The sequence below is a fragment of the Blautia sp. JLR.GB0024 genome, assembly GCF_037000545.1.
Classification (GTDB): domain Bacteria; phylum Bacillota; class Clostridia; order Lachnospirales; family Lachnospiraceae; genus Blautia; species Blautia celeris.
In genome coordinates this window covers 57,672-111,535 of the sequence record NZ_JBANBF010000014.1, presented here as the reverse complement: position 1 = coordinate 111,535, position 53,864 = coordinate 57,672, and the positions used below count along the sequence as shown (strand labels likewise).

General features: G+C 45.2%; 74 protein-coding genes (2 of these 74 cut by a window edge). 8 read left to right on the top strand and 66 right to left on the bottom strand.

From position 1 onward, the window contains the following. The 4 genes from V8Q34_RS22775 to V8Q34_RS22760 all read right to left on the bottom strand — a co-directional run. On the bottom strand, positions 1-559 hold the 5' end (the start) of the coding sequence (locus tag V8Q34_RS22775) for an enolase C-terminal domain-like protein (protein WP_033142239.1). The gene continues 689 nt to the left of window position 1, outside the view; 559 of the gene's 1,248 nt are visible here — the first part of the coding sequence; the start codon lies at positions 557-559; its stop codon lies beyond the left edge, outside the window. 114 nt (positions 560-673) lie between these two features. Beyond that, entirely contained in the window at positions 674-1,342 is a 669-nt protein-coding gene (locus tag V8Q34_RS22770; RefSeq protein WP_033142240.1) for a FadR/GntR family transcriptional regulator, read from the bottom strand. A 151-nt stretch (positions 1,343-1,493) separates the two neighbouring features. Then, positions 1,494-3,389, bottom strand: a complete 1,896-nt coding sequence (locus V8Q34_RS22765; protein WP_335836404.1) for a heavy metal translocating P-type ATPase — start codon at positions 3,387-3,389, stop codon at positions 1,494-1,496. A 56-nt stretch (positions 3,390-3,445) separates the two neighbouring features. Next, a complete protein-coding gene (locus V8Q34_RS22760; RefSeq protein WP_033142242.1) occupies positions 3,446-3,667 on the bottom strand; it encodes a cation transporter in 222 nt (73 codons plus the stop codon). 188 nt (positions 3,668-3,855) lie between these two features. On the opposite strand from V8Q34_RS22760, the gene V8Q34_RS22755 reads away from it, so the two are divergent. Then, the gene (locus V8Q34_RS22755; RefSeq protein WP_054352312.1) at positions 3,856-5,241 is read left to right on the top strand and encodes an MATE family efflux transporter; all 1,386 of its coding nucleotides are present in this window, start codon (positions 3,856-3,858) and stop codon (positions 5,239-5,241) included. 47 nt (positions 5,242-5,288) lie between these two features. On the opposite strand, the gene V8Q34_RS22750 is transcribed toward V8Q34_RS22755, so the two are convergent. Then, positions 5,289-6,221, bottom strand: a complete 933-nt coding sequence (locus tag V8Q34_RS22750) for an AraC family transcriptional regulator (RefSeq protein ID WP_335836403.1) — start codon at positions 6,219-6,221, stop codon at positions 5,289-5,291. Between the two features lie 193 nt (positions 6,222-6,414). Between V8Q34_RS22750 and V8Q34_RS22745 the strand changes: the two genes are divergently transcribed. Further along, positions 6,415-8,424 carry a right-handed parallel beta-helix repeat-containing protein gene (locus V8Q34_RS22745; protein WP_227210575.1) on the top strand — a complete coding sequence of 670 codons (2,010 nt, stop codon included), beginning with the start codon at positions 6,415-6,417 and terminating at the stop codon, positions 8,422-8,424. 33 nt (positions 8,425-8,457) lie between these two features. Here V8Q34_RS22745 and V8Q34_RS22740 read toward each other — a convergent pair whose 3' ends face one another. The 5 genes from V8Q34_RS22740 to V8Q34_RS22720 all read right to left on the bottom strand — a co-directional run bounded on the left by V8Q34_RS22740 (position 8,458) and on the right by V8Q34_RS22720 (position 12,762). Continuing rightward, positions 8,458-9,357: a PHP domain-containing protein gene (locus tag V8Q34_RS22740; RefSeq protein WP_335836402.1), complete on the bottom strand. Its 900-nt coding sequence runs from the start codon at positions 9,355-9,357 to the stop codon at positions 8,458-8,460. After that, positions 9,344-10,627: an MFS transporter gene (locus V8Q34_RS22735; protein ID WP_335836401.1), complete on the bottom strand. Its 1,284-nt coding sequence runs from the start codon at positions 10,625-10,627 to the stop codon at positions 9,344-9,346. Before V8Q34_RS22735 ends, V8Q34_RS22740 begins: the two co-directional genes overlap by 14 nt. Further along, positions 10,624-11,676, bottom strand: coding sequence for an ROK family protein (locus V8Q34_RS22730; RefSeq protein WP_103732404.1), 1,053 nt, complete (start codon positions 11,674-11,676; stop codon positions 10,624-10,626). Before V8Q34_RS22730 ends, V8Q34_RS22735 begins: the two co-directional genes overlap by 4 nt. Positions 11,677-11,780: 104 nt before the next feature. Next, positions 11,781-12,332 carry a DUF2284 domain-containing protein gene (locus tag V8Q34_RS22725; RefSeq protein ID WP_335836400.1) on the bottom strand — a complete coding sequence of 184 codons (552 nt, stop codon included), beginning with the start codon at positions 12,330-12,332 and terminating at the stop codon, positions 11,781-11,783. 220 nt (positions 12,333-12,552) lie between these two features. Next, on the bottom strand, positions 12,553-12,762 hold the full coding sequence (locus V8Q34_RS22720) for a hypothetical protein (protein ID WP_146051727.1): 210 nt from the start codon (positions 12,760-12,762) through the stop codon (positions 12,553-12,555). 731 nt (positions 12,763-13,493) lie between these two features. Here V8Q34_RS22720 and V8Q34_RS22715 point away from each other — a divergent pair. The 3 genes from V8Q34_RS22715 (at position 13,494) to V8Q34_RS22705 (ending at position 14,407) form a co-directional block, all read left to right on the top strand. After that, complete coding sequence (locus V8Q34_RS22715; protein ID WP_033143697.1) at positions 13,494-13,712, top strand: helix-turn-helix domain-containing protein; 219 nt, start codon at positions 13,494-13,496, stop codon at positions 13,710-13,712. Between the two features lie 113 nt (positions 13,713-13,825). After that, positions 13,826-14,077, top strand: coding sequence for a helix-turn-helix domain-containing protein (locus V8Q34_RS22710; protein WP_335836399.1), 252 nt, complete (start codon positions 13,826-13,828; stop codon positions 14,075-14,077). An 81-nt stretch (positions 14,078-14,158) separates the two neighbouring features. Next, positions 14,159-14,407, top strand: a complete 249-nt coding sequence (locus V8Q34_RS22705; RefSeq protein ID WP_033143695.1) for a hypothetical protein — start codon at positions 14,159-14,161, stop codon at positions 14,405-14,407. Between the two features lie 106 nt (positions 14,408-14,513). Here the strand turns inward: V8Q34_RS22705 and V8Q34_RS22700 are convergent, their stop codons facing one another. From V8Q34_RS22700 to V8Q34_RS22685, 3 genes are read right to left on the bottom strand one after another with little or no spacing between them, the layout of a single operon-like run. After that, positions 14,514-16,070: an N-acetylmuramoyl-L-alanine amidase gene (locus V8Q34_RS22700; protein ID WP_442893856.1), complete on the bottom strand. Its 1,557-nt coding sequence runs from the start codon at positions 16,068-16,070 to the stop codon at positions 14,514-14,516. A 27-nt stretch (positions 16,071-16,097) separates the two neighbouring features. Beyond that, positions 16,098-16,403: a phage holin family protein gene (locus tag V8Q34_RS22690; protein ID WP_335836398.1), complete on the bottom strand. Its 306-nt coding sequence runs from the start codon at positions 16,401-16,403 to the stop codon at positions 16,098-16,100. A 1-nt stretch (position 16,404) separates the two neighbouring features. Beyond that, positions 16,405-16,737 (bottom strand): hypothetical protein, encoded by a 333-nt coding sequence (locus tag V8Q34_RS22685; RefSeq protein ID WP_244807051.1) that lies wholly within the window; start codon positions 16,735-16,737, stop codon positions 16,405-16,407. A 43-nt stretch (positions 16,738-16,780) separates the two neighbouring features. On the opposite strand from V8Q34_RS22685, the gene V8Q34_RS22680 reads away from it, so the two are divergent. Further along, positions 16,781-17,026 (top strand): gp53-like domain-containing protein, encoded by a 246-nt coding sequence (locus V8Q34_RS22680; RefSeq protein WP_335836397.1) that lies wholly within the window; start codon positions 16,781-16,783, stop codon positions 17,024-17,026. A 6-nt stretch (positions 17,027-17,032) separates the two neighbouring features. On the opposite strand, the gene V8Q34_RS22675 is transcribed toward V8Q34_RS22680, so the two are convergent. The 34 genes from V8Q34_RS22675 to V8Q34_RS22515 form a co-directional block, all read right to left on the bottom strand. Beyond that, positions 17,033-17,275, bottom strand: a complete 243-nt coding sequence (locus V8Q34_RS22675; protein ID WP_335836396.1) for a gp53-like domain-containing protein — start codon at positions 17,273-17,275, stop codon at positions 17,033-17,035. A gap of 128 nt (positions 17,276-17,403) precedes the next feature. Further along, entirely contained in the window at positions 17,404-18,396 is a 993-nt protein-coding gene (xerA, locus tag V8Q34_RS22670; RefSeq protein ID WP_335836395.1) for a site-specific tyrosine recombinase/integron integrase, read from the bottom strand. Between the two features lie 346 nt (positions 18,397-18,742). Further along, complete coding sequence (locus tag V8Q34_RS22665; RefSeq protein ID WP_256130010.1) at positions 18,743-19,144, bottom strand: gp53-like domain-containing protein; 402 nt, start codon at positions 19,142-19,144, stop codon at positions 18,743-18,745. A gap of 13 nt (positions 19,145-19,157) precedes the next feature. Beyond that, positions 19,158-19,358, bottom strand: coding sequence for a hypothetical protein (locus V8Q34_RS22660; RefSeq protein WP_033141480.1), 201 nt, complete (start codon positions 19,356-19,358; stop codon positions 19,158-19,160). Between the two features lie 9 nt (positions 19,359-19,367). Continuing rightward, entirely contained in the window at positions 19,368-21,611 is a 2,244-nt protein-coding gene (locus V8Q34_RS22655; RefSeq protein WP_335836394.1) for a hypothetical protein, read from the bottom strand. A gap of 8 nt (positions 21,612-21,619) precedes the next feature. Next, positions 21,620-23,065: a siphovirus ReqiPepy6 Gp37-like family protein gene (locus tag V8Q34_RS22650; protein WP_335836393.1), complete on the bottom strand. Its 1,446-nt coding sequence runs from the start codon at positions 23,063-23,065 to the stop codon at positions 21,620-21,622. Beyond that, the gene (locus V8Q34_RS22645) at positions 23,050-23,664 is read right to left on the bottom strand and encodes a hypothetical protein (protein ID WP_148393912.1); all 615 of its coding nucleotides are present in this window, start codon (positions 23,662-23,664) and stop codon (positions 23,050-23,052) included. The genes V8Q34_RS22650 and V8Q34_RS22645 overlap by 16 nt, the downstream gene beginning before the upstream one ends. A gap of 9 nt (positions 23,665-23,673) precedes the next feature. Next, positions 23,674-24,519, bottom strand: a complete 846-nt coding sequence (locus V8Q34_RS22640; RefSeq protein WP_335836392.1) for a phage distal tail protein — start codon at positions 24,517-24,519, stop codon at positions 23,674-23,676. Beyond that, complete coding sequence (locus V8Q34_RS22635; RefSeq protein WP_335836391.1) at positions 24,516-28,841, bottom strand: phage tail tape measure protein; 4,326 nt, start codon at positions 28,839-28,841, stop codon at positions 24,516-24,518. Before V8Q34_RS22635 ends, V8Q34_RS22640 begins: the two co-directional genes overlap by 4 nt. A 55-nt stretch (positions 28,842-28,896) precedes the next feature. Continuing rightward, positions 28,897-29,049: a hypothetical protein gene (locus V8Q34_RS22630; RefSeq protein WP_187370715.1), complete on the bottom strand. Its 153-nt coding sequence runs from the start codon at positions 29,047-29,049 to the stop codon at positions 28,897-28,899. Then, positions 29,042-29,641: a Gp15 family bacteriophage protein gene (locus V8Q34_RS22625; RefSeq protein ID WP_335836390.1), complete on the bottom strand. Its 600-nt coding sequence runs from the start codon at positions 29,639-29,641 to the stop codon at positions 29,042-29,044. The genes V8Q34_RS22630 and V8Q34_RS22625 overlap by 8 nt, the downstream gene beginning before the upstream one ends. After that, a complete protein-coding gene (locus V8Q34_RS22620) occupies positions 29,638-29,988 on the bottom strand; it encodes a DUF6673 family protein (RefSeq protein WP_335836389.1) in 351 nt (116 codons plus the stop codon). Before V8Q34_RS22620 ends, V8Q34_RS22625 begins: the two co-directional genes overlap by 4 nt. 117 nt (positions 29,989-30,105) lie before the next feature. After that, the gene (locus V8Q34_RS22615) at positions 30,106-30,666 is read right to left on the bottom strand and encodes a hypothetical protein (protein WP_052099477.1); all 561 of its coding nucleotides are present in this window, start codon (positions 30,664-30,666) and stop codon (positions 30,106-30,108) included. Between the two features lie 2 nt (positions 30,667-30,668). Then, complete coding sequence (locus V8Q34_RS22610) at positions 30,669-31,103, bottom strand: hypothetical protein (protein ID WP_335836388.1); 435 nt, start codon at positions 31,101-31,103, stop codon at positions 30,669-30,671. Further along, on the bottom strand, positions 31,100-31,417 hold the full coding sequence (locus tag V8Q34_RS27590) for a minor capsid protein (protein ID WP_442893855.1): 318 nt from the start codon (positions 31,415-31,417) through the stop codon (positions 31,100-31,102). The genes V8Q34_RS22610 and V8Q34_RS27590 overlap by 4 nt, the downstream gene beginning before the upstream one ends. After that, positions 31,417-31,830 (bottom strand): DUF6751 family protein, encoded by a 414-nt coding sequence (locus V8Q34_RS22605; protein WP_335836387.1) that lies wholly within the window; start codon positions 31,828-31,830, stop codon positions 31,417-31,419. The genes V8Q34_RS27590 and V8Q34_RS22605 overlap by 1 nt, the downstream gene beginning before the upstream one ends. Beyond that, complete coding sequence (locus V8Q34_RS22600) at positions 31,820-32,224, bottom strand: hypothetical protein (RefSeq protein ID WP_335836386.1); 405 nt, start codon at positions 32,222-32,224, stop codon at positions 31,820-31,822. The genes V8Q34_RS22605 and V8Q34_RS22600 overlap by 11 nt, the downstream gene beginning before the upstream one ends. A 10-nt stretch (positions 32,225-32,234) precedes the next feature. Continuing rightward, on the bottom strand, positions 32,235-32,513 hold the full coding sequence (locus tag V8Q34_RS22595) for a hypothetical protein (RefSeq protein WP_335836385.1): 279 nt from the start codon (positions 32,511-32,513) through the stop codon (positions 32,235-32,237). Further along, positions 32,510-33,379 carry a hypothetical protein gene (locus tag V8Q34_RS22590; protein WP_335836384.1) on the bottom strand — a complete coding sequence of 290 codons (870 nt, stop codon included), beginning with the start codon at positions 33,377-33,379 and terminating at the stop codon, positions 32,510-32,512. The genes V8Q34_RS22595 and V8Q34_RS22590 overlap by 4 nt, the downstream gene beginning before the upstream one ends. Before the next feature lie 14 nt (positions 33,380-33,393). After that, positions 33,394-34,032, bottom strand: a complete 639-nt coding sequence (locus V8Q34_RS22585) for a phage scaffolding protein (RefSeq protein WP_256129996.1) — start codon at positions 34,030-34,032, stop codon at positions 33,394-33,396. 137 nt (positions 34,033-34,169) lie between these two features. Next, positions 34,170-34,463: a ribosomal-processing cysteine protease Prp gene (locus V8Q34_RS22580; protein WP_335836383.1), complete on the bottom strand. Its 294-nt coding sequence runs from the start codon at positions 34,461-34,463 to the stop codon at positions 34,170-34,172. Positions 34,464-34,520: 57 nt separating this feature from the next. Next, entirely contained in the window at positions 34,521-34,760 is a 240-nt protein-coding gene (locus V8Q34_RS22575; RefSeq protein WP_033141355.1) for a hypothetical protein, read from the bottom strand. Continuing rightward, entirely contained in the window at positions 34,729-36,366 is a 1,638-nt protein-coding gene (locus tag V8Q34_RS22570; protein ID WP_335836382.1) for a phage minor capsid protein, read from the bottom strand. The genes V8Q34_RS22575 and V8Q34_RS22570 overlap by 32 nt, the downstream gene beginning before the upstream one ends. Positions 36,367-36,371: 5 nt before the next feature. After that, a complete protein-coding gene (locus V8Q34_RS22565; protein WP_335836381.1) occupies positions 36,372-37,748 on the bottom strand; it encodes a phage capsid protein in 1,377 nt (458 codons plus the stop codon). An 11-nt stretch (positions 37,749-37,759) separates the two neighbouring features. After that, entirely contained in the window at positions 37,760-39,103 is a 1,344-nt protein-coding gene (locus V8Q34_RS22560) for a PBSX family phage terminase large subunit (RefSeq protein WP_335836380.1), read from the bottom strand. Further along, positions 39,078-39,848, bottom strand: coding sequence for a phage terminase small subunit (terS, locus tag V8Q34_RS22555; protein ID WP_335836379.1), 771 nt, complete (start codon positions 39,846-39,848; stop codon positions 39,078-39,080). The genes V8Q34_RS22560 and terS overlap by 26 nt, the downstream gene beginning before the upstream one ends. 75 nt (positions 39,849-39,923) lie before the next feature. Continuing rightward, positions 39,924-40,193, bottom strand: a complete 270-nt coding sequence (locus V8Q34_RS22550) for a hypothetical protein (RefSeq protein ID WP_335836378.1) — start codon at positions 40,191-40,193, stop codon at positions 39,924-39,926. 113 nt (positions 40,194-40,306) lie between these two features. Beyond that, positions 40,307-40,513, bottom strand: coding sequence for a hypothetical protein (locus V8Q34_RS22545; RefSeq protein ID WP_335836377.1), 207 nt, complete (start codon positions 40,511-40,513; stop codon positions 40,307-40,309). Positions 40,514-40,526: 13 nt separating this feature from the next. Then, complete coding sequence (locus tag V8Q34_RS22540; RefSeq protein ID WP_335836376.1) at positions 40,527-41,477, bottom strand: hypothetical protein; 951 nt, start codon at positions 41,475-41,477, stop codon at positions 40,527-40,529. 840 nt (positions 41,478-42,317) lie between these two features. Next, positions 42,318-42,821 (bottom strand): hypothetical protein, encoded by a 504-nt coding sequence (locus V8Q34_RS22535; RefSeq protein ID WP_335836375.1) that lies wholly within the window; start codon positions 42,819-42,821, stop codon positions 42,318-42,320. Further along, positions 42,758-42,970: a hypothetical protein gene (locus V8Q34_RS22530; RefSeq protein WP_033143977.1), complete on the bottom strand. Its 213-nt coding sequence runs from the start codon at positions 42,968-42,970 to the stop codon at positions 42,758-42,760. The genes V8Q34_RS22535 and V8Q34_RS22530 overlap by 64 nt, the downstream gene beginning before the upstream one ends. Positions 42,971-42,973: 3 nt before the next feature. After that, positions 42,974-43,261, bottom strand: a complete 288-nt coding sequence (locus V8Q34_RS22525) for a hypothetical protein (RefSeq protein WP_335836374.1) — start codon at positions 43,259-43,261, stop codon at positions 42,974-42,976. 33 nt (positions 43,262-43,294) lie between these two features. Continuing rightward, complete coding sequence (locus V8Q34_RS22520) at positions 43,295-43,678, bottom strand: hypothetical protein (protein ID WP_335836373.1); 384 nt, start codon at positions 43,676-43,678, stop codon at positions 43,295-43,297. Next, positions 43,662-43,958: a hypothetical protein gene (locus V8Q34_RS22515; RefSeq protein ID WP_054353042.1), complete on the bottom strand. Its 297-nt coding sequence runs from the start codon at positions 43,956-43,958 to the stop codon at positions 43,662-43,664. Before V8Q34_RS22515 ends, V8Q34_RS22520 begins: the two co-directional genes overlap by 17 nt. A 226-nt stretch (positions 43,959-44,184) precedes the next feature. On the opposite strand from V8Q34_RS22515, the gene V8Q34_RS22510 reads away from it, so the two are divergent. Then, positions 44,185-44,346, top strand: a complete 162-nt coding sequence (locus tag V8Q34_RS22510; RefSeq protein ID WP_335836372.1) for a hypothetical protein — start codon at positions 44,185-44,187, stop codon at positions 44,344-44,346. A 58-nt stretch (positions 44,347-44,404) separates the two neighbouring features. Here V8Q34_RS22510 and V8Q34_RS22505 read toward each other — a convergent pair whose 3' ends face one another. After that, positions 44,405-44,812: a hypothetical protein gene (locus tag V8Q34_RS22505; protein WP_033144120.1), complete on the bottom strand. Its 408-nt coding sequence runs from the start codon at positions 44,810-44,812 to the stop codon at positions 44,405-44,407. Positions 44,813-45,243: 431 nt separating this feature from the next. Then, a complete protein-coding gene (locus tag V8Q34_RS22500) occupies positions 45,244-46,380 on the bottom strand; it encodes a phosphoadenosine phosphosulfate reductase domain-containing protein (protein WP_335836371.1) in 1,137 nt (378 codons plus the stop codon). 142 nt (positions 46,381-46,522) lie between these two features. On the opposite strand from V8Q34_RS22500, the gene V8Q34_RS22495 reads away from it, so the two are divergent. Then, positions 46,523-47,188 carry a hypothetical protein gene (locus tag V8Q34_RS22495; protein WP_335836370.1) on the top strand — a complete coding sequence of 222 codons (666 nt, stop codon included), beginning with the start codon at positions 46,523-46,525 and terminating at the stop codon, positions 47,186-47,188. A 99-nt stretch (positions 47,189-47,287) separates the two neighbouring features. Here V8Q34_RS22495 and V8Q34_RS22490 read toward each other — a convergent pair whose 3' ends face one another. From V8Q34_RS22490 to V8Q34_RS22410, 17 genes are all read right to left on the bottom strand, one after another. Next, the gene (locus tag V8Q34_RS22490; RefSeq protein WP_335836369.1) at positions 47,288-47,539 is read right to left on the bottom strand and encodes a hypothetical protein; all 252 of its coding nucleotides are present in this window, start codon (positions 47,537-47,539) and stop codon (positions 47,288-47,290) included. Beyond that, a complete protein-coding gene (locus V8Q34_RS22485; RefSeq protein WP_335836368.1) occupies positions 47,523-47,795 on the bottom strand; it encodes a hypothetical protein in 273 nt (90 codons plus the stop codon). The genes V8Q34_RS22490 and V8Q34_RS22485 overlap by 17 nt, the downstream gene beginning before the upstream one ends. A gap of 1 nt (position 47,796) precedes the next feature. After that, the gene (locus V8Q34_RS22480; RefSeq protein ID WP_335836367.1) at positions 47,797-48,093 is read right to left on the bottom strand and encodes a MazG nucleotide pyrophosphohydrolase domain-containing protein; all 297 of its coding nucleotides are present in this window, start codon (positions 48,091-48,093) and stop codon (positions 47,797-47,799) included. A 10-nt stretch (positions 48,094-48,103) separates the two neighbouring features. Beyond that, on the bottom strand, positions 48,104-48,937 hold the full coding sequence (locus V8Q34_RS22475) for an ATP-binding protein (protein ID WP_335836366.1): 834 nt from the start codon (positions 48,935-48,937) through the stop codon (positions 48,104-48,106). Further along, positions 48,843-49,655: a conserved phage C-terminal domain-containing protein gene (locus V8Q34_RS22470; protein WP_335836365.1), complete on the bottom strand. Its 813-nt coding sequence runs from the start codon at positions 49,653-49,655 to the stop codon at positions 48,843-48,845. The genes V8Q34_RS22475 and V8Q34_RS22470 overlap by 95 nt, the downstream gene beginning before the upstream one ends. Continuing rightward, the gene (locus V8Q34_RS22465; RefSeq protein WP_330425202.1) at positions 49,630-50,064 is read right to left on the bottom strand and encodes a putative PDDEXK endonuclease; all 435 of its coding nucleotides are present in this window, start codon (positions 50,062-50,064) and stop codon (positions 49,630-49,632) included. The genes V8Q34_RS22470 and V8Q34_RS22465 overlap by 26 nt, the downstream gene beginning before the upstream one ends. After that, entirely contained in the window at positions 50,027-50,398 is a 372-nt protein-coding gene (locus V8Q34_RS22460) for a hypothetical protein (protein WP_033144162.1), read from the bottom strand. The genes V8Q34_RS22465 and V8Q34_RS22460 overlap by 38 nt, the downstream gene beginning before the upstream one ends. A gap of 42 nt (positions 50,399-50,440) precedes the next feature. Then, positions 50,441-51,034 (bottom strand): putative HNHc nuclease, encoded by a 594-nt coding sequence (locus tag V8Q34_RS22455; protein WP_335836364.1) that lies wholly within the window; start codon positions 51,032-51,034, stop codon positions 50,441-50,443. Positions 51,035-51,124: 90 nt separating this feature from the next. Then, complete coding sequence (locus V8Q34_RS22450) at positions 51,125-51,748, bottom strand: Sak single strand annealing protein (protein ID WP_335836363.1); 624 nt, start codon at positions 51,746-51,748, stop codon at positions 51,125-51,127. Further along, complete coding sequence (locus V8Q34_RS22445) at positions 51,732-51,920, bottom strand: hypothetical protein (protein WP_033144164.1); 189 nt, start codon at positions 51,918-51,920, stop codon at positions 51,732-51,734. The genes V8Q34_RS22450 and V8Q34_RS22445 overlap by 17 nt, the downstream gene beginning before the upstream one ends. Then, a complete protein-coding gene (locus V8Q34_RS22440; RefSeq protein WP_033144165.1) occupies positions 51,920-52,105 on the bottom strand; it encodes a hypothetical protein in 186 nt (61 codons plus the stop codon). The genes V8Q34_RS22445 and V8Q34_RS22440 overlap by 1 nt, the downstream gene beginning before the upstream one ends. A gap of 46 nt (positions 52,106-52,151) precedes the next feature. Then, complete coding sequence (locus tag V8Q34_RS22435; RefSeq protein WP_148394035.1) at positions 52,152-52,340, bottom strand: hypothetical protein; 189 nt, start codon at positions 52,338-52,340, stop codon at positions 52,152-52,154. Further along, the gene (locus tag V8Q34_RS22430) at positions 52,337-52,510 is read right to left on the bottom strand and encodes a hypothetical protein (protein ID WP_187370723.1); all 174 of its coding nucleotides are present in this window, start codon (positions 52,508-52,510) and stop codon (positions 52,337-52,339) included. The genes V8Q34_RS22435 and V8Q34_RS22430 overlap by 4 nt, the downstream gene beginning before the upstream one ends. Continuing rightward, positions 52,500-52,682 (bottom strand): hypothetical protein, encoded by a 183-nt coding sequence (locus V8Q34_RS22425; RefSeq protein ID WP_148394036.1) that lies wholly within the window; start codon positions 52,680-52,682, stop codon positions 52,500-52,502. Before V8Q34_RS22425 ends, V8Q34_RS22430 begins: the two co-directional genes overlap by 11 nt. 23 nt (positions 52,683-52,705) lie before the next feature. Continuing rightward, positions 52,706-52,858: a hypothetical protein gene (locus V8Q34_RS22420; protein WP_335836362.1), complete on the bottom strand. Its 153-nt coding sequence runs from the start codon at positions 52,856-52,858 to the stop codon at positions 52,706-52,708. Positions 52,859-52,942: 84 nt separating this feature from the next. Then, positions 52,943-53,803 (bottom strand): prohibitin family protein, encoded by an 861-nt coding sequence (locus V8Q34_RS22415; RefSeq protein WP_335836361.1) that lies wholly within the window; start codon positions 53,801-53,803, stop codon positions 52,943-52,945. Then, a protein-coding gene (locus tag V8Q34_RS22410) for a hypothetical protein (protein ID WP_335836360.1) crosses the window boundary here: on the bottom strand, positions 53,800-53,864 show its final stretch. Its footprint extends 133 nt past the window's final position; only the last 65 of its 198 coding nucleotides appear in the window; its start codon lies beyond the right edge, outside the window; it ends in the stop codon at positions 53,800-53,802. Before V8Q34_RS22410 ends, V8Q34_RS22415 begins: the two co-directional genes overlap by 4 nt.

The window sequence follows — 53,864 nt, the reverse complement described above, 5'->3', positions numbered from 1 at the left end:
CACGAATATACTTCCTGGAGTCCAGATACATCCCATCATGTGCCCCTTCCGGCGCTGTCTCAGGTGTCTGTCCGTAAGGTGCCCCGCCGTAGCCGCCGCACTGGCAGCGCAGATGCGTAATTCCCATCTCCTGGAATCTTTGAATATTTTCACAGATTTCCCCGATATCTTTTCCGTCCACATGGCGGTATACCGGAATCCCTTCCCTTACTTTTCCTCCGAACAGCTGATACACCGGCATATCTGCCATCTTGCCTTTGATATCCCACAACGCCATATCAATGCCGGAAATCGCATTATTTTCAATAGGGCCATTTCTCCAGTAGCCGTTCTGGTGCATAAGCTGCCATAATTCCTCAATATTCTCAGCGTCCCGCCCCACAAGAAGCGGTTTTAAATATTCCTCGATCAGATGCTTTACCGTCAGATGGCGGTAAGCAAATGTAGCACAGCCCAGGCCGTACAATCCCGGCTGATTTGTCTCCACTTTGACTACGACAAGGTTAATGCCCTCCGGCGCTGTACATATGACCCGTATGTCCTGAATTTTAACTGACATCTCTCTCCTCCTATTACTTGTTACTCATCATACAAGTTAGAATATAAAAACATTGTCATTTTCCATATAACTGCCCGTTCCCACGGGAAACAGGCAGTTCTGTAAGAATCTGATTCACAGCTTTTTCATAGCTGCGTCCAGATGTTCATACATAATATCATGAGCTGCATCCGCATCGCCATTCTTAAATGCATCCAGAATCTGCGCATGGTAATGGATCCCTGAATCATAGCCAAACAGTTCATTCATCTGTTCATGATTCTGCCTGGTCTCCTGGAAAACCTTGTGCAGGCTTTTTTCCAGCAGGGCGTTGCCTGTAGAACGGCAGATAACTTCGTGGAATTTCAGGTCTGCATTTACAAACTTTTCCCGATTTCCCTGGAACATCTGCATTTGCTCCAGATATGTCTCCAGAGCAGTGATGATCTTGGGCGTACATTTTTCCACTGCCAGTCTGCAGGCATCTGGTTCCAGTATTTTTCTGAATTCCAATACCTTTTCAATATCCCTGCAGTCCTCGGATGTGATCTTGTTCTCCGTCTCATCCCAGTTCTCCACACGGCTGTTGATCAGATAAGTCCCTTTGCCATGCACACTTTCCAGGACACCAAGGCCAATCAGATACTGCAGCGCCGTTCTGATACTGGAACGGCTCACGCCCAGCTCCTCTGTCATCTGGTTTTCTGACGGTATCTTCTCACCAACTGTCCAGTTTCCGGATTCAATATTCTTCTTCAGATAATCCACCACCTGGCTGGTTACATTGACACGTTTTATTTTCATATATCTTCCCTTCGTCTCAACTTGTAGGACAAGTGATAAGTTCATTATATTCTTTTTTCTTTTTCTGTCAATACAATTATAGAATAATTCTACCACAGTGAATGGATTTCGTAAATAATTGCCGAAAATAAGCGGTTCAATTTAGTAAAATTCACCCTGCCGGCGCCTCCCGGAAATTTTCTTTTCTCAACACCTTCTCCTCCTTCGGCACTCGGAGCGCGCGGACTGCATTTAATATGGCAATGACAGCAACACCCACATCTGCAAAGACTGCTGCCCACATAGATGCAATTCCAAGTGCTCCCAGAAGCAGAACAAAGGCCTTCACTCCCAGAGCAAAAACTATATTCTGGCGCACGATTGCCAGTGTCTTTCTGGAAATCCGCATAGCTGCCGCTATCTTTGACGGTTCATCTGTCATGATGACAATGTCTGCCGCCTCAATTGCCGCATCGGAACCAAGTCCACCCATAGCGATTCCTATATCTGCTCTTGCGAGCACCGGCGCATCATTGATCCCGTCTCCCACAAAAGCCAGCCTGCCTTTTTCACTTGTCCTGGCCAGCAGTTCTTCCATGTGTGCCACTTTATCCGCGGGAAGCAGTTCTGTATAGACCAGATCAAGCCCTAATTTCCCTGCTACCTTTTCGCCCACTGCCTTTGTGTCTCCGGTGAGCATAACCGTTTTCTGCACCCCTGCTTTTTTCAGTTCGCTGACAGCAAAGGCTGCGTCCTCCTTGATCTCATCCTCGATCAGGACAGCACCGCGGTATTTCCCGTCTTCCGCCACGTAGACAACGGTACCTGCTTCTTTCACTGGCTGAAACGTGATTTTTCTACTTTTCATCAGCTTTGCATTTCCTGCCAGTACATTTTTTCCATTCAGAGTGACAGAGATACCGTGTCCCGGGATCTCCTGTACATCAGAAACTGTAAACTGTTCGGTATTCTTTCTGTATGCCCTCACAATAGACCTGGAAATGGGGTGATTGGAGTCTTTTTCTGCACAGGCTGCCAGTTCCAGTAATCTTTCACCGGTGATTCCCCGGGGATAGCATCGCGTCACTGCAAAGGACCCTTTCGTCAGAGTACCTGTCTTGTCAAACACAACAGTCTCTGCTTTTGCCAGTGCCTCCAGGTAATTGCTTCCCTTGATCAGCACACCGCACTTTGAAGCTCCGCCGATGCCGCCGAAGAAACTCAGCGGAACAGAGATTACGAGCGCACACGGGCAGGAGATCACCAGGAATGTCAGCGCCCTGTGTATCCAGGGGGCAAACGCCTGCCCGGTAATAAGAGGCGGCAATATGGCAAGCAGTGCTGCTGCTGCCACAACCGAGGGTGTGTAGTATCTGGCAAAACGTGTGATAAATGCCTCGGACTTTGATTTTTTGCTGCTGGCGTTCTCCACCAGATCCAATATTTTAGAAACTGTGGATTCCCCGTAGGGCCTGGATACGCGGATTCTCAGGGTTCCTGTCTGATTAATGCATCCGCTGATGACCTCCGCCCCTGCCCCGGTTTCCCTTGGCATGGATTCCCCTGTCAGTGCAGAGGTGTCCAGAGTGGATCTGCCCTCCAGAACGATTCCGTCAAGGGGTATGCGTTCTCCCGGTTTGACCAGAATCACATCTCCAACAAGAACTTCATCCGGTTCCGCCCTGGTCTCTTTTCCATCCCTCACAACGTTGGCATAGTCCGGGCGTATATCCATCAGTCCTGCAATGGAACGGCGTGATTTGCTGACAGCATAGGACTGAAACAGTTCTCCCACCTGATAAAACAGCATGACTGCCACACCTTCTTTATAGTCACCCAGACACATGGCTCCCACAGTGGCAACGGTCATCAGAAAATTTTCATCGAATACCTGACCATGCAGAATGTTGGTGACAGCTTTCCAGATAATATCCCACCCGATCACGGCATAACAGACAAGAAATCCTATGAATTTTCCTGTTTCATTCAGAGGCAGCCACAAGACCGGCAGAAAAATGAGAATGGATGTGAGTATGCGGTATAATTGTTTTTTCTGTTTTTTTGTCATAATTCTCTTCCTTTCATAAATTGCGGCGGCAGGCAGTTCCCCCTGCCGCAATGATCTTAAATTTTTTTCACTGTGACATCCGGCTCAATTTTCCGAATCCGTTTCACCACTTTGTCCGCAATCTCAGAAAAGTACTCCTCAGATGCCTCCAGAACCATCTTCTGACTCAGAAAGTTCACTTCTACTCCGGTTACACCTTCCATCTTCCTTACAGAGTCCTCAATTTTTGCAGCACAGTGTGCACAGTCTAAATCTACCAGTTTAAATGTTTTTCTCATATTTACTTTCTCCTTTTCCGTTCATCTTGTTTTCATATGAATACATATTCATATGTTCATATATAATATACAAAGTATTATCCTGTCTGTCAATACTATTTTCTCTTTTTTTCAGATTCATCAAATTTTTGTATTGGATTTCTTCTTCAGATGGCTTAAAATAAAATCAGAAAGGATGGAGAACTCATATGGAGAATACGCAACAGATAAAAGAAAACCCTCTGGGCTTCAGCCCCATCGGTAAATTACTGCCCAAATTCGCGGTACCGGCTATCATCAGCATGCTGGTCAACGCGCTGTATAATATCGTGGACCAGATTTTCATCGGGCAGGGCGTGGGCATGTACGGAAATGCCGCGACAAACGTGGCTTTTCCCATTACCACCATAACTACAGCTATCGCTCTCCTCATAGGAATCGGAGGCGCCTCCAATTTTAATCTGGAACTTGGGCGTAAACATGAAGAAAAGGCAAAGCATATTGCAGGCACAGGATTCGGCAGCCTCATCCTGTGCGGCCTCATCCTGGTCATTTTGATCCGCCTGTTCCTGAAGCCGCTGATCCTGGCCTTCGGCGCTACCCCCAAGGTTCTGCCCTATTCCATGACCTATGTGGGGATCACCACCTGGGGCATTCCGTTTTTTATGCTGACAACAGGCGGCAACCATCTGATCCGGGCGGACGGCAGTCCTACCTATTCCATGATATCCATGGTCTCCGGTGCTCTGATCAATACTGTGCTGGACCCCCTGTTCATTTTTACCTTCGGCTGGGGTATTGCCGGAGCTGCATGGGCAACGGTGACCGGCCAGGTATTCTCCGCCTGTTTAGTCCTCTTCTATCTGCCCCGGTATAAAACCGTGGAGCTGAAGCTTAAAAATCTCATTCCCCGGTCTCACTGTATCAAAGCTATCGCATCCCTCGGAATGGCCTCCTGCTTCAATCAGCTGGCCCTTACCGTGGTCCAGATAACCATGAACAATGTGCTTCGCCACTATGGTTCCCACTCCGTCTACGGAAGCGACATTCCCCTTGCGGTGGTAGGGATCGTAGCCAAGGTGAATATGGTGTTCCTGTCCATTGTCATCGGGATCGCCCAGGGTTCACAGCCAATCGTGGGATTTAATTACGGCGCCAAAAACTATTCCCGGGTGAAAAAGACGTATCTGTGCGCAGCCGGAACAGCAACTATTCTGGCTGTGACTGCATTTATATGTTTCCAGATCTTCCCCAGGCAGATCGTCAGCCTTTTCGGTTCCGGAGACAAGCTTTATTATCAGTTTGCCCAGAAGTATTTCCGCATTTTTATGTTCTGTACCTTCCTGAACGGCCTGCAGCCGGTGACCGCTAACTTTTTCACTTCCATCGGCAAAGCCACCCGCGGTATTGTGCTTTCCATGACAAGACAGATTCTGTTCCTGATCCCCATGATCCTGATCTTCCCCCTCTTTATGGGAATTGACGGAGTCATGTATGCCGGTCCTATTGCGGACGCAGCTGCCGGTATCCTGGCAGTTCTTCTGGTCCGGAAAGAAATAAGGCGGATGCCCGCAGACGGAGAACTTCCGGCGTAAAGCAACGTGTGCGGCTGTTTGCGTTTCCGCAGACAGCCGCACACGTTTCAGGTCTCCTTTTCGGGATGTTCTTTCCTGTCAAAATTAAGCTTCTTATACTGTTTCGGTGTAATATGATGATATTGTTTAAATATTTTTCCAAAATAGCTGCTGGTCCCGAATCCGGTCTCCACAGCCACCTCCAGAACACTTTTATCCGTATAACGCAGCAGCTCCTGTGCCTTCTGCAGACGCAGGGAGATCATGAACTCCACAGGTGTCTCCCCAAGACTCGTCTGAAACAGACGGTAGCACTCCCGCTCACTGATATGTATACTGGATGCAATATCCTGCACCGTGATCTTCTCACTGTAATGTTCCTGAATATAGGACAGCATCTGTTTGATCCGTTCATCCTCCAGGGCGTTGAAACCTGTCCCGCTTTTCTTCTCATCCATAGCCCAGGAATACACCATCTCCCAGAGCTTTGAGAAAAGATTCCGCAGGCGAAGCTCAAAAAATGGCTCCCCCTTGCTGCTCAGTTCTGCCCCTTCCCTCATTTTTTCCAGAAACTCCGCGCTTCCCGCATCGGAACAGTAAAGGGGCACTGCGTCCAGTTGTTTCTGTTCCAGCACAGGAACAATATATTTGATATCCAGAATACTTCCCGATGCGCCTGCCAGAAAAGAACGGTCAAAGAACTGTGACTGCAGCCTTACCTCCTCCACAGGCTCCAGAGGATGCAGATAATGCAGAACCCCGGAATTGACAAATATTCCGTCCCCCTCATGCAGTATGAATTCATGATGATTGGTCTTATACTGCATACTTCCGCCCAAAATATGTCCGAACTCAAATTCATCATGCCAGTGCCACGGAATATCCCCGAAGAAATACGCCTCCGGTCTCGGCACATATAAGCCATAGTGAAGCATCTGGTTCTGATAAACGATTTTTTCCTTTTTTCTTCCGTCCATATCCAATTTTCTGAATTGTACCATAGCGACCTCCGTATATGGCAGGATTCTTATATTTTCAGGCAGTATGATTATTTATATATCCCTAAATCCACAGTATAATTATATTATCACAAGACCGGGAAGGTCAATAGAAAAGTTACTGTTCCCAGAACTGCGCTTTTTGCAGGACTGTGAATAGTAACTAGTTTCAAACAGCCAAAGGAGGATAACATCTATGATTTATTATGTAGCCGCAAATGCTCCCAGAAACGGATGCGGTACTAAGGAAAAACCGTTTCAGACCATCAGTGAGGCAGCCGCTGCCGCCCGCGCAGGAGACGAAGTCCTGGTAGCTCCGGGTATTTACCGGGAATATGTAAATCCGAAAAACGGCGGTACAGACGAAAACAATCGTATTGTCTACCGCTCAGAGGAGCCGCTGGCCGCTGTCATTACCGGCGCAGAACCTGTAAAAAACTGGACACAGTATCAGGGCAATGTCTGGACAGCCCGTATTCCCAACGGTATCTTCGGCTGCTATAACCCCTACACCACAGTCATTGCAGGTGACTGGTACCGTGCTCCGGAACCGGTGCATACCGGTGAGGTATACATAAACGGCAAATCCATGTATGAGGCATTTTCACTGGAGGATGTCACAAACCCATCCATTTACAAAGGTTCCTGGGACCCGGATTTTACCCTCTACAAATGGTACACAAAACAGGAAGACGGCTTCACTGTCATCTACGCCAACTTCCAGGGTGCTGACCCCAACGAGGAAAATGTGGAGATCAATGTGCGGCGCAACTGCTTCTACCCGGATAAGACAGGCGTTAATTATATCACGCTGTCAGGCTTCACGGTAAAACAGGCAGCTACCACATGGGCACCGCCCACTGCTTACCAGGAAGGCATGATCGGCCCCCACTGGTCAAAGGGCTGGATCATTGAGGACTGTGAGGTTTCCGATTCCAAATGCTCCGGTATCTCCCTGGGAAAATATCTGCAGCCGAACAATGAAAACAAGTGGACCACCAGATTCTATAAAGACGGAACCCAGACAGAACGTGACGCCATCTGCCAGGCACAGATTGAGGGATGGACAAAAGAGAACATCGGTTCCCACATTGTCCGCCGCTGCAACATCCACGACTGCGGACAGACCGGTATTGTAGGACATTTAGGCGGCGTGTTCTCTGTGATCGAGGACAACCACATTCACCATATCAACAACAAACAGGACCTGGCAGGCGCAGAGATCGGCGGTATCAAAATGCATGCTGCCATTGACGTGATCATCCGCCGCAACCATTTCCACCACTGCACCCGCGGCCTGTGGCTGGATTGGCAGGCACAGGGGACTCGTGTCACACAGAATCTGTTCCACGACAATGTTCCGCCAAAAGGAACAGAGATTGCCAATGGTCTGGCTCTGGCTGAGGACATTTTTATCGAGGTTTCCCACGGTCCCACACTGGTTGACAACAATCTGCTTCTGTCCGACTGCGCATGCCGCATCAGCACACAGGGCACCGCTCTTGTACACAACCTGATCGCAGGTTCCTTTACCTGGGTAGGCGCCGGTGTAGATAACGGCGGACAATATCTGCCATCCCCGAGGTATACGCCATATCACGTACCGCACCGCACAGAGGTTGCCGGATTTATGACGATCCTTCACGGTGATGCACGTTTCTACAACAATATATTCGTGCAGAAGGAAATCCGCCGGGACCTGGCTGCCTATGCGGAATCTGAGGGCATGGGCACCATGGATAAATACCAGTTTATCTGCGGAACAAAACCGTACGACGGATATCCCACGGCAGAGACGTACTTTGGACGCTTCAACGCAGAGACTGCTGTGGACCATGACAACAAAGACATCTATTATGACCATCTTCCCATCTACACCGGAGGCAATGTATACTTTAACGGCGCCAAACCGTGTGATGCAGAGGAAAATTATAAAGTGGATGAGGAACACAAAATCACGCTGGAATTAAAAGAGGAAGGCGGTGAATACCGTCTGGAGACGAATCTGTATGATTACCTGCCAAAATTTGAGACTCCGTTTGTAAGCACAGAACTGCTGGGTGAGGCATTTGAGCCGGAACAGAAATTTGAAGCACCTGACGGAACTCCTATTGTATTTGACCGGGATTACTTTGGAAGAAAGCGCGATATGATGCCGCTTGCAGGTCCTTTTGCCTGCGGATGTGAAATAGAGGATGTATTATAATTCTTACCGCTCCTTATGGGACCGCCTGTTCTGCTATAGAACAGGCAGTTTCCATAAGGAGCATTTTTTCAATTCTGATGTAAGTCTTTCATCGCTCCACAGGGCATTATGACCTCCCAGTACGATGTTCGGCTTATTTTTGCCATGGAAATCGCTGCCGCAGGTGACAAACAGGCCTTTTTGTTCCGCGGCTTCCAGATAATGCAGTGCCTGCTCCCTGCTGTGGTAGGAAGAAAATACTTCAATGCCGTCAATCTTCTCCTCCGTGATCTGATCCAGCAGTTCATCATCTCCGCCCAGATTCTGCCCCGGATGCGCAAGAACCGCCGCACCGCCCGCGCTGTGTATCAGGGCCGCAGCATCAGGAAGGGATAGATAGGATATCTCCACATAGGCCGGCTTTCCCTTTGTAAAAAAATCCCAGTAAAACCGCACATTTGGCATATCACTTTTCTCCCCGCCCGGAAGGTAGGGGGCCAGTATTTCATACCGGTCTGCATCCCCGCGTTTTAAGACATGTTCAGCAATCTGTTCCCCGGTCACAACGCCGTTATCTGCCCCGGCAAGAATTTCATCCGCATCCACCACAATACCTGCTGCCTGCCGGAAAAGCCGGATTTTTTCCTCTGCCGCCCTTCTCTCCTGTTGTAAAATATCTTGTTCCACGGCTGCAAATTCTTCACGGTTCACATCAATGCCATATCCCAACAGGTGAAAATTCTGTCCTCTATACACACAGTCCAGCTCCACACCCTGGATAACCCTGACTTTAACGGCTGCTTTTAAAGCCTCGGCCACGCCGCGGACACAATTGTGGTCTGTTACGGCAATCCACTCCATCCCGCATGCCTCACACTGCCTGATGATCTCTTCCGGAGAAAACTCCCCGTCATCACTGAACTTTGTATGGATATGAAGATCAACCCTTGACATGGACACACACCTCCCTTCTTCCCTGCACACGGTAATAAATGACCTGCAGCAGCAGAATGCCTGCCGTAGATATCAGATACAGGCAGTGAATTCCGTTTATGGCAGCAGTGGATTTCACTGCTGCGCCCGCCTCCAGAAATCCTTTCACTGCCCCTCCGATCATGGGGCCTAAAATAAACCCGAGTCCAATGACTGCCGTATAAAAATTATCATACATGATCCTGTTGTCTTTCGGCATCAGCTCATACCGTCTGTTAAACACAGCGACTACAAAACCGGCATTTGCAACGGAAGATATAAGAAACGCAGCCGGAATAAACAACAGGCAGTTCTTCGGCGCCGCAAAAGACATAAACAATGTCTCACCTGCAAAAAGCCAGATGGAGGTTTTCAAAACAAATTCATGTCCCCGCTTATCGCTGATCCTCCCCCATAAGCCCAGAAGCACGATCTGGGGCAGGGATATGATCATATACATAGCCGTCACCGTTTTATAGGGAAGTGCCAGATATTTCATCATATACACCATGGTAAAGCTGTCTGAAATATTGAGAAGCAGATAAAAAGCCAGGATATAAACCACAAATCCCACAAACTTCCTGTCTTTCAGAGGTATCTTCAGTGCATCCCCAAGTCCGCAATTTATTTTCAAAGGCCGGTACGGCGCGCTGTCAGGTGTCCGCAGCAGAAGAATGACTTCACAGCCCCCCATCACCGCCGCTGCCCCGAACAAAACAGCAAATCCCAGGTATTTCCCCTGCATATGGTCCATCCAGAAACCGCCTGCCACAGATAACAGGACCGTAACGCCCAGTGTCAGCGTCTGTCTCAGTGATATGTAACGCCCGCTTTTCTTTTCATCCATAAACCCCATCATCCACTGGTTCAGCACCACCGTCGTCTGGGCCTGAAGCGTAAAAGCCGTGACCACCGCCAGGACAAAGACGGCGATCTGCATCCGCTTCGGCACCACAGCCGGTATGAGCACAAGGAAAAGCGTGGCGGTTCTGGAAAGTGCCGTAAATATAACAGTCAACCGCTTACGGCTCTGAAACCGCTCCAGATATGCCGCAAATCCAAGGATCAGCACCCCGCAGATATTCACGATCACGCTCAGATAACTGACCAGCACATCCCCTGCTCCCATAAGAAGCGCAAGGCCGCTTAAAAACACACCGCTGGTCAGATACGAAAACGCCGTTCCAAATGCTGTCTGCACAAAAAAGCAGATCCGTGGCCCGGTATCCAGAATTTTCTCTCTCCGCTTCATAAACATGGCTGCTCCTTTATAAACTGTACCTCATCAAACATCTTTGCAGCGGTCAGACTTGCCATCCCGTCAAAATAATCATGCCACACATCCGGGGAGTAGAGAATCTCTGCCAGCAGGTGTTTAGGCAGGAAGGCGGAAAGCCCGTCACCGATAGGCCCGATACAGTCCTTTTGCAGACTCGGGCCGCCAAGGACCACATACTGCGGATTCAGAATCCCACAGATAAAACTGATGACCCGGACCACCAGATCAACATATCTGACATCCTCCATAGGCTCTGCCATGCACGCATCCAGCGTCTTTCCGTCTTCCATGGGCAGCAGACCAAGCTCCCCTGCAAAATTATGATGTCCGCGTACAACTCTGCCCCCTGAGATAAAACCGGCGCTTACACAGCCCTTTTCAAAGTAGAGAAAAGCCATATTCGTGTTCTCCGGATTCTCACAAGGAAACTCCTTTGCGTAACACCGTCCGAATCCGATGGCAGTGGCATTCAGGTCATTTTCCAACACCACAGGAATCTTGTACCGCTTTTCAAGGCTGTCGCCAATATCTATTTTATATAATTTCCCGTCCGCCTCATTTGTTCTCCAGTACCCTTTCCCTTCCACCGCGCCGGGCACGCCAATGCCTATGGACTTGATTTCTCTTTTTTTTATCTGTTCATCCATCCAAGCGGTGATGGCGCTTTCAAAATCTCCGTTTGCTGCCTCCAGCCTTGTTTTTTCCACGATCTCTCCGCAGACATTGATCAGCAGACCGTAGATCTGGTCTCCTGTGATGCAGAAAGCCGCACCGTAATACCGGTTGGGCCGGAACCCATAGCGCTCTGCTTTTCTTCCTCCGCTGGATTCATCGTATCCAACACTCTCGATCTCTCCGTTCTGCATCATTTCAGACAGCAGAGAACGGACTGTGGTGGAACTGATCTTCGTCTCATAGGCAATCTCTGCCCTGGTGGCAGTTCCTTTTGCTTTCAGGACTTTTCGTATGAGGGAAAGATTTGCCTGTTTCAATACTCTTGGTCTGGCAGTCAGAGTGTCCATATGCATTCTCCTTTTCACTTTTATCAGATACTTTTATAAGTTTATGATAAAAGTGTACAGCAAATATCTTTCTCTGTCAACTTCCTTTTTCTTCCATATATTGTTTACTTCAAAAGCCCGCATACCAGAACAAAATAATGGGGCAGCCTTCCCTCTTCCATCCATTCCAGTTCTATTCCCATCAGCTTGCTAAGTGTCAGTCCCACATTGCCTCCGATGGATTCTATGGAATAACGCATCTTTTCCGGAAATCGACACGCTTTTTTATCCGGTCTGGTACAGTTTCCTTCGCACAAAATACAGGAGCCTGCTGACAGGCTGATACTTCCCGGATATTGTTTTTCCTTCTCCCAGAGCATTTCCGACAGCTTTTCCTTCTCCACACGGAGGGACTGTCCAAGGATCTTAGCCTGCTCCGCCTTTGTAAATGCTTTCCCTGCAAACTCCTCATCAAAGATTATTTTAACGGCTGTCAGTTCCAGGGTCTCGTATTTCCTCCAGTATGACAGAACATCAAAATCATAGGATGGGCAGGACCATACCTTTTCATAATTCGGACATGCCCTGCAGCACTCCAGAAACGTGTCCACATCCACATAGCCTTCTATGTAGTCCTCCACCGGTACCACTGCTGTATAAGTTTCTGTTTTGTACATATTCTCTTTCCTCCCGTGTTTCTCTGTTTTTGGCAATGGGTAATTTTTTTTTGTATTCTTCTTTCAGTATAACATCTCTCTGTGACTGCTGCTATCTTTATCTTCTCTCCATGGGTGTAAAACCGATGATGAGGCAGGTACTGAGGAATGGGCACATTGAGGTTATCAATGGTTTAAAATTCATTTATTAGCAGCGGCTCATCCGTTCAACAGTCTTATTTTAATACCACTGTTCCATCGGCCCTGGTTCCAACAATGCTAATTTGCTCGCATTGTTTGCAACCGTCATCGTTACTTCGGCAATCGCTGATTTAAGGTTTTCATACTTACTTCTTTCTATGCGCTTGTTACAACCATCTATTAATACCTCCAGCGTTGCCATACCCTTTTTAAGATTAATAATCAATTTTTGCGCTTCATCATTGTCCATGATATTTACCACCTGCAACGTCTGCTGTTTTGCCGTTGTGACCAGACCTGTTATTTGATTACCCACCTTTATCTCATTCTGCGCTCGGAAATAGAAATCCACCAGATAATCATACACTTCCCACGCCTTGTCAGTGTTAAGGGACTTGGCGTGGAGGAGGGCACCTTTCTCGGTCCAGAGGTATAGGTGAGAAGTCCTATTTTTGACCACCTCGATTTTTTCTAGGTGGTTCTTAAATGCCTTTAATTCATCCCCTGAAACGGATGTATAATGCTTTTATCTTTTTACCGACGCATAACCGGGCGCCGGTCCGGTGGTTCCTATTTGCATTTCCGGTCTTTGAGTAACACCACAATGATTCCTGTGCTAACAATAATCTGCACGACATCTAATATAATTTCTATGGTTGCCATACTTGACAATGGGCAAAGAAAACGATATCCTTATTTTAAGGGAAGGGGCTTTCGCCCCCGCCCCCTAATCTAGCAGATGATTGATTAAATCAATCAGGGCTTGGATTAGATTAAGTGTTGCGGTAATGAGAAGGATGGTTGCGAGCCGTTTCTCATTGCCGCTTTTCTTTTTCTTTCCCATTGTTCTCACCTCCTTTCTATGATTACATTATAAACCATATTTGGTTTATTGTCAATAGATTTTTAAACTTTTTTTGGATTATTTTATTGACATTAAAACGAGGTAGTTTTACAATATAAGAAAAGGAGGTATTCTAAATGCTTGTTTATAAAATCAATGTTATTGATACCTTGAAAGAATCAGGGTATAACAGCACGCGCATATTAAAAGAAAACATATTGAGCCAGTCTGCAATGCAAAAGTTAAGAAAGGGGGATATGGTCGGAATTAAAACACTTGAACAATTATGTGAATTACTGGATATGCAACCTGGAAATATTATCAAATATGTGGAAAGCGAAAATAAACCAAAATAAGTTTAATCAGTTTCTTGGCATTAAACTAAAAATAGTTTATAACTTTTTAAGATGATATTTTATTGACTAACTATGAGGCATGTGTTACTCTTTAATAAAGGAGGTCATGCCATATGTTAAAATACAAATTTAATGTGGGAGAGGCATTAGAACGTGCTGGCTTAAATATGTATAAAGCAAAAACCACAAAAGTTTTAAGTCAAAACACCCTTAAAAAGATAAAAAATGAAGATACAAGTATTTCTTTGGATTCTCTAAACAAGGTGTGTACCATTTTAAATATGCAACCAAAAGATATCATCATGTATGTGGAAAATGAGGAGGAAAAGAAAAATCTTTTATCAAAGTTCTCTTCAAAAGCTTGATTATCATCTTTAAAAGTGATATAATAAAGACAGTTAAAGAAGGGCAAGCGTCTTTAACAAATCAAATATGGAGGTCTTAAAATGTTAGATGAAAAAGATTTAAAATCAATTGCAGATTTACTTAACTCACAAACAAACATGATTCTATCTGAACTTGACAATGTCCAGACGCGGCTTACGGATAAGATAAATATGGTGGAATCAAACATGGAAGAAATCAAGCAATACTACAGAATCAACAAGCTTGAAAACGAAAACACGAGCCTGCTTTTGCAGATGATTAAAGACTTGCAAAAAGAAGTAGACGAATTAAAAAAGAAAATAGCTTAGAGAATACCAAGGGAGGGCGGGCTTGCCACCGCTCCCCCAGCAACTAAATTATAACAGCATAAAACTTGATTTTCAAGGCCCTGGTGATAAAACCTGGACCTTTTGTTTATTTGAGCGCACCGGAAGAATCTGTGTAGCACATCTTTCCTGACTTGTCTACATAGTAGACCTTTCCGTCGGTACGGACCAGGTTATCAGATACCATAGCACCATTGGATTTGAGATAATACCAATTCTTTTTCCATTCAACCCAGCCGGTTTTCATCCAGCCGCTGCCATCAAAGAAGAACCATACACCCCCAATCTTCTCCCAATCGTTTTTTACATATCCGCCGTCTGCATGGCGGTACCACCAGCGGCCATCGCGGACCTGTATCCAGTTATTCTTTTTCAGGTATGCATCCACGGCCGCCCTTGTCTTCTCACCTGCGCATCCATCAGGATTCACACCTACAAGGCGCTGCACCCGGATAGTCTGTGTCTCTGTGTCCGGTCCAAACTCTCCGTCCACATTTACTCCACTGCCAAAGATGTTCAGTTTTTTCTGCCATTCTGTCACTTCTGCTCCGGTATCGCCTCTGGACAGCCAATCTTTTGTATCGCCGGATGGAGTATTGCCGGACATCGCACTTCCTGTAATACCGGAAACAATAGCATTCGCCATCTTTTCCGCAGTATATTTCCCGGCATCTTCTGCGCTGTCACAGAAACAACATTCCACCAGGAGCGCCGGACTTGCTGTATGCCGTAACACATAAAGGCTGGAGTTTGTCTTTACACCTCTTTTGGTGTATCCCAGCTCCCCTATTTTGTCTACAATCCTCTGGGCGTAAGGCTCTGCCGCCGTGCCCCAATTATATATAAATACCTCTGTTCCATGTGCTGCGCCATTATAACAGTTAAAATGAATGGATACATCCAGATCAACTGCATGGGCATTACATTTTGCCACGATAGCTGCAAGGTTTCCGCTTACACTTCCGGAATTTTCATCCGTACAATCATAGACTGTATGGCCTGCTGCCTGCAGCTTACGAATCACCAGGTCTTTCACCTTCCGGTCTTCCGTTGTTTCTGAAAATATTCCGGATGCTCCTGGAACCTTAAAGTTATGTCCTGCATGTACATTGATTCTCATTCCTTCTTCCTCACTTTCCACATTTAAAATATCCCGATGTATCTTCAAGATTTTTTCTCCGTATCCTTTACCTGCCGCCCATCCTGTGTGATTCGGATTTTCTTGTATTCCCAGCCACTCCACATATTCCGCCATCCCGCGCTTCACGAAATGAAAACGCGGATCTACACATCCCTGTTTAAGCGGTTGGTTACAGGCATAAGCTTTTAGGTGCTGGACCTGCGCGCGGATTCCCAATTGTGGGCTGGGAAAATTGTTACCTTTCTCACCATTTTTTGTCACACCCATTCCGCAAAAATTATTCTGCCTCAGGCTGACTGCGGACCCTGCGAAGGTAAAATTCCCTGTCTCCAGGCATGATTGTGCAAAGGCTATATCTCCTTTTACTCCCTCCGTTTCACCCTCTGCCAGATATAGCGGTATCATATCCAGTACGATCTGTTCCACACCTGGATTTTTACTCTTGATATATTTTTGCATCTGCTCCACGGATGCAGATGCCCTGCCCATTAACAATACGCCCATATTGCTCCTTTCATAAAAAGAGAGCGATTACTCTCCCTCTTCTCCTGGTCCATTTTCTGCTTTTTTCTTTCCGTCTTTATCAATCAGATTCCGTAGCATTTCATAAAGTCCGGTGCTTGCCAGACCTGAAATCATACCGCCAAGCACCACCTCTGCGTTAATTCCGTTACTCATGTTGATAAGTATTGCGATAATTGTTCCCATAGCAAGAGCGGCAAGTGGGATGTACCTATTTTTGATTGCCGGTATCGCGGTCTTGATCACATACCCCACTAACAAGCAGATGCCCAAAATTACCGGGTTAATGTAGTTTGTCAAAAAGCTTAAATCCATGCTATCTCTCCTTTTTCTCTAAAATAGTGATTCGTGTTTCGTGGTCATGCAGTTTATCATCCTGCTCTTCATTATGCTTCCACAGCCTTTCATGGGATTTGCTATTTCTGGCTGTCAGTTCATCCATTCCCTCATCCAGCATGTTTAACCGGTCAATTAACCGGGTGATTGATGTGTTGAGCTTCACTATTGGCGTCCCTATGGATATTGCAAAGGCTACAAGAGCGACAATAACACCAAATACTTCCCATTCTGTCACATGTAAGTTCCTCGCTTTCATGATTTTTTGTATAAAAATAAGACCGTCGCCGGTCTTGATCTGATTTCCATTCAAATCACCTTCTTTCTGCGTGCAAAACTCCGCTTTGGGTGGGTTCATGATACAGACAGGGAAGATAGCCATTACACCCAAACCAAACGAGCCTACTTCTGGACATTTGACATTTCCCAAAAAGTTCAAGAGTGCTCCGGTTGTTATGGTAACACCATCTAGCGCTGTACCAGGAACAGCAATACAAGGAGTAAGTGCTGTAAATGTTGCATCTAATGGATGTGATGTTTATATAACCAGAAACAATAATACAGAAACAAATATAATGTGGGTCGCTATAGGGCCGGAATAATGCTTTTTACATCAGGCCAATTGCCATCCAAACCAAAATAGTTTCTGTATCATTTGTTCTCGTGACATATGCTTCAAACCCGTCTTTTGTATTGTTACCTGTACCAACACCCAAGACATTAGTACCTGGTACAGAGGAGATAGGAGTGAGTACAACACCAGGCTGCGCCTTAAACGGTTTAGGAAAAGTCACTTTTTTCATCGTTGGTACATTTGGCTTAGGAGTTATTGTCACTCTTCCAAACTGCATTCCGAAACCTCCTAAAGCGGAGTTTTGTACATCTATCCTAATCTTCTCTAATATCTCTTCATTTTCCGTTTTTAGATACGACAAATAAGCCTGCGCTATCGCAGACTTTAAAATAGTCGGTGCCTTAGTTATGCAGCGTATTTCTCATGAGAATTTTTTACGTTACGCTGATTTGTAAATACATATACCTGTGTTGTTCGGATATCTTCGTGCCCGAGAATGGCCTGAACATCTTGTAATGACGCTCCCCGGTCAATCATATTTGTCGCCAATGTCCTCCTGAATCTATGAGGATGCACATTTTCAACTCCTGCTCTTAATCCTATCCTCTTTAACGCTGTTTCTACCCCGTTTTTCGTTAATCTCCCACCACTACGGCCTATGAATAGGGCTGGGCTTTCATCCTGCCTGCCGCTTAAATACAGCCGTAAATACATTACGGCCACCTCTGTTAAATATACTGTCCTTTCCTTATCGCCCTTCCCCACTACATTCAGCTCTCTTTTTTCCAAATCCAAGCTATTACGGTTGATGGATATAGCCTCCGAAACACGACATCCTGTGGAATACAGAAATCCCACAAGAGCCAGATCCCGGTAATTCTCGCAAGCGGATTTGAGCTTTTCTAGTTCTTCCTGGGAGAATGCCTTTTTCATAACTTTCCTGTATTTGATTGATTTCAGCACTCTGCAGGGATTCCGCTGGATAAACTCTTCATCTGTAAGCCATGTGAAGAAAGTTGACAGACATTTCCGGATATTATCCAGCGTCCGATTTCTGACTTTTCTTCTCTCCTTATAAGCCGACAGGTAAAATCGTAGGTCGAATGTGGTTATTTCTGGCAACAACTTTCCCACATTATGCAAAAACATAGTGAGCTGTTGCCTATAATATTCAAGTGTAGATTCTGCTTTCCCTTCAATCCTCTTTGTGGCTAAAAATTTCCGCAGCAGTCCCTCTGCCGTTCCATCCCGGATCACCATTTCTGTTGTCCGCTCTTGTACCTCATACTTTTCAAGCTCTGCACACAGTACCGATTCAAGCCCAGCAAGAGCTGTTTCTGGTATAATACCGGCCACGGCATGCAACACATTTTCTAATATTTCCATCCTTGCGTCCATAAAACGCCTCCTTTCCGGTATTATTGTACCAGACAGAAGGCGTGTACAAAACTCCGCTTTAATGCCCAACAAAAGGACCATAAGAGCGATAGGAATGGGCTATGATGGCGCAATATATGTCTGTTTTCCATTACCTGCAAAATATGATAAAACCCCAACAGTGACCGGTATGAGCGGAGGTGTTACAGGTTTTGCCACTGCAGACGAATGTAAAGTTGTCTTAGATACTGCTCGTACAGACGGGCAGACACTATGCTTTAAGATTACGTCTACAAAAGGTGTTGCAGTGACGGCAAACAGGCCGTACATCTGTATGGTGAGCTTTACGATATCATAAATAGATTCCCTACATCGGACCTATTGCTATCCAAGTAATTTCAGTCTCAGTGTCGTTTGTTCTCAATACGTATGCATCAAAGCCGTCTTTTGTATTGCTGGATGTCCCAACACCTAAGACTGTTACGCCAGGAACAGATGATATCGGAGTGAGAGAAACATGTGCCTTTTCTTTAAAAGGTCTGGGGAACGTGACCCGTTTCGATGTAGGTGTGTTCGGTTTCGGAGTTATTGTTACTCTTCCAGCCTGAATCGCGTAATTTCCCAAAGCGGAGTTTAGCACTTCTTCCACCGTGGTTTCTGTGCCGTCACTTTTTTTGTGCTTTGTCTGGGCACTGTCTGTCTCAAAGTGATAAGTGTCCCAATCTGTTCCATTATTAATCTTAAACTGTGATTTTTTTATTGCTGCCATAATATATCTCCCTTCAAATTTTAATCCATACCTCACCCTTTGCGGGGGCACTTGGCGCTGTTGTTGCCGCTGTTATCTTGGTTCCGTTTCCATCTGTTATCTTCTGATCTACCTGGGCCTTTGTATATGCCCCAACGTCCGCCGCCGTTGGCTTATCGCCAGCATGATAGACTTTGTATCCATTGTATATAAACTCCTTGCCGAATATCTTCATGCTGTCCTCCTAACCGGTCACGGTTACCCTGTATTTACCAGAAGCCGGAGCCGTGGCAAACAGCAGTGTGACTACATTTACACCAGTCACCTGCACGTCGCACAAAACGACATTGTAAGGGCTTGCTTTTTCCCTCACAGTCACGGTGACATCCTGTGTATTAAGGTTATGTGTTATGGCGGCTGAAGCACTGGCAGGCACATCGACGCTGTACTTTTTCGGGCGTGCATTCCATGCTGCTTTTTCTGTATCGGTTACAAAACGGTGCGTAGCATCGGGTGTAATCATACTTGCTGCATGTGTAGATGGATGCGTATATACCACTGACTCAGACCCATTGATTTTTATGTTTCCGTTTGTTCCTGACTTTTCTACTTTGGTAGCATCTGTCCGGGCGTGTGCACTCTGACTGTGATCGTATGCGACCTTTCCGCGGTCACCACGATATGCAGTCGAAGCTGTTTCACCAAGGGCGATTGTGTCTGAAATAACCACAAATGCACTTCCTGACCAGCGGTATGTCTTATTCGTCGGAAGATCCACATAGATTTTTCCGGTCTCACCTGTGATCTCTGTGGTATGTGTATCCTCCTTATAAAACTTACTGCTGTAGTAATACCCTTCCAGCACGTCATCCACAAAAGAGGGCAACTGCGCAGCCGGAACCTTACCTGTGCTATCCAGCTCTGCAAGGCCGTTCGCGGCTCCTTTTAAGGATGTGTTAAGCTTTGAATTTAAAGCGGCCTGCTGTGCTGTGGATACAGGTTTATTTGCATCTGACGTGTTATCTACATTCCCCAGTCCGATTTGAGATTTTGTAACACCATGTGGGTTTGACTTATTCGCAATATGCGCGATCAGGTCTGTGACGGCCTTTGATACCTTGCCAAATGCCACTGATAACTTCTCACCAGACGCCAACTTTGCAAGAGTAGACGCCTCTGTATAAGTTGGCGTCTGGTCATTCGTGGCAACATTTGGCACGTTTCCGAGTCCAACATCCGACTTTGTGGTGCCATGTGGATTTGTACCACTACCGGGATGAACATATTTGTTTGCTCCTTCAGCAATACCGTCCAGCTTCTTTTTATCCGCGGCGGATTCCAAACCCGCGGCTGACTGTGTTGCAACCGGTATCGGGTCGGTCCCCCCGGTCATATGCTCTGAAGCGTGTATCGGGTATGGTTCCACATTAATCAGCTCGACGTATTCCGCAAGGACAGTATCGCCTGCAGTCACTCCGGTTTTGAGTGTAAATACTGTCTGTGACGTCTCTGTCACAATCTCATTGCTGACTTTTGCCCCATTTAAAAAGACAGCCAGCGCACCGATTCCCGGTCGATATTTTCCGCCGGTCAGGGTGAAGGCCGTCTGTCCTGCTGTAGCTGTAAATCTCTGCTGTTTTACGATATAGCTCGTGGGGTTATCATTTGCGCTGAGTACACCATCTGTTGTGATACTCAGGTTAGTCCCTACTTTAATTCCACCCAGCACTGTAGCGCTTGCAACAGGAGGTGTAAAAGTAGACGGCTTCCCGTTTACACCCGACCACGGAACACTATCGGCAGCGGAAGCACTTTTGGCTTTAGCATTAATTCCAAGGTACACACTGTCATGACTGTGTGCTGCCGGTGGGAATGTAGATGGTTTTTCAGTCACATTTCCCCATGTGATCGTATCCTGCCCGCCAACCTGTAGCCAGGTATTCGCGGCATTGTCCAGCCAAATCTTTTTTGTATCTGTGGCAATATACAGTGCTTTACTCCCTGATGCAGTACCTTTATCTGCATCCAGACCCACAGTTATCTTTGTAGGCGTGAACCCCAGCTTTTCCACAATCTTAGCCTTTGTCAGCTCGTTAAGGATTGTGGCCGCCGATTTATTTTCGACGTTCCCAAGTCCCAGGTCCGTTTTAGTAGTACCATGTGGATTTGTGCCACTACCCGGATGAGCATAAACCTGCGTCTCAGATCCGTTGATTTTTATATTTCCGTTTGTTGTAGATTTTTCTACTTTTGTCGCCCCTGCGGTGATTCCATCCAGCTTTGATTTGAGAGCTGAAGTAAATGTCTCACCGGTGTAGGTGTATATGATATTTTTCCAGGCACCATTTACATACACATAGACCACATGATCTGTTGTGTTGCAATATATCTGCCCCTCTACGGGGCTGTCCGGTGCAGTAGCAAGATTCTGTATTCTCGCATTCTGCAGCTCATTCTTACCCAAATTCAAATTAGTTAATAAATCCATTTTTCCTCCTAATTGAGATACGCTTTTCCTGCAAAACCGGCGGTAAATGTTGCTGTGAGGTTGTTACGGTCAATATAACGGATATCACCTACGACTACGGAGCCAGCGCTGTCTACCACGGTAACACTTGGATACTTATTAAGGTTGTGTGCAATCTGCCACACGGCTTGAGCTGATATCTGTGTATGTGTATATGTGACGCTCATGCCGTCTTTGCCGTCCTGCCCATCTTTACCGGAAGGTCCCTGCAGGTCCGTATATTTATAGGATCCTTCATCTTCTCTCTTTACACCCAGTTTTGTACCATCCCAGCGGTACTGTATACTATACCCCTGTGGCCCCTGCTTTCCTTCAGGACCAGGCATACTCTCGTTTTTCGCAGTGTCTCCGCTGACGGCATTCACTTTTTCAATGATGGATTTCGTAGCGGTGCCGAAGGTTGGCTCAACTACATACCCGTCCGAATCAAGTGTTTCCATGACTTCCGTGATCCGCTCATGCAGTAAAAGGGACCACTCCGCATCCTTCGTTGTGACCACATCACCAAGGTTCCATTTTTTCTGATAGAGTGCAGCATCCGCCTCGCAGGTGTAAGAGGATATTTTCTCACATTCTGCCAGCTTTACCCTGCCTCGGTCCGGTAGGTTCGCTTCATCTTCTACGTCCCGGGCGTCCACAAATAGCTCGTACCTATCAAGACCCGATTTCTCGTTTCCGATGATTTTAATGACTCGCTTTACTCCATCCCCCTGACCTCCCGTGTAGGCGCAGTTTTTGTATTCGCTGCTATCCCGGATGTACTCACGATTTTCAATATTATCGTAGTTGACATTAAAAATCATGGGCGGCCGGTCAGCCTGATTTACTGTCCGGTCCACACCTTCTAATACCTCAAATACAAATTGCTTATTCTGCGGGTCCAACGATACACAAACACCAAGCCCCGAGGCGCTACATAACTCCTCCAGGCAGTCAGTAAGTATGTCATACCTTGTTTGATATGTCAGCCTATCACCCCTGCCGGCACTTTGCTTTATCACAAGCTTAGGGATTTTTCTTTTACTGTCCGCCGGGGCAACTGCATTTGTATTCACCAGTGCGGTCATGATATCTTCTGCTGCGGCCTTGTTAAATTCATGATGCGCTTTCCCCTTTGGCGGGACTGTTATCCTTTGTGTAAGCATATGGAGTAGAGAGAATCCTTTGAGTTCCACAGAACCTCCCTCTTCATCATCCGCCCCGATGTATTTTATAATCCCTGTTTTCCTGGCGTCATTGTCAAGCATGATGATATTCCCATCCTGAAATAACCGGTCATACATAACAGAGGAATGAATTTCAAAATCTCCATAACTTTTCCATTTGCTGACATGGATCAGGGCCGTGTAGTCTGTGATCTCCCCGATAAAATTGATATCAGGGTCAAAAAACCGAATATTTATCCGCTTATCCATATGGCTCCTGTCACCGCCCCTCCAGGCTCCGTAGCCTGTGCAAAAATGTTACGCCAGCCGGTTCCCTGCACGTTTTTAAACCACGCCTGGAACTGCCTATCAAATTCTTCTACCATTTCTTTGTATCCGGCCAAATTCTTCGGTCTGATTTCTCCGCATACTGAAGTGTTGAATCTCTCGTCAGTTATGGATATCTGACCGGTCACAGGGACATCAATACGATACAGGGATAGTTCATATCGCGACGCATCTCTCGTGAGTGCTGGCACTGTGGGTGTACTGCCGGCAGTACCTGCTTTGAGCACGGCCTGTATTGTCTTGCTCTCATAATCCAAACGCAGTACAAGACGATAGATCACTTTGTAGGTGCTATTACGAGTGATCGGTATGGTCTTGTTGCTGTCGTTGTAATAAAAAAAGCCCTGCATAATGGCAAAACCGGGCGTTAAAATCACCGATTCGCCGCTTAGTGAGGCTGACAAAGTAAGGCTGCCATTACTCCCTCTACTTAAGCCGTCCTCATATATATTCTTAAAATACCGGTTGAACTCGTCCTGTCCGTACTCGGTATCTCCGTTAAAAAAACCATAGCTTTCCATGTATTCCTCCTATACTCCCAGATACCTTTTTTTGTACCGGATTATGACACTTTGCGGATTCAAGTCGTTCTGGGTACTGTACTGCAGCAAGTTGTCGCCCAACTGCAGGGAGAAGAAGGTTGAACCCAGGTCGATATAATCAAACGCATCCTCACGGATACCGTTTCTCTCAATCTCTACAATCTTATTTCGGAATGCCGTGTTGATAAACAGTACATCATCACTGGTAAGGGTCCGGTTTACCTGAACATATTCTCCCGTGGTCAGGTTTGTCACTCTGGGGTTCTCTGCAGGACCGTGAAATTCTACCTCTATGGGCGTTTCTACATGTCCATCATTTACAATATTCACTCTGGGATCTCCGCGCCGTTTCATGTGGAATGGGAGCTTGAACTTCCATTTCCAACCATCCACCCACGTGCTGATTGCCTCCATCAAGTGATATGGAGTCTGAAAATCAGGATCCACACAGACAAGTTCAAGCAGGCAGGAAATGGGTTCAAACACATTCTGGCTGCTGAATTTCAGCTTTTGGACTTCATACTCTATGGCTCTCTCTGTTCCCATAAAATCAACAGTTAAGTTTCCGCTGCTGTAAGGGGAGAAAAAGCCTATCAGTTTTTGCCTTACTTCTGGGATGTCTTCATATCCGAGATAGTCAAATTCTATGGCTATCGGCCTCTTTAGTATTTTCATCCGTCTTTTACGTTCTCCCGCATAGCCAACATTTTCCTCCGTCAACAGGTCGTAATCCGTTGATTCCAGCCCCTCATATGCCGTTACAGAAAAAGAGGAGTCGTCTAAGACAAGCTCCTCTTCCCCTTTATGGAATGTAAATATTATCTTTCTTGTCATCCAAATGCCAGCTCCCTTCCTACTTTCCGCAGTTCTCTTGCCATTTCTACATGCGATTTCACAGGCTGATATATATTCACCGTCTGCTCTACCTTTGCCGGTTCCTGCGGTTCCGGTGCTGTTACCGTGGAGATATACCTATTCGCCAGATGATTCCCGGCAATCCGGCTTAGATTATTGTCAAAATCTCCTCGCATTTTCGCAAGTAAGGAATTTGGGTCAAAGGTCAATTTATCAGACAACCGGTCAACAGCTTTTTCAACGCCTCTTGTATTTTCCTGGATGCCTACTTCAAGTCCCTTGTCATACCAACGTCCTATTGCACGCATGACTCTGGATGGTGACGCCGTTTTAAGATTTCTTTTCGCGGCCGCTACCGCCTGGTTTGCGACATATGCCGCCGCTGCAGTCACCTCATATTCTCCGCTCCTAATACCCGAAGCAAAGCCTGCCGAAAACTGAGCACCCACATTATAACCACTGCCGGAATAACCACTTAAACTGTTTTCTGCATCACTGCCAAGACCGGATGCTGCTGTAGACGCAGAACTTCGACCTGAATCAATCCCTTCACTGAATGATCTTGCAAATTTTGAGCCTTGTGTCTTACCCTCTGTAGAAAGGTTACACTCGCTCAATCCCCGAATAGTTCCGGTGCCTAATGCTCTTGCCGCACTTATAGCGGAGGATGTAATACCTCTGATACCGGCACAAAACATATTCACAGCTGAGCGGGCCTGAGACTGGAAATTACTACCCAGGTTCACTCCTTTTAGGGCAGATGCGGAAGAACGTCCAAGATTTCTAGTTGCTGAGGATATTGTACCCTGGCTCCCTTTAATGGTGCTATTCAGGATATTGGTCGCATTCGTTCCGGTTGTCTGGAACATGCTACTGATCCCTGAGTTTTGTAAAGCCATACCCGCGGAACTGCCTACACTGCTTGCCGCCGCAGCTCCCTGGCCTGCACCGGATAACATACCAAATGCAAAATTTGACGCCGCACCATTTGCCTGACCAGCAAATACCCCTGGCATATTTGACGCCATAAGAGCCGCATTTGTGGAATTACCAAAATTGGCACCACTTGCTCCTGCCTGCGCGGAGCCATTTATAAGCGCAAAGTTGGCCGCATCTGCTGCCGCTTGTGCGTTGGAACCAAATATTCCTACCAAATCAGCCGCCGTGAATCCATTTGCTCCAGATTGTGCAACCTGTGCTGCAACAGCATATATCTGCTCCTGGTGACCCATCAGCTCCTCTACGGTCATATCACAAGCTTTTGCTGCGGAAGTAATGGCGAGTGAATAATCCGCTGCAGAAAATCCCTGGCCTATCTGTTCGCCTGCGCCCTTTGATGCAGTATTAATGACCTCGTAACCATCCCGTATAGACTGTGCGGCTGTCTCAGTGACTTCTTTTCCCTTTTTATTCGGCACAGATGTGGCGTCCGCAGATTCCATGCTTTTCATCATCTTATCCAGAGCTTCTGTTCCAATATCGCCAAGAGCGCCGCTGTCTTTCAGGTATTTTCCAAATGTCTGTATAACCTGATCGGATGTAGCGCCGGCCATATTTGAAAACTCAGGAATCTTATCTTTCATTGCATCCATCATTAGACGCATTGCACTTGCTACTGATTCCTGTCCCTCTGTGCCCAATTTATCAAAATTCTTCAGTGCTTCTACTATGGACTGCTGTAAGCTCTTGGGAATTTCTCCACCGGATTTTTCAATCTGCATGATAGCCAATTGAAATCCTTCGGACATTTTACTGTAGTCCGTAGAGGAAAGTGCGTCCTGTATAGTTTCCTGACTGGCAACTACTCCTTTTGCCGCCTCTTCTGATTCAATGGGAATCTTTGCATAAGCATCTATTGCCTTCTGCACACTCTCCGGGGTTCCTTTCCCCAGTTCGTCCATGACTCCTTCAAGCCCTTCGACCTGTGCGTCAGCTTCGACAGCGGCCCTTCCGGCGTCTTGTAATTTCCCTGTTGTTTTTTCTAAATTTCTTTGGGCTTTTTCAAGTGCTTCCTGGTCTGCCAGTCCGTTACGCCACTGTTCATCAACATCAATTACCTTTTCAATAGCTTCTTGATGAGCCTTCTGCGCTTCAGCTAAGTCTCTATGAGCTTCTGCCTGCTCTTTTATTGCATCGGTATATTGGCTTGTTGTCGCCTCCTGAAGAGCCTTATTTTTCAAATTCTGCACATACTCGTCAATAGAGGTATTAACATCATCAATAGACTGCTTTACACCCTCACTGTTCTGGATAAATCCATCAGCAGTAAGGCTGTATTCCGTGCCCATCGCGTCATTAAGCTGATTAAGGATGGATGTGGCCAGATCCTCGCACCCTTCTTTTACGTGACCGGTTTCGTCAAATGCCTCTGACATTTTGTCCCGCAGGCGCTCAACAGGAGCTGCGGATGCTTCAATAGAAGAACTGGTATCCTTCATGGATTCCCCGAGCTGATCTATTGCATTTTGGTTCTTTTCTATGGATGATCCCAACTTATCCATTCGCTCATTAAAGGCACTCTGCTGTTCATCCGCGCGTCCTGCTGTGAGTGCATATGTGGCCAATCCACCCACAAGAAGGGCAATGGCACCGGCAATCAGGGTAGCAGGGTTTGCGGCCATAATAGCGTTTAAAGCGGTAGTCGCAAGTCCCGCTCCTTTTGCAGCGCCTGTTAAACTGGTGATGACGCTTACAACGGATGACACTGGACCGCTAACAGCTTTAAAAGTTTTAAAGGCGGCCACAACGCTGACAACAGTAGGGATAATGTCATCCATATTCCCGCCCAGCCTTTTAAACACTGCACCTACAGCATTTAAAACTGACTGCGCAACGCTCAGAATGTTTTTGGTTCCGGACTTAAATGTCCTTACGAGAGAATCCAGGGCTTTCTTCGCAGGCTTCTGCATCTCCTTCGGAAGAAGTTTTACCAGCCCATCACACAGGGATTTAACGATGTCATTTGACGCAACTTTAAGCTGCATCTTGTTTTTGCCAATACCTTTTACAAAGGATTTAACCACAGATACAGAGGCATCAATCATCTTAGGAGCCGACTGTGCTACTTTCGTGGTAAGCCCTGCCAGTATGTCTCCTGCCTCTTCGACAGCAGCATCAAATCCGCCCTGTTTAAAAGCCTCTGTGAGTCTGTTGACGTCAGCAATCCCGTTATCCGCAGCATTCTTTAAGGGCTCCTGCATACTCTCGTATACTTCGATTCCCAGACCTTCCAGAGAGGATTTGAGGATGGTTAGACTTCCCTGCAGATTGTCCAGCATGGTTTCTGCCATTCTCTCAGCAGTACCGTCACAGTTTGCAATGGCGCTTTGCAGTTTTTCATATTCTTCTGGGGAGGCTCCTACAATAGCCAACAGACCAGACATTGCTTCCTGGCCTCCTAATGCTGCCGCAGTAGCCGCTTTCTCTTCCTCGCTCAGCCCGGAAAATCCCTCGCGCAGATCCTGCATGATAGTGTCCAAGGACTTCATATTGCCCTCAGAATCTGTCAGGGAGATACCAAGCTTGTTCATAGCTCCTTGGGTCTCTTTCGTTGGCTTTGAAAGCCTTGTCATGATACTCCTGAGTGCAGTACCGGCTTGACTTGCCTTTATACCTCTGTTCGCCATCAAGCCGATTGCAAGAGCTGTATCCTCTGCGGTATACCCCATTGCCCCAGCTACGGATGCCGCATACTTAAACGTCTCACCCATCATGGCCACATTGGTATTCGCATTACTGGACGCCGCTGCAAGGATATCCGCAAAATGCCCGCTGTCACTGGCCTGCAGTCCGAACGAACTCAATGCATCCGTCACGATATCAGATGTAGATGCTAAATCCTCTCCTGACGCCGCTGCCAGATTCATGATACCTTCTACACCATTCAACATTTCCTCTGTCTTCCAACCGGCCATTGCCATATAATTCATGGCTTCAGCGGCTTCCGAAGCAGAGAATTTTGTTTTCGCCCCCATCTCCTTAGCTTTATCAGTCAGTTTGCTAAGGTCCATTCCGGTTGCGCCAGAAACAGCAGCCACCTTTGACATGGCAGCCTCAAAATCGGAACCAACTTTAACGGCAAGCCCACCAGCAGCCGCGACAGCCGTCCCCACACCGGCAAGGGCCGCTACCGCAATCTCTGCAGAATGCTTTGCAGCGGAACCAATCTTACTAAAAGCACTGGACGCTGCCCCTGCTGCCGCGTTACCCTGTTGGCTGACGTTGCTTGTCAGTTTTTTAAGGTCTTTTAGCGCCCCAGCATTATCTATACTTGTGTCAATCGTAATTTTGCCATCAGCCAATAATCCCACCTGCCTTTCGCAAGCGTCATCGGCTCATAATGGCTCTACTTGACACTTAAATCCTTATTTCAAATTCTTTTTTACATTTTCTGCCCTTGCATTGAATATATACTCCTTTGCATATAACCCTTGCCGGATCATAAGCTATTGGCATTTTATATCCACAATAAGGGCACACAATCTTTATGCGCTTTTTGTCATTATCCAAAGGGGTCCCTCCCTTCCAGGAGCGCCTGTACTATGGCTTCATCTTCTTCGGATTTCTTTTCCTGGACACGGAAATACCGCTGTAAGGCCGCATAAGCTTTCTTCTGTTCTTTGGACAAGTTTTTATTTTTCGTGTCTATCGTCCGGTATTCAATTACCTTTGACAGACGACACGAAGGGGAAATATCCTCCAGCATCCAGTTAAATTTCCACCAGTGCAAATACGGAATATCGTACAGATCAAGCCCGTACGTCTGGAGGAAAGCAGTATAGATCAAAGCGGAATCAGCGCCAAAATCCATAGGAACCGCATTATTAAGGCCCAGTGCTGCACGCGGAAGGGAACTCTTTTTTCCTATATCTCCACACTTAACAAACCACCCGATTGCATCTGCTATATTGTCAGCTCTCATATTCGGTTTGCGTAGCACCTCTTCCCCCAAAAGCATATCTATGGCTTCTAAAACCGCATTGCCATTACTCTGTCCTCTGATAATCTCGTCGTAACGGAGTATATCCCTAAAATCCGTTTTGATTGCATACGCTTCTCCTGCAATCTCCACAGTTACCGGAAGCCGTTCTGTTAATCTCACTCTGTATCAACAGCCTTCTCAACTTCCATTGCCGCGATTAGCGCTTCATTCGCTCTCTCTTGTTCGCGCATCTGGTGATTATATTCTGCTACCAGTTCCCTAAACGCATTTGTGCAGGCTCTTAGAGAGTTGTTGGCACCACAGATTTTTTCTCCAGCGCCATCCCCGAATATACCATCGAAACATGCTTTAACGGACTCACAAAGATACAGATACTGTTTTGGCTGCGGGGCGTTTTTATCAAGCCTGTTTGCCTTTTCTGAAATGTTCTGCATTGCATCAAGATACTTTTGAAGGGTGTCTGCGTCTGTCGCATCAAAGTTAAGTTCATCGAAATTTATAATCATTTTTTTCCTCCATAAAAGGCCAGGGCTATTCAGCCCCAGCCTCCACAGTTTTTCTAGCTACTCTTTTTACGGCCGTTTTAGCAGGTGCTACGGCTGCCGTAGTTACCGGAGCACCATTTAATTTCCCGACGGTGCCGTCACATCAAACTTGGCAGCAACTGCAGCATCAACGGAAAATGCCTTTGTCTCCACATCAAAAGTGCCATACTCCCAGTCTGTTTTACCCAGGAGGCTGCCAGAACCTACCATTGTTCCGTCATTGTCAGAATTGGAATCCGGAGAGATGGTCACTCTCCTTTTTCTTGCCGGATATCCCTTGCTTGCCTCTTTCGGCATGTACAAGGATACGATCACCAGATCTGTTTCTGCCTCTGATCCCACTTTCTCCTTTTTTGCCACAGAATCAATCAGCTTGACAGCTTTCTCGGATGGGATGTTCTCATATTCATAACCGATGGAATATCCGTATCCTGTAATACTCTGGGATGTAGATTTCTGATTGATGTAGCGGCTTTCTTTAGTTTTCGTGTCAAAGCTTTCGTCCGCTTTGGTCACGCCGGTGCCAAACAGTTCATACGTTGCGGCCGCACCTGCTGCACCAACATTAATGTACAGTGCCTCCTGATACCGCTGCACTGCTTCAGTGTCCGCAAACCTCTGTAAATCCAATCTTCTCATGCTTATCCTACCTTTCTTTTTTGATAATATTGTAATTCGCACTGGATCTGATACTGGGCGTATGTTGCCTCACTATCATTGATGTACCCGTGCGTATTTGCTTTAATCGCCCTTGCTGTCTGCCCTTCCCCCAATATCGGAAGCTGTTTCTTCCTGGTGCAGTCCTCCAGCCAATCAGCAAAATTCTCATAAAACTGGCTGGTGTCCAAGTTCTCCTCTGCCCCATAAAGGTTTCTGGAGCACAGATAAAAAGTAACCCTGCGAATGCTGTCTCCGTTAATACACCGTTTTACAATAGGGTCCGAAGGAACGCTTTCGATGCTGTAAGACGGTTCCGGTTCCAGTTTATCCACATTTACGGGAGGAAACATGGTATCCAGTTCCTCAATAAATGGGCAGGTTGCTATAAAATCCCTGATCGACTCAATAATACTCATGTTGCCCTCCCTCCGCAGAATTTTGCGGTGGATGAAATGATGCTTTTTTTCTGGTCCTGCCAACACTTTTCCGCCCACATATTCTTGCTTTTGTGCTCATAAAACTGCCGCCTTGCGTATGGGGTATCCCAGGACACGCTACCAGGCTCTGCTCTCATGCTATCCCGTAACCGCCCCGAAAGTTCGGGCACATACGGTCGGCACTTACGGCCAAACTCAGAGGCAAAAAACAGTTGTCCTCTCCCGTTTTTCCCCAAGCTCCTTTTGAGGAGAATTTGGTCAGATGGGTCAATTTTCAAGTGGAAGTTTGCCATTACTTACAACCTCCAAATCTTATGTGTGGGATAAACCCTTTCCGGTTATCTCCATAATTATCTGCCACGCCATATGGCCGGTGCGTCTTCTGCAGATCACCGATCCCATTTATCTTCAGATCATACACCCCGAGGATAAACAGATCTTCTTTTTCTACAGTCCAAGCCGTCATCTCAGGGCTGTATGGCAGCTTCGCATACTCATCTGGCGCCACATACCCGTCAAGATATTCGGCAGGAATCCGGATTTTAAATACATCAGCGTGCTTCAGGCCGCCATCTCCTTTATCGCCCGTTATCACCTTATTTTCGCAGTAATAATGACATGGTGACACATGCCCGAAATACTCTACTTTCCGTGTATCCGGATTTACCTTGCGATTATATATGGTCACTTCTGCATTAATAATCATAGTACACCCCCGGATATAAGAGTGTCGTATCTTCCAAGTAAAGACGGGCTTCAAAACAGCATTTACTGTATAGTGCCTCTTCCGGCGGCTGATTGTCTGCAGTGTCCGCATATGTCACGGATTCTCCGTCGGTATTGACACTCTTTACCAATCGCCCGCCGGTTGTTTCTTTCTGCCGGTGATCCTCGGCCAAAATTTCAGATACCGCACATATGGCAGCTTTGACAGCCTCCAGGTCATCCGGTCGCAATTCAAATTCATGGATACGACCGTATGTCATCCGGTTCACAATGGCCTCCGCCCGCATGCCGTGTTTTTTAAAATCACTCTCCGTAAGGGCGTCTCCCTTAAAAACATCAGCATAATACTGATAATCTACATCTACCCGTGACATATACTCACCTCTATTCTGCGGTGGTTATTACGGCCATTCCAGCTCCAAAGCAGCGGTTATCCGCGTCCACCTCGACGACAACAATTTTCTGGCCTGCTGTTGCTGTAATCTCCGCCGTACCATCCCAAGCAGTGTACCCAGTCTTACATTCCTGTCCTGCATTCGGTATAGTTGGATTTGCGGCTATTTTGTATTTGTAGCTGTTACCACTTGACAGCGCCGGCTCTACCGTGATTTTAGTAGAGCCGCTCGTGCTACCTGCTACGGAGGTAACCGTCAGACTTGTCAAGCTCCGTGTTTTTTTACCACAGCATAATTAGCATCGCCAAGACGGTATCCTGTGCAAATCTCCACCTGTGCTAAAGTTCCATTAAAGTTCTCGGAATCTTTCAGCCGTGCCATAGACAGGAGGTCTACAATATGCAGGCCTCTCCAGTCATACATAATATAATCAACTTTGGTAAGGTCAACTGTCTTCAGTGTACCGGTAAAATCATAGTATTTGGCCTCATTTGCCAAATCCATCATATTACACTCTACCCACAGCATACCCAGCCAATATCCCATCTGACCAGTCCTTACGATCTCATCGTTCATTACTGGAGTAAACTTATCCCCTGCCTGCTCGAGCATTGTACTATACGTCTCCACAGATGCAAGTACCACATTCGCAGACGCTTTCTGTTTACGAATAGATTTCCTTCCGGCAATAATCTTAGAGACGATATTGGCTTTTGTAATCGCCTCTGTATCTTCCATTACTGTTCCCTCATTTACCAGACATGCAAGACCGGACATCTGCCATCCCTCACGGCATACCTGCACAGACTGGGAAAGATGTGCATCCGCCATATCATACGGAACCGCATCTGCCTGAACATTGTAAATTTTTGTAGATTCCTGCTGCAAGTTATTTAAAAGCAGTGGAATCAGGTCATTATCTGCATTCCCATGCTCGAAATCAGAAGCCGGACTTTTGGGCGCTTTCGCAGCCTTAGCCGCTAATTTGAAAATCTTTACTGCACCTGCACCTTCCGCATCCCCCTGATACTGGTCACTATAAGTCAATCCTGGCTGAAAAACCGCATCAAAATAAAAATTAGGGGCTACAATTGGACTGTATTTCTCATTAACGTTATATCCACCATATTCCATATATCATATCTCCTTTACTTCCTGTAATATTTGTTTTTACTATACTTCTGTTCTCTGTATGCTTCTTCTGAAGATACTGCTGTAGGTTTGAATGAACCTGCAGTTCCTCTTACCCAGGTGTTTTTCTTAGGCGACTCTTCCTTCTGTTCGATTTCGAAGTCATTCGGATACTGTTCTCTCATTTTTTTCATATAGTCATCGGCGCCCACGAAAGTACCATCCTTAAACTCAAGATTCTGGGCCATGAAATCTGAGAGAATGCTTTTCTTTGCAAGAGGAGACTTAATCTTCTGACCATCGAGGAATTTCTCGGCCGCAAATGTCCTCTTCTGGGTCTCAATCTGCTGATTCAGTGCCGCCGTATCAGTCTCATACTTCTGTTTCCATTCATCCGCAGATTTTTTAATGCCATCAATATCCATTCCCTTATAAGATTCAATGGTGGCGCTTGCCTCGGTGAGCTGTTTCTTATATCCGTCTGCTTCTGTTTTCAGTCCGGTATATTTCTCTTTACTGACATATGCTCCGTCCGACAAATCCACAAATTTAACAGGATTCTCTTTCCTGTCATCCGCACCATTTACTTCTGCAAGTTTCGCATCCACCTGAGCATAAAGCTCATCCCCAAGTAATTCTTTTAAATCCATATTCATCCTTTCCGCCTTCGTTTTTATATCCGGTGTCTTCCGGAGGCTGTACAGTTTATATGACTTGCCGGTCAGTTTCCGAGACCTTTTAAACGTCATAACCGGTATTGGACAATAAAAAACACCCGGGCGTCCCCGCGTGCTTATTTACCATATTTGATTTCCACCCCTGGATAATCCCTCTCTATATCGCAGATACCAAGAAAAAAGGAATCTACCAGTATCCTGCCTTTATCAGACAGGTCATTCCAGATTATATTCATGTATCCATGCCGCTCTTCTATAAATACCTTATCCGGCGTTAAAGCCTCCAGGGATATGACAAGATTATGCGCAAGTACAGATACCGCGGCGCACACAATGTCGCGACCACATTTATCATATCCTGCATGGCCGCTGATATCTACCCCCGTACGGCCCATAGTTACTGTAATCAATCAAACACCCCCTAAAATTTGGCATAAAAATACCACCAGTCATTTTGACTGGTGGTATTAGTACCACATTACTAAATATTGTTCTGATAAATGTTCTTCTTTCGCGAGTTCTATCAATTTATTTTTAGCGTGGTTTACGTGATTCATGCACCATTCATACCCTTCCGGAAGTGAATAATCAATTGTGATTCCCTGATCCAGGTCAACTACGATATGCCCGCTGTTATCGCTATCCTCAGGTATGATATCACTTTCGATAGTGGTATTATTCTTTTTTAAATTTTTTAATTTTACCATAAAATAACGTAGCCTCCTTATCATAGTTATACTTAGCAGTCGCCGCAATGTGAGCCTCATCCTGGGACATCCCTTTAGACATTAAATCCTTTTCCATGATCTCATGCTTAATCAACGTCAAGTCGTGTGATTCCGGCTTACCGTCTATCAGACGTTTCCATGATTCACCTATCATATAATCGGGATCAAAACGCTTTTTCTCACTTCCTCCTAAATCATGTTTCTGGATAAAAAGATAATCCTTAATTGACTGGATATCCTGTTCAGGAATACCTGTTGTTTTGGCTATCCTTGCCACATCTGTTTTCATTTTCCTTACAAGGCCATAATACTTCTCTGCATGTTTATTCGCTGCATCTCCGTAAGGATTTCTCGCACCGCTTACTGCTCCTGACTTTATTATACCACTTCTACCTGATTTTACAACTGCTTTCGCGGGTATTCTCCCACCTGCCATCCGCCCGAGCCCGTCCATATAGACACGCTCCATCTGTGGCTGTAGCCCCATGATTTTTGAAAACCCCTTGTACTCATGCAGAGTCTGCAGATACTTCGCTTGAGCTGACAGCATCGCATCATGGTCACCACCTTCTTTCAGGTACTTGATCCGTTCCCGCTGCGCCCGCATGGTTGTCTCCATCTCACGCTGTCTCTGTCGGCAGGTATACCCATCATATTCCTTACCCCGGTATTTTCTGATCCTGGCATCATCCTCGCGGATGTCTTCCAGCATCTCATCTGTATAGGTCCTGGTCGATATACCCTTTATAAAAGGCAGGTACGAATGATTACAGTTTGCACCGCAAAGGCCAGTCACGCTGCCGAGACCACAAATAGACTCCAGTTCTCGGCGGCTGTACACTCTGCCCTGCCAGACTGCGTGTGTTGGCCGGGCGCCATAATGTGCTGTGACCTCGAAATCGTCCGTTTCCAGCTCTTTTGCAAGTTGCTCGTTGATTTTATTGCTAAGGTTATGCACGCCTGTCATAACGGCTCTTCTGGCCGCCACAGGTGCGCGGTTGGAATATCCGCTTGCATAATCGACAGAGCGGATACCGGATGATGTCATCTCTCGCACCACCCGGCGTAAAGCCGTGTTGTAATCAAAGGCGCCTGACGCAATATCCAGGCAGGCCCGGTCAAGATACTTTTGATAGTATTCGGACAGTGGTGTAAATACCTTTTTCCCATTACCGTAGTCCAGGGAGAAACCCAGGGATTGTGTGATATTTTTGATCTCCCCTTTTGTCTGACTGACGATTGCAGAGGACAATTCCTGCAGCCAATTGTTTTCTTCTGGCGGTGTGAACTGCCCATTGACCTGCTCATACAAGCTCTTGTTACGTACATATTCCCAATCTATCACCTTGTCATACAGGGCAAATATTTCAGGATACGTCGCATTCAGTAATCTTTTTAACTCGTCCTCGATAAACTCCGTTGAGTTACCGAGTATCTTGATACGATTGAGCTGGTAATCTGCTGTAGATGTTATCTCACCTGTCTTTTTGATTCGCCTTACCACATCAGACATGATCCTATCCTGTAGTCCATAGAAAAGCTTTTCCACCTGCAGGGGCAGGCTCCCCATTTCCTCCGGTCGCATCTACATCACTCCTGTACATCATCCGGGAATTGGATTTTCGCAAGTGCTTTCATAGCCTGATCCTCTGTTTCGCCGTAGCGCTTCATCCGAAATTCTACCGGTCCTATAATCCCGGCAGCCAGATCAGCTCTGAGCTGTTCCAGTTCATACTTCTTATCAACTATGAGTGAATCGTCCCAGTCGCAAGACACTTCCACTTTTCCGGCCGGTGCAAGCCCGCCCATATCAATCCAGACCTCCATTGCCTTTACAAGGGAGCGGATGGCTTCCTCCGTGCTGTTTTGGATGTCCTTTACAGTGGAATATGACCTCTGCTTACTGGTCTTGATCTCCTCCGCTGTCTTCTCCACACTCTGCGGATCAGACAGGGTCCCATAAGCCAAGCCGCAGTTAAACTCCACTTTCTGTATAATCCGGTTATATCCATTGAAAAAGCTCTGATCCCGGATATCAGGGGAGTAGACATTGAACAATGGCTTTCCTGTCATATGGTCTGCAATGCCATTACCCATAGGATAATACAAACGCTCCTGTCCTTTTGGAAGGAGCACATCTCCCTGCCGGTTCTTTTTGAAATATTCGTTTGACGCCTGAATAGCAGTCTCCTTTGACCGGTACTCCCAAAGAGCTGCTCCGTACATCTCATCCGCATCCTGTATCTGTTTTTCCGCCCGGGAATAAACCGCTACCCCCAGCGGGGAATCAGGATCTACGTTATTCGCAAGCGGGATTTTAAGATACGAGAACAACGTACAATCTGCATTCCTGAACTCTTCATATGGGGATATATCCTCCCATTCATCGACATCCTCCAGCCTGATCTCCATACCAAGCTGCACAATCTCATCTGTTTTGACAATCGCTTTTCTGCTGACAAATGCCCGATTGATGACGATGTATTTATCTCCCTGCAGGCTGTGGTATTCCAATCGTGTGTATAACTTCTTACCTTTGCGTTTAAATTCCGGGAAGATAGCTCCGGTCATCGTACCGGATGAATCAAACTCCGTCGGATAACAATTACCGGCCCGTACGATATCTACAGCCACCTTATCCCCGGTAAGGTATGGCTTAAAGCAAATACCACCAGTGGCACTTGCAAATTCCACGTATTTGCGAAGATTGCCCCTGAATGGCGTGAGCATTTCATTTATCAGGTCTGCCCTCGGGCTGCCGCTCACCTCAATCCTGGCCTCATTTGTGACGAGTCTCGCAAACTCACTGCTTATGGCTGCAGGCAGGTTCACCCCCTTGACATCTTTGCTTATCCAGGGCGGCTTATTACGATACATGCGCTGCCACCGGTATATGGATTCAGCCATTTCCGGCGATACCGCTATATCGACGCCCAGCGCCTTTTTAATGCTCTCATACTGTATCACTGCTTATCACCTCACTCTCTTTCTGTAAACGGCAGGAATATAGCTATTAATCCCCACATACCGCATACAAGATACCTTGTGGCATCTGCAGCATGGTCATTGACCTTTAATACTTCTTCCTTGCCTTTTTCAACGCTTTTGGGGTCATACTGATATAGCCCCAGCTCTTTAATAAGCAGCGTTTGCTTTTGCTGATTAATCAAAATCCGGCGGAAAGAAAAGAATTTCTGTACTCTGCTTATCCCAAGCTTTACATCGTTGAATGCCGGGATAACATCTATATGTGGCATAATCCGTCGCACTTCCTCAATGAAGCCGGCTGCAGAAGGGTCAATAAATACCCAGCTCACTACCCTGCCATACTCTTTTTCCAGCCTATCACAAAAATCTTTCAATTCTTTTGCGTATTCGGAAGGGGATTTCTGTCCCTCTTCCCGCCCGCAATGACTCCACTCGTCCAGTCCGCATAACGTCTGCCTGCTGTAACTGACACCGAATGCCTCGAATACCGTAGGGTTCTTTTGGCCGTAGTCAACTCCTACTCCTATCTCACCAATTGTCTTTTTCTCATCTTCTGGGAGTCCATCGTAGTAATGAAGTTCAGCATTTACCATGTAATAGACCAAATCGTCTATACCTATGCTCTCTCCAAGCCATACCCAGCGATACATCTTAGGGTCGGTCTGCTCCATGACCTCCGCTGATTCAATGAGATCAGGCCCCAGCCAATCTGGGGGTACATCTCTATAATCTGTGTGTATGTGGATGCAGTCCGGCCTCTCCTCCATCTTACGACACCATTCGTTTATGGGGGCATTCGGGTTTTTGGGTGGATTATAAAGATAAATCATCTGGAACCCGCCCTGATTTCCACGGACGAAGGTAGCCTCGATGTTTGCCAGTTCTTCCTCTCCCTCGCCGTCATCGAAGAACTCCGTCAGCTCGTCCAGTACCACAAGCTTAATGGGTTTATCCTCATCTATGATACCTTTTGTATCATCCACACCGTCAGATCCGGAAAAGTAAATGGTGTTTCCATTCTTTTTGTAGGTTATCTCCATCGGGGATTTCCCAATCTTGAACCGTTTTTTACTGACTCCCAAGCGGTTAATACCGCGTATCATCTCCTTATATACCGTCTTGCGCAGCTTATTGTGGTGCTTGCGCAGGACAACGCAGGATGCGTTATGCTCATCCATAATCCGAAAATCTGTGGTGATACTCACATAACTTGACTTTGTTCCAGCACGCCCGGAAGTAAGGATGATGTGCCTATGCGTCCGGTCATTAAACAAAGGGAGATACTTCGGGATGACTATCTCTGATATCTTAACTTTCTTCTTTTGGCGCATCATTGACTATTTCCACCCCGTCCTCTCCATCTTCATCTTGTCCGTCTCGATTCAGTTTATCAACCTGGGCTTTTATGAGTTCCAGGTGCGCGTCATCGTACCCAAACTTGTGTAATGCCTCTATTGCACGCTGGCGTCTGGCCTGCACCCTGGTAAGGGCCTCCTCAACTGCCTGTATCTGCCCAAGGATACCCGTAAATTCCCGCAAGTCTGTGATCTTGCCTTTTTCAAATCCTGCAGTGTATTTCGTTACCGTCATGCCCGGTGGAACTTTTGTTGCAATAACACCTGGCTTGTCATCTTCTTCCTCTGGAAGGTATTCTTCCAATTCACGCAGGCCATCTATACGCTTCAGCATCCGGCGCTCCCTAACCGTCAGAAGCTGTATCTCCTGCAGAAGGAGCTGCTCCTTATCCGGCTGTACCATCTCCAGGAGTTCTTTTTCTTCGGCATCCAAAGTATCAAAAAAGAGAGTCTCAAACTCTCCCGTTTTCACTGCATTCTTATTTCCCGGCGGACCTGTTCCACCGTGGCCTACAGCATTTCTGTTGCCTGGCTGCCCGCCTTTCCTCCTTTGCAAACGTTCGCTTTTATTTAACGAGCGCTCACTTCCCCACTTATATGTGCTCTTCCAACGCCGAACAGTCCCTTCCGGCAAATTTAGTTGACTTGCAATCTCAACTAATTTCTTTCCGTTCAGGTACATTTCCTTTGCCTTCACAGCTCGCTCATCCAGTTTCCGCGGCACTCTCACCACCTCTCAATCGTTTCGTTTTGATGTCTGCAAAAAGAGACAGCCGAAGCTGCCTCTCATAATATCTTTTCATTTTTCAATCTCAACATCTAAGGCTGCAGATATTCTTTTTAAAATCATAAGTAAATTAATTACCATGAGTAAAGAAAAGTAATAAATCAGTACACTTTGAATCAATGTATATTTCGCCACAAAGACATTAATCAAACATAGCACTAGTAATAGTATGCTAATAAGAATTTCAAACATTATCGTATAATATGTTTGTTTTAAAGCATCTTTAATAGTATCCGCTTCATTCGCCGAGTATTTTTTATTTGCCTTTACCTTTTCTTTCATATCCATAACTACAGTCAACAAAGTAAATAACATAGCTGTTAAAATAGATATGATTATTGTTATAAGATTCAATATATCACCATTAATCACTTTATTCTTTGCAATACAAATGGCTATAAAAAAGGCAGTACTATATACATAAATACTGGTACAAATAATAATTTCCCTTGTGGATTTCTAAAACAGTTTACATGATTTATAACAATATCTTTTATGGACAAGTATTTTATTTTTAATACACAGCGAATAAAAAGCACCACCACCAGTAAAATGCAAAGTACTCCATTAGAACTTGTAATAAAAGCTACCACTTGCTTCATTTTATCATCTCTTTCATACAACACCCATTCCGTGCAAATAATCTATAGCTGTCCTTTTCATTTCATCCTTAAGAATCAAGTACGATGGATGTCCTTTATTTACACCAGCAGTTTCTGTTATATCTTCAACAATTACGATCGAATCTATATTTGTCATATTAATGGTCTTGTTTGTCTTTCCTTTTGTAAAATTAAATTTCAACACATCATAATCAAAATCCGGAATCTCAACAATACTTGTATATATTCTCTGACTTCTCAATGTTTCTCTTATTTTATCGGCTCCTTTATCCAAAAATCCTAATGGATTATGAATTATTCTCTCCTCATACGCATTATCCTCCGGTTTTTTAGAAATTCCATTTCTTTCTGAAACATCATTTGGTATTCCATATTTAATCATTTTAATTTCTTTTAAGAATCCATCTCTTAAATATCTCTCAATATATTCAACAGGTGCTATTGTCCCCATCGTAAAGCTCAAATCCGGGTAAAGATTCTGCATATATTTTTTTAATCTTTTTTCAAAGCTGCCTTTCATTCCATAGCGGCCTTCTGTTTGAAAAATAATGATGCCTTTCTTGGTATTTCCTTGAGGAATTGCTACATAAAACGCGAACGGCATCACCTCAGCCTCATCAATTGTTTTATTATGTGTGACTTTTTTGGTTTTTCTATTAACCAATTCTGATTCTGTTCCATATTCACCTGTCTTCACAACCCCTGAAATAAAGGAATACATCTTTTGCCCGTTTTCATTATATACTTCATCTCTTTCAATTCTTTCTACTTTAAAAACTGTTTCAGTATAATTGTCAGTATCAAATTGTTGTTGACTGTTATGTAAAAACAAATCCATTATATCTAAAAAATCAACTCTACTATTAACAGTATTCAATTCTTTCTTTTTACGCCGAGTTTGATATATCTCTAATCCATATACTGCCAATCCTATCTTATTCATTTGGTAACCCTCCAATACATTAAATATGTTACCATTTTAATCCATTTACTGACATAATTCAACAATTCCATGTAAAGGAGTTATACTTTATAATAGAACATATGTTCGCACTTGTCTATAGAACTATTATCTAAAAAATACCCTACAATTTTGTAAGGTATTTTTAAATAAAATGTATTGGGGGAGTATCGCCTTCCGGCGAAGCAGAACATCCGGAATCGAACCGGAACCCAGGGCGCGACCCTGTCCATCTGCCATTGATGGTATGCTCCACACATTGCACCGCCATAACGGTGCTGTTATCCCAGACCTGGGACATGCGGTTTTTGTTTCATCGTTTTAGGCCGATGCAAAGAAACCGCAAAACAAACTCTTACCTCAACCGCTTTTGGTATCAGAACCCCCTCACAACTCCACCCAGGGACGTCTCCCATGTTCTTTACTCTACACCCGTTTTCTGGCCGTTGGTACCACGACAATGATACAGATGTTTTGCTTTATACTTATCACTGCCCGGCTCTTCTGTCCGTGGCAGCGGAGAGGTTGTAGTTAATCGGTTCCCCCAGCGGCGGGTTCACCTTACTCATAAAATTATACAAGATATAGCAGCACGCAGCCCACCCCGTACTGCTCCGGCGACCATCAGTTCCCTGCTTCGCCCCTACCCAAATACCGGACGCTCCGGCGTCCTGCGGCGTTGCCCTGTTATACAGGCCCGTCTTATGAGGAATCGCATTCGGAACCGGCTAATCAGCCGCGGAGCTGTGACACCCCGCAACCGCACTTTCAAACGGAGGATATTATTTTATGTTCTACTCGTTCTATCTTAATTATACCATATTAATTTTGTGCTTTGTGTGCGTTTTCAAGGTAATCACAAATTTTTCTGGAGATTCTGCTCCTATCCAATGCTACAATGTCAGCCACCTGGCTTTGTGTCATACCTTCCAAATAATACAGTTCAAAGATTCTTTTTACTTCACCTTCTGGCATGTCTTCTATAAATTCTTCTACTTCATTCATTTTAGATTCTACATAACACTTTCTGGCATATTTTTGTGCAATATCCTTATCAATCTTATCGGCCTCCTTTGGGTCCAACATTGGAACACTGACACGCCGCTCTGTAAACGGGAAATTATGATCTGATGACTGCACCTTGCCCATAACTACAGGCAGCGCTTCCCGGCGTTCCTCCAGCCTACTTATCTGCTTGTCAATCATCAGCAACTCCCTTTTCAATGGCTTGTACCTTTCCAGCGTTTTTTTGTCCATTGGCATCACCTCCAGTTTTGCATCTCTTTGCTCGCATTTACCAGTGATGCTTTTAAATCTTCTCGCCATTTATCCGTCTGATTATATTTAAACGGACAGTTCTGATATTTTTTATATGTATCAAGCATCTTGTTTCTGTGTTTTAAAAGCTTTTCCTGCATGTCTATTTCTTTGTACAGGGCAAATGCTATTTTAAGTATAATCAACATCTCTTTCATCCGTTACCTCCTGTCCATCATCTGCATAAACTCTTGATACTGATAGCTCTCACAGGCTCCTGTTTTATGCCGGAGGAGAATGTGGTGCTCATACAGATTGATAACCTGCATCCGGCGGCTTACCTTTACGGTCCTCCGTCCCTCGTCCTTAATGTCTATGATTATATGTACTGTTTCTCCACGTTTTACGCCGTACCGCTTTTCCCGCGCCCTTATGTTTTCCTCCCGCCTGATCGCGGGTAATGCCTGATTGTATGTAGGGTCCGGGTAGCCTGATCCGTTTCTTCCCATCTATCTTTCTCCATTCCAGATATTCTAAGACCGTCATTTGTTCCATCGTATTTGCAGTTCAAGATTTAATTCTTCTTTTATTGTTTGGATATAATCATCCCAGGTGCAGAAATCATCAATCATGCACTCAGCCTTCTTATTCATCCGGTCAATAAACCTCTGGCAGCGTTTCTCACCGAATCCAAACTCATCATGAAGAACGGCAACTGTGAGAATTGTAAAGGTATCCATTGTCATTTCTTTAATTTTCTCACTGGCCGTATTTAAATCCTTCCTGGACAAATTCAGGGAAATTCCTGTCAGATTCCTGAATTTTATTTCTTTTTCCAATTCTTCTATGCCGCCCTGCCCGGCGATTTTTAATGCATATACCATTCCTTCTGTCCTGGCCTGCATCTCCTTATTCCGGCTGCTCATGGTCTTCCACCTCCCGTTCCTGTTTTTCCATATACCATTGGAATATCAGACGGTTTACCATATGCGTAAATCCTATAAGGTCCATTTCGTCATCACCGGTTATCGAAGTATATAAGAGATTTACCGCTATAATCATTGCGGTAAAGTCATCTGTAAGGTTCTCCTCTTTCAGTTCTATTTTTGGCATTTCAGTGCCTTCTCTTTCATCTGCATCTAAATATAAGTCTCTCAATGCTGTCACAAACTTTTCTACTCTTTTATTAAATTCATTTTCATTCATTTTTATTTTCCTTTCACAATTCTTTTATCTTTTCACCACAGTTTCATCACATTTTCCCGGTATAGTAATACTCAACAAAGGGCGATAACCTTTTTCATATAGACTTTTCTTTTTCATACTGCCGGGCCTGCTGACCCGGCCCTCCTTTTTTTGAAGAATAAATTTCGTAGTAATCTAGATTTCCACTCTTTATGAGAGTATAATAGACCAAAGGGAGGCGATTCTTATGGATAAATACACAAAGAAAGCTTTAATAGAAGGTATTTTGTGGCTATTACTTTTGTTGTTTATGTTTATTTGTCCAGAATTTATGCCGGTTATTGGTTTAGTAATACTTGGAGTTTTTCTTATAAAAGTGATAGGCAAATTCTTCGATTCACATTTATAGTGTTTCGTTATACATACTCGCACTGATCATGCACACACTTAAAATCATTACACATAGACTAATCCTCCATTTCTGCAAGCGCCTTTTCAGCAGCTTCGCGGGTGAGGAATACAGTCATTCCAATCTTTTTCAAATCCGAGAACTTAATATAATGTTCTTCTATCTCCCATGCCCCTTCCCCACAGAATCGGTATATCTCATATACTTTAGTATTCTCATCCATTTTACACGGCAGCCGCAACAGTAGGCCCTGCTCCTCATCTCTCTTATACCCCATAAGCTCTTTAGCCTGGTTTGCATAGGCCTGATCTATTGCTCTAATCCGCTCCGGGGCAAGACCGGTGTCCTCGTACTTTTTGAGCTGCCAATATAATGTCATGGCATTTTCTTTAACCGCTCTTGCATCAACTACGGTCCTTCTCCATCCCCCGTCTATTTTTTCATCAGGAATCGTTAATCTATCCATTCCTATCCCTCCAATCCCAACCTGTCCTCGAACTCCTGGTAACACGCCATGCACCCCAGAGTATCCACAAGACTACATGCTATGTACCCGTCCTGATACACTACCACATTGCACTTTAGGCACTCCTTTACCTGGCAGCCTTTATATTTTGTAAACCCTGGGCAGTAATGGACCGGATAAAATATCCCGCCTCTGCACCAATGCGCCTGCTCTTCCGGTTTATTCCAGTCACTCCAGGCAGTCCTTTGCGGCCTACCTGGGTGAGCTATATCGTATGGGTCTATCTTTGCCCGGCGGTCATCATAACAATCACCATAAGGGCAACGATTTGACCACCAGTACAGACAGTACCGGCAAACACACTGTCCGCAATGCTTAAAAAGGTACATTGTCCCTGGCCTGCAGGTAGTCCGATATACTCAATTGACCATTCATGGCAGCGCCTCCGGGAAGTCATAGATAGTCATCTGACCGCCTCTCTTTGCCTCTGCCTGCTTCATCTTTTTAAAATCATTATATCTCTGTCTATACCTGTAGCTGTCTCCAAAAATATTCCATGCCGCTTTAACAACATTCGGTTCGTATGGCCTTATCTTTTCCAGATCCTCGACTGCTCTTGCGGAAATACTACATCCACAGCAACCTGTGCGCTTCAGTCCATACACCTCATAAGCATCTGAGTATCTAATCCCATACCGCTCTTTATACCATGCCTTATCTGCATCTGATACATAATACAGCGGCTTTAACCTGAACTGCCCGTTACTTGTTTCCGAGAAGCACATCGTCCCGTTTGCATCTTCGGATTTAGGCACGGAACGCATGCCTCCCTCATCTCGGCGCTCTCCCGTAATAACCATTTCGTATTCAGCCTGTACCTTGTGGGCGACTTGTTTTTTGCAGTAGTCGCAGCATTTTGCACTAATCTTGAAATCACAAGGATTCTCAACCATAAACTCATACAAATATTTTGAAGAGTTAATCACAAGCTGTATATTTGGCCTGGGTTCTCCGTCCCGGTTACAACAGCACAGAAAATTGATTCCCTGTTCTGATTTTGGATATCGTTCCCTCAGTTCTTGCCTTATTTTTGCTTTATCATCTGCATTGTCATATTCTTCCTTGACGGAAAACGGCAGTTCTTTTTTCTGTACCGTTTCCATTACACTTGATACTATTTTTGAAATAAATGGGATACCATACTCCCTTGTAGACTGCACAATGTTTTTATTCGGCCTATATTCCGTTATTTCAACACCATATTTGTTCTCGACATCCCTTACATGGTCTTTTATCGCCTTCATTTCGAGCCCGGTGTTAAAAAAACAGTATTTTATTTCCGGCAAGCCGAACATTATTCTTGTACGCTCCACTAAATCCAACATAATGTCGCTGTCGCTTCCACCGGAATACGAACATATCGCATTCGGATGTTCTTTCAAGTGCTTTGCAATAATCGACTGTATTGCCTGAAATTTACTCGGTGCATCAAAGTCAGCGTATGCTGGGCGGTTCGTATATACTCTTGAATGATATACTTCCTTGTTGCTTTTCTTTGTCTGTTTCATTTTTCTTTAAGAAGCCCGGTATACCCTTACCCCTGCAGGAGGCTGGCCCCTTTCTCAGATTTATTTTCCGTGTTACCAAATTCTTTTAATTATCATATTTATATGGTATAATTTTCCTTACTAATGATGAAAGGTAACTATTATGGATAATAACAAAAAAATTTTTAGTAAAACTTCAATATATGCAGCCATCGTCGGTGCGCTTTTAGCTTTTATTGTTGGCAAACTATTTAATCCTATCTTTGAATTTGTATTCTCACTTTTTCTAAATATTGGCGGCGGATTTGTGCAGCTTATTTCGGATGCAACATATAAGCAAATTTCGGATGGTTTTTCAGAACAAGGCACAGGAGTACTTATGTATGTTTTGATTGTCGTTGCTGTCTCAGCCGCCAACTTTTTACGTGAAGTATTCAAAAATTTTTGTGATAAAATGATAAATATCATTGAATCTAAAAACGCTAATGAAACACAGATATTGCCAGACAAAAGTAATACATCTACACGAAATAAAGATGCCAAATTACCAACTGTAAAAACTGTAAAGCGCTACTACAAAGCTCTTTTATTCTGTACATATTTCCTTGTTGCAATATTAGTTTTTGTTTATATGCAGTATGCTTTTGTTAATGCTAAAATAATTTCATCTACCAATAATATAGAGATTGTATCTCCTTTTGTGTCAGATCAGGAATATCGTCAACTAAAATCTGAATTCCATTTAATACAAAATTCTAATGATTATGAGAAACTTTACGATAAACTGCAGGATATAGCTGATAAAAATGATATTAAATTAAAAAAATAGCCATTTCCCAATTTCCCACCCAATAATCACACATACATAGCGACATATTTCTCGAAATGTGTCGCTGTTAATTTTTCTTGGCATTTATACCCCTTCTTTTTATTCAAATAGACTCATCTGCCCATCAATCTCCTGTTCTGGCTCTTCCGGCGCCACCATCCCCGGCAAGTGCCCCATCCCGAAGAACTTACATGCTACCCAACTCGGCTGCCAGTGCTTAGTACCCCCGGCCTCCTGGTATAGTTTGTAGTCGTAATGCTTCCCAATGCTGGTCAGGTTAGGGCACTCGTCACAGTATCTCGGGCTTGCGGTGCCTCCGGATCTCATATACATCTCACTGATTGCTCTCATTTGTGATTGCCGCCTTTATCTCTTCTTTCACATTTTCTATCACTGCCAGAGCCTCTGACAGCTCATATGATCCATTTTGCAGACGTTGGTCTACAACTTTACGTCTAAGGAGAGAAATTGTCTCCTCGAAACTCCCACAATATCCTACTGTATCGTAAATTTTATTCCCGTCCTTATCCGTCTTACCTTTATCTACGGCAAGAGTGAATCCCATATTGTTTGTAAGTGCATAATAATTTTCAATCAGGTGTACCATGTTATACCTCCTTCAATAATCCTTTTTCTTTCATTCTGTTTATCTGCCTGTTAATTTTTTTATTCATACTCTCCTGCACGGTGGTCTGTATCCCCATGAGGTATTCTATCTGCATTATCATGATGCGGACATCTCCTGCCTCTTCCGCTATATGTTCTATCGTATAAGGATGCTGTGGATCATATTTTGCCGCCGCAGTTACCAGTTCACCGCATTCTTCCATCAGCTTTATTAGCTGATTATTTATTCCATATTTTTCCGCAATAAGCTTTATTTGCTCAGTATTCTGATTAATCATACCTTTATCCCTATCCAATTACATTATTTAGCATGTAATCTGCATTTTCTCTGGCTATTGTCTCCCGTACGCTCTCTTCCGGGAAGTGAATCTGAAATGTGTTTTCCTGCAGCCGGTTTGTGATCCTGCGGTCATAGTTCAGGCCGTCGAGCGAGAAGTTACTCGTCAGGATGGTTGGAAGCTTATTCAGATACCGTTCGTTCAGAATCTGATAGAATTTCTCCCTGATCCAGTCCTTTGTCTCCTCTGTCCCGAAATCATCAATTACAAGGACCTTAACTGTCTGCAGTGCATCCAGTAGATAGCCTTCCTGTTGCTTATTTCCGTTCTGTCCCCAGGTACTCTTAATCTCCTGAAGGATATTCATGGATGTAGCAAACTTGACCTGTATGCCATGCTCATTCATAAGTGCATTTGCAATACTAGCAGCCATACGCGTTTTACCAGACCCCTTTTCTTCACTCCACAGGTACAGGCCCATGCCTTTCTCTATCATAGCGTCCAGATTATCCAAGTAGAATTTAACTCCCTTGCAAGCCACGGCAGCTATTTCCCTGGATTCATCCCTTGTATATCTCCGCAGATTAAATGTGTTGAGCCTTATTTCTTTAAGGCTGTCAGGTAATTCTGCAAACTGAAGCCGTCTGTCCATCACCTTCTGCTCCCGGCACTTACAAGGGGTGGCGTATTCAACTCCGTGCTCGTCATGCTCATACACCCATTCTTCCCCGTGGCAGATTGGGCAGGTATCACCATTCAAATCCTTCTGCTCCGGCGCCCTGCTCAATTGCCCGTCGCACAATGTCTGTTTCATCCGGTTCAGTGTTTCTTCCAGGTTCTTCAATCTTCTTTCCCCCTTTCTGGTTTAGATACCCTTCAAATTTTGTACCAAACAACGTAGCCGGCCTAAGATACTTATCCATATCCGCCTCTTTCCATTCGGCAGACTTGATGTCAATAACCCTACGAAAATCATCAAAAGTAAATCCATCATTAATCCTGGCTCGTATCAGTCTCCGCGTGTCCTTGGACCCCACCTGGAACGATTTCCCGGTACGCATATTCAAATACTCAACGATTTCCTTGTACTGGTACTTGGAATCGTCTGCCACAGGCGCATTAGATGTTTTATTATTTACCTTCTTTTCATTCTCTATATTCTTTTCATTCTTGTTTGTGGTCACTTGCTGGTCAGTTGTTGGTCGTTCGCTGGTCATCTGTTGGTCAGTGTGCTGGTCAATCTTCTGATAAGATTCCCAGTTAAGTATTGTAATTAGGCTATTTTTGTTACTTGCTTGCTGGTCAATCTGTTGGTCAGTTTTGAACGCGTTTAAGATTCTTTTCACCTTACTTTCGTTCACAGATAAATCGGCAGCAATTTTAAGCCTGCCGGTTATCAACTGCCCAGGCTGCAGCATTATTTTCTCGCCCTTAAATATCGCTGGACATGTCCCATGCGAGGCTTTCAGGAGGAGGTATACCCATACCGCCAGATGATCAGCATCTTTGCAGACCATAGGATTATCAAGCGTTTTCCTATGTAGTTTTACCCATCCTTCCATCTGTATCCCCCTCCTCACTGATATATCCGTCGTAAACCTCCAAAAAATCGTAAAGGGGTATAGTGACAAAGGTGTTTGGAAAGGAGCGTAAAAGCGTAGTTTCCGCCACCATATTCACAAAATTTACTGCACTCATGGTAGTTAGCCACGGATGTCTATTCTTTTTGTGTATGACCACAGGTATTTCGCCTTGTTTTGCATCACGCTCCGACTGTGCCATTGCATCTGACAGGTTTAAGTTCTCCACCCACTTGCACTCTATATGTAGGCCAGGAAGACCAACCACGTCCGCATCACCGTTCGCTCCGCAATACTGCTGCCCCCTCCTGGCATCATAGCCATAACTTATGAGGAGTTTTGCAAGTTCACGTTCACCCCGTTTTCCTTTCTCTCTGCTTTTCTTCCCCATGCTGCCCCTCCTTCCTCCAGTTACTAAACGTTGTCTTCATGCTGTATATTTTGTCCCAGAGCTTGCCTGCCCTGGAATCATCCTTACTTGTGTATTCCTTAAACTCCAATTCGTCCACCGGGTCCCCAGGTATGGGCCTGTAATAGCCGTTTCCGACGTTTATAATACAGTCACCGTTGTGGTTTGCCTCCTCCACTAAAATCCTCAATTGACGGTCAATAGATTCGTTTCCCGGCAGGTTCAGGTCAGGTCTGCTTACTGTGTTTTTATGGCCGGATGTGATCCGGTTAAAATATCCCCGCGCAATTTCACGAGCATCTGTCTGCTTACTCATTTGCCCTCCCTTCTCCCCGGCCGTAACCGGGGAAATCATGGCTTACAAAGTTACAAATTGTGATATATCATTCAGCGTTTCCTGCATTGGTAAACGCGAATCCGCTTTTATTACAATGCCGTATACATGATACATCTGTTCAAAGGCCTTCATACCGCGCTGATGGGCTATGGTATGGTGCATCCGGCAGAGACATATCTTACGGCAACTGCTATCATCTACCTTCCGGCGGTTCCGGCCCATGCCGATTGCATCTACATGATGTATCTCTCCAGACTTACCACATACGGCACATTTCTTGTGTTTCAGGCAGTAATACAGGTACTTACCTATATCATCCGTCCGATCAACACCAGGCTCTGATAGTGGTATACCGTGTTCTATGACATATTCCAGGATGGTATTGATAAATTCTCTTGCTGTATCCATAGAGCATGTGGAAAGGCTAAAATATTCCCCTCCTGTCCGTATGATATGCAAGTATTTCAGCCATTCTTTTTCCTCTTCTGGGAGATAGCCCGTAAAATCAGCAATATCACGGACTGTAGCATATATCTTTTTTCGCTGGGCCGATGATATATGTCGCCCATCGTCAAGCCTCAATTCTGCTTCTTTTATTCTTTTGCGCTGAAGCATATCTCCCAGCCGCCTATCAGGTATATGGATAATCAGGTCAGTACCATTTGTATCTTCCCGGTATCCCCTGATTTGTACTCCCGTGTTCATTTACTCATCCCCATACTTGTTCTTGATAGCTTTCATCATATTCCCTGCCTGCTCCCTGGTCAGCGTTTCCCAGGTCACATTATTGCGTTCCAGCCAGGCATCCAGTTTCAAGTTTGGATGGATGTCTCCTAAAAGTTTTATCTGTTTTATCTGTGCATCTGTGGCTTTGTCGCTGTCCGTTGTGGGGATCGCGTTCTCAAACTTATTAAATTCCTCCTTCAGCCACAGATTGAATCCCAGGCCCGTATGTATCGCTACGCATTTTACAAATGAGCGACACATACTGTTCCAGACACGCTGCTGTGACATTGAATTATCCTTTACCGGGTTAGATCCGTTCATGACTGGTGACTGCATCCGGTACACATTATCATCTATAACAACCTCAATGAGAGTTTCGTAACACCGATTTGTATTGTTGCTTTTATCGGTAAACACAACGTCTGTCATTCGTAGACTGCTCCCCGTTTTCGGGTCAGGTATCGGAACAAAGTATGCTTTCTCCGCACCATTCTCATGTAAGAGTTCTACGCACTTAGCCCAGTTCAGGTAAAGTTTTCCTTCCCTCTCTTCACAGTAAGGGCGGACATCTATCTTCCTCATCTCTTCATATGACTTCAGCATATTCTTCTTCCCTCCTTGCCCAGTTTCCTGAATAAAACCATTCCACTAACATCTCCTTAAAATCCTGCTTGTCCTCTTCTGTACCGGACAAACACCGTTCAAGCGCATATGCATAGGCGTCTTCATCATTTACAATTGTGCCCTGCTCAGGGCCGATACCTTCGTAATACATTATTTCCTGGCCCCCTTAATCTTCTCGTTGCCATTCACGATAGTTAATTCCGCGCCATCAGAAAGCGCTATGCAGTAATCTGGGCACGCTGTTACTGTTATATACGGTATGGAGTTTTCTGCAACATCCCGCATCATCTCTTGGATAACCGGTCTATATTTTTGTAAAATATCTTTCCCATCCATTGACTTTCCTCCGTTCTCATCCTATAATGAGGATGAATTGATATTTTCAAGTCCCTGAATGCTTCCCGGCGCCAGGGGCTTTTCCAGTTTTAATGAGTTCGTACAATTCTTTGATGTCTTCATCACCTGTCAGGTAAGCAAGAGCATATTTCAGGCGGCTGTCAGCATCCTCTAAATCATTGTCCCACGTGTCCTTTAACATACTGTCAATACATTCTCTTGTTGTCTTTTTCATGATTTTCCCTTCTCCGGCATTTCCCGGTCCCAACACGCTTTACATTCATCACAAGCAAAATCCGCACAATCCGAATAATCCTCATAACCAAAGCTGTCTGGGCAATGATGCAGCCAGTAAGCCTCCATTTGGTCAGGATGTTCTGCTTGTAACTTTTCTCTAAACGTCATAGTGTTTTCTCCTTTCTGTCCAATCTCTGGCGACCTCAAAGGCCACCACCAGCAGGATAAATATAACTATGTAGCACATAACTGCCTGCGGAGCGTCCCGTGGCTGCCACCATCCGGTCAGGGCGGCAAGAGCAGTGCATATGGCTGCGTCTTTTATTGTGGTGTAATGCATGGGCTTGTCCCTCCTCTCCCGCCTTATCCGGCGGCTTCTCTTTTGTAAAAATCCATTACCAGCCTTGACACTTCATCAACGATACGTTGAGTCTCTTCGACCGTTTTGTCTTTTGAGTAGTCATCGTGTATCCGAATCTCTCCAGCGCCGTATTTAATTGTTTTTATTAATGCCAAGAAACCACCTCCTCAATGGTTATAGTATGCAGTGATACTTGTACCTGTTCTTTGAGGACCTATCACGGGGACAAGCCCCGTATACTACTCCCCTTTGACTACAGTATCTGCCCCCTGGACAGTAACCCAGCCGTGTTCCTTACGGGCCTCCATCTCCATCATCTGTATCAATTCTGGTGTAATACTTTCTGATTTAAGTCTGTTCGCTTCTGCTTCGCCACGGGCTTTTTCAATTTCTACTGCGGCGGCTGATTCTGCTCTCACCTTATCTGTCTCTGCCTGCGCTATTGCGGTCTGCTTATCCAGCTCTGCTTTTTCAGCATCCTGTTTTGCCTGTTCCTTTGCCTGGACCTTTTCTTTCAGTGCATCATCTAACTGCACATCAATGATAAGAGCCGATGCAACGTTGATTCCGTATTCTGGTTCCAGCTTCTCATTCAGGTATTCTGTGATAGCCTTGCTCACCTCTGAACGTTTTGTGCTGTATATGTCCATAACGGAAAATTGAGGCGTGACTTCTTTTATGTAAGCGATAATGGAGTTCTGTACCATACTGTCCACAATGGCGTCCCCGTCCATGCCATTAAATTTTTCATACAGCCCCGTCACCCTGTCGGGAATGAAATTGTAGTTCATGGTCATGTTAAGCTTGACCATCCCTCCATCTGCAGGGGCATCCACATGCCAGTCAGCATGTTCCTTCTCGCCATAATCCGACGGATTATTACTGAGTACAAGCTGCTGCTGTGATACCGGATAATCTTTCACCTTATCGGTTGGGCCGACAAAATGAAAACCCGGTCCCAGTGTCTTGTCCTTTACGCCGCCTTTCATGGAGTAGACAACTCCTATTTCGCCCTGTCCTACGTGTGTCATGGACATGACCGTGTATCCTCCACCAATCAATGCCGCCGCGATAATAATTCCTACAATCACTTTTTTCATTCTGATTCCTCCTGAATCTCTTTTTTTATTTTTTCATAAGCCTTTTTCTCTACATCAAATA

Excerpts from the sequence above, each read along its gene's own strand:
- V8Q34_RS22690 (WP_335836398.1), bottom strand. The coding sequence starts at position 16,403 with ATGGATTTAAGCTTTTTGACAAACTACATTAACCCGGTAATTTTGGGC.
- V8Q34_RS22460 (WP_033144162.1), bottom strand. The coding sequence starts at position 50,398 with ATGAGTAAGCAGACAGATGCTCGTGAAATTGCGCGGGGATATTTTAAC.
- V8Q34_RS22605 (WP_335836387.1), bottom strand. The coding sequence starts at position 31,830 with ATGATTATTAATGCAGAAGTGACCATATATAATCGCAAGGTAAATCCG.
- V8Q34_RS22620 (WP_335836389.1), bottom strand. The coding sequence starts at position 29,988 with ATGATTATAAATTTCGATGAACTTAACTTTGATGCGACAGACGCAGAC.
- V8Q34_RS22700 (WP_442893856.1), bottom strand. The coding sequence starts at position 16,070 with ATGGGCGTATTGTTAATGGGCAGGGCATCTGCATCCGTGGAGCAGATG.
- V8Q34_RS22680 (WP_335836397.1), top strand. The coding sequence starts at position 16,781 with ATGATACAGACAGGGAAGATAGCCATTACACCCAAACCAAACGAGCCT.
- V8Q34_RS22735 (WP_335836401.1), bottom strand. The coding sequence starts at position 10,627 with ATGAAGCGGAGAGAGAAAATTCTGGATACCGGGCCACGGATCTGCTTT.
- V8Q34_RS22510 (WP_335836372.1), top strand. The coding sequence starts at position 44,185 with ATGGATAAATACACAAAGAAAGCTTTAATAGAAGGTATTTTGTGGCTA.
- V8Q34_RS22770 (WP_033142240.1), bottom strand. The coding sequence starts at position 1,342 with ATGAAAATAAAACGTGTCAATGTAACCAGCCAGGTGGTGGATTATCTG.
- V8Q34_RS22425 (WP_148394036.1), bottom strand. The coding sequence starts at position 52,682 with ATGCATTACACCACAATAAAAGACGCAGCCATATGCACTGCTCTTGCC.
- V8Q34_RS22445 (WP_033144164.1), bottom strand. The coding sequence starts at position 51,920 with ATGTATTACGAAGGTATCGGCCCTGAGCAGGGCACAATTGTAAATGAT.
- V8Q34_RS22765 (WP_335836404.1), bottom strand. The coding sequence starts at position 3,389 with ATGACAAAAAAACAGAAAAAACAATTATACCGCATACTCACATCCATT.
- V8Q34_RS22495 (WP_335836370.1), top strand. The coding sequence starts at position 46,523 with ATGGATAATAACAAAAAAATTTTTAGTAAAACTTCAATATATGCAGCC.
- V8Q34_RS22570 (WP_335836382.1), bottom strand. The coding sequence starts at position 36,366 with ATGCGACCGGAGGAAATGGGGAGCCTGCCCCTGCAGGTGGAAAAGCTT.
- V8Q34_RS22725 (WP_335836400.1), bottom strand. The coding sequence starts at position 12,332 with ATGTACAAAACAGAAACTTATACAGCAGTGGTACCGGTGGAGGACTAC.
- V8Q34_RS22490 (WP_335836369.1), bottom strand. The coding sequence starts at position 47,539 with ATGAGAGCAATCAGTGAGATGTATATGAGATCCGGAGGCACCGCAAGC.
- V8Q34_RS22470 (WP_335836365.1), bottom strand. The coding sequence starts at position 49,655 with ATGGAAGGATGGGTAAAACTACATAGGAAAACGCTTGATAATCCTATG.
- V8Q34_RS22520 (WP_335836373.1), bottom strand. The coding sequence starts at position 43,678 with ATGAGCAGCCGGAATAAGGAGATGCAGGCCAGGACAGAAGGAATGGTA.
- V8Q34_RS22730 (WP_103732404.1), bottom strand. The coding sequence starts at position 11,676 with ATGGACACTCTGACTGCCAGACCAAGAGTATTGAAACAGGCAAATCTT.
- V8Q34_RS22655 (WP_335836394.1), bottom strand. The coding sequence starts at position 21,611 with ATGGATTTATTAACTAATTTGAATTTGGGTAAGAATGAGCTGCAGAAT.
- V8Q34_RS22590 (WP_335836384.1), bottom strand. The coding sequence starts at position 33,379 with ATGGAATATGGTGGATATAACGTTAATGAGAAATACAGTCCAATTGTA.
- V8Q34_RS22705 (WP_033143695.1), top strand. The coding sequence starts at position 14,159 with ATGTTAGATGAAAAAGATTTAAAATCAATTGCAGATTTACTTAACTCA.
- V8Q34_RS22645 (WP_148393912.1), bottom strand. The coding sequence starts at position 23,664 with ATGGAAAGCTATGGTTTTTTTAACGGAGATACCGAGTACGGACAGGAC.
- V8Q34_RS22660 (WP_033141480.1), bottom strand. The coding sequence starts at position 19,358 with ATGAAGATATTCGGCAAGGAGTTTATATACAATGGATACAAAGTCTAT.
- V8Q34_RS22710 (WP_335836399.1), top strand. The coding sequence starts at position 13,826 with ATGTTAAAATACAAATTTAATGTGGGAGAGGCATTAGAACGTGCTGGC.
- V8Q34_RS22455 (WP_335836364.1), bottom strand. The coding sequence starts at position 51,034 with ATGCTTCAGCGCAAAAGAATAAAAGAAGCAGAATTGAGGCTTGACGAT.
- V8Q34_RS22760 (WP_033142242.1), bottom strand. The coding sequence starts at position 3,667 with ATGAGAAAAACATTTAAACTGGTAGATTTAGACTGTGCACACTGTGCT.
- V8Q34_RS22500 (WP_335836371.1), bottom strand. The coding sequence starts at position 46,380 with ATGAAACAGACAAAGAAAAGCAACAAGGAAGTATATCATTCAAGAGTA.
- V8Q34_RS22650 (WP_335836393.1), bottom strand. The coding sequence starts at position 23,065 with ATGGATAAGCGGATAAATATTCGGTTTTTTGACCCTGATATCAATTTT.
- V8Q34_RS22610 (WP_335836388.1), bottom strand. The coding sequence starts at position 31,103 with ATGAGTATTATTGAGTCGATCAGGGATTTTATAGCAACCTGCCCATTT.
- V8Q34_RS22675 (WP_335836396.1), bottom strand. The coding sequence starts at position 17,275 with ATGCAGTTTGGAAGAGTGACAATAACTCCTAAGCCAAATGTACCAACG.
- V8Q34_RS22525 (WP_335836374.1), bottom strand. The coding sequence starts at position 43,261 with ATGGGAAGAAACGGATCAGGCTACCCGGACCCTACATACAATCAGGCA.
- V8Q34_RS22575 (WP_033141355.1), bottom strand. The coding sequence starts at position 34,760 with ATGGTAAAATTAAAAAATTTAAAAAAGAATAATACCACTATCGAAAGT.
- V8Q34_RS22430 (WP_187370723.1), bottom strand. The coding sequence starts at position 52,510 with ATGACGTTTAGAGAAAAGTTACAAGCAGAACATCCTGACCAAATGGAG.
- V8Q34_RS22530 (WP_033143977.1), bottom strand. The coding sequence starts at position 42,970 with ATGAAAGAGATGTTGATTATACTTAAAATAGCATTTGCCCTGTACAAA.
- V8Q34_RS22485 (WP_335836368.1), bottom strand. The coding sequence starts at position 47,795 with ATGGTACACCTGATTGAAAATTATTATGCACTTACAAACAATATGGGA.
- V8Q34_RS22550 (WP_335836378.1), bottom strand. The coding sequence starts at position 40,193 with ATGAAAGAAAAGGTAAAGGCAAATAAAAAATACTCGGCGAATGAAGCG.
- V8Q34_RS22535 (WP_335836375.1), bottom strand. The coding sequence starts at position 42,821 with ATGGCGAGAAGATTTAAAAGCATCACTGGTAAATGCGAGCAAAGAGAT.
- V8Q34_RS22755 (WP_054352312.1), top strand. The coding sequence starts at position 3,856 with ATGGAGAATACGCAACAGATAAAAGAAAACCCTCTGGGCTTCAGCCCC.
- V8Q34_RS22440 (WP_033144165.1), bottom strand. The coding sequence starts at position 52,105 with ATGGATGGGAAAGATATTTTACAAAAATATAGACCGGTTATCCAAGAG.
- V8Q34_RS22545 (WP_335836377.1), bottom strand. The coding sequence starts at position 40,513 with ATGAAGCAAGTGGTAGCTTTTATTACAAGTTCTAATGGAGTACTTTGC.
- V8Q34_RS22720 (WP_146051727.1), bottom strand. The coding sequence starts at position 12,762 with ATGGACAATGATGAAGCGCAAAAATTGATTATTAATCTTAAAAAGGGT.
- V8Q34_RS22450 (WP_335836363.1), bottom strand. The coding sequence starts at position 51,748 with ATGCTGAAGTCATATGAAGAGATGAGGAAGATAGATGTCCGCCCTTAC.
- V8Q34_RS22750 (WP_335836403.1), bottom strand. The coding sequence starts at position 6,221 with ATGGTACAATTCAGAAAATTGGATATGGACGGAAGAAAAAAGGAAAAA.
- V8Q34_RS22640 (WP_335836392.1), bottom strand. The coding sequence starts at position 24,519 with ATGACAAGAAAGATAATATTTACATTCCATAAAGGGGAAGAGGAGCTT.
- V8Q34_RS22585 (WP_256129996.1), bottom strand. The coding sequence starts at position 34,032 with ATGAATATGGATTTAAAAGAATTACTTGGGGATGAGCTTTATGCTCAG.
- V8Q34_RS22665 (WP_256130010.1), bottom strand. The coding sequence starts at position 19,144 with ATGGCAGCAATAAAAAAATCACAGTTTAAGATTAATAATGGAACAGAT.
- V8Q34_RS27590 (WP_442893855.1), bottom strand. The coding sequence starts at position 31,417 with ATGGCAAACTTCCACTTGAAAATTGACCCATCTGACCAAATTCTCCTC.
- V8Q34_RS22515 (WP_054353042.1), bottom strand. The coding sequence starts at position 43,958 with ATGAATGAAAATGAATTTAATAAAAGAGTAGAAAAGTTTGTGACAGCA.
- V8Q34_RS22560 (WP_335836380.1), bottom strand. The coding sequence starts at position 39,103 with ATGATGCGCCAAAAGAAGAAAGTTAAGATATCAGAGATAGTCATCCCG.
- V8Q34_RS22715 (WP_033143697.1), top strand. The coding sequence starts at position 13,494 with ATGCTTGTTTATAAAATCAATGTTATTGATACCTTGAAAGAATCAGGG.
- V8Q34_RS22540 (WP_335836376.1), bottom strand. The coding sequence starts at position 41,477 with ATGAATAAGATAGGATTGGCAGTATATGGATTAGAGATATATCAAACT.
- V8Q34_RS22435 (WP_148394035.1), bottom strand. The coding sequence starts at position 52,340 with ATGAAAAAGACAACAAGAGAATGTATTGACAGTATGTTAAAGGACACG.
- V8Q34_RS22615 (WP_052099477.1), bottom strand. The coding sequence starts at position 30,666 with ATGAGAAGATTGGATTTACAGAGGTTTGCGGACACTGAAGCAGTGCAG.
- V8Q34_RS22415 (WP_335836361.1), bottom strand. The coding sequence starts at position 53,803 with ATGAAAAAAGTGATTGTAGGAATTATTATCGCGGCGGCATTGATTGGT.
- V8Q34_RS22745 (WP_227210575.1), top strand. The coding sequence starts at position 6,415 with ATGATTTATTATGTAGCCGCAAATGCTCCCAGAAACGGATGCGGTACT.
- V8Q34_RS22600 (WP_335836386.1), bottom strand. The coding sequence starts at position 32,224 with ATGTCACGGGTAGATGTAGATTATCAGTATTATGCTGATGTTTTTAAG.
- V8Q34_RS22465 (WP_330425202.1), bottom strand. The coding sequence starts at position 50,064 with ATGGGGAAGAAAAGCAGAGAGAAAGGAAAACGGGGTGAACGTGAACTT.
- V8Q34_RS22505 (WP_033144120.1), bottom strand. The coding sequence starts at position 44,812 with ATGGATAGATTAACGATTCCTGATGAAAAAATAGACGGGGGATGGAGA.
- V8Q34_RS22740 (WP_335836402.1), bottom strand. The coding sequence starts at position 9,357 with ATGTCAAGGGTTGATCTTCATATCCATACAAAGTTCAGTGATGACGGG.
- xerA (WP_335836395.1), bottom strand. The coding sequence starts at position 18,396 with ATGGACGCAAGGATGGAAATATTAGAAAATGTGTTGCATGCCGTGGCC.
- V8Q34_RS22480 (WP_335836367.1), bottom strand. The coding sequence starts at position 48,093 with ATGATTAATCAGAATACTGAGCAAATAAAGCTTATTGCGGAAAAATAT.